The organism is Asanoa ferruginea (assembly GCF_003387075.1).
Lineage (GTDB): Bacteria > Actinomycetota > Actinomycetes > Mycobacteriales > Micromonosporaceae > Asanoa > Asanoa ferruginea.
This window is the reverse complement of record NZ_QUMQ01000001.1, coordinates 4,485,695-4,541,577: the sequence shown is the minus strand read 5'-3', so window position 1 is coordinate 4,541,577 and position 55,883 is coordinate 4,485,695. Positions and strand designations below refer to the sequence as shown.

Sequence of the window (55,883 nt, the reverse complement as noted above, 5' to 3'; positions counted from 1 at the left end):
CGGACCCGTGGTGGAACATCAACGCCTACGCGGGCACCGGCAACGACCCGTCCTGGCTGCGCAGCCTCTACTCACCGCTGGCACCGGCCAACCGCCTGAAGATCAACCAGGACACGCCGATCCGGCAGCAGGTCACCGACCTGATGGACACGCTGGTCGCGCCGCTCGGTGACGCGGACCGGATGGCAGCGGTCAAGAAGGTCCAGGAGGAGGTCATCAGCACCTACGCGCTCTCGGTGCCGATCTTCACCACCGCTCAGGTGGCGGCGGCGTCGCCGAAGGCGCAGGGACTGGCGTACGACAGCCTCTCCCGCCTGTCCCTTTACGACGCCTGGCTGGCGGCGTAGTCGGATGCGTCTGCTTGGCAGGGTTGGGCAGTACGTCCTCGTGGTGTGGCTGGCGTTCACGCTCAGCTTCTTCCTCCTGTACGTGCTGCCCTCCGACGCCGCCTCGCTCATGGTCGATCCCACCCAGGTCGGTGACAACACCGAGACCGTCGAGCGGTTGCGCGAGTTCTACGGCCTCGACCACAGCGTCTGGCACCAATACGCGGACAAGCTCGTCGGCATGCTGCACGGCGACTTCGGCGTCTCCTACCGGACCGGTCAGGACGCCTGGTCGATGATCTCGGCGGTGCTGCCGAACACGACGCTGCTCGCCGGTCTCGCGCTGGTCCTGGCCGTGCTGCTGGCGCTGGGCGTGGCACTGCTCAGCGTCCAGACCGCGTTCCCTCGGCTGGGCGGCCTCGCCTCGGCCATCCCCTCCGTCGCCGTCTCGGTGCCGGTGTTCCTGGTCGGCCTGCTCCTGATCCACCTGTTCGCCATGCGGCTCGGCTGGTTCCCGGTGATCGGCGGGGACGGGCCGAGCTCGCTGGTGCTGCCCGCGATCACGCTGGCCGTGCCGGTCGCCGCGCCGATCGCGCAGTTGCTGGTGCGCAACCTGAGCCGGGAACTGGCCGCGCCCTACGTGACGGTGCTGCGCGCCCAGGGTGCGTCGACGATGTGGATCCTGCGCCGCAACGCGCTCAAGAACGCCTGCCTGCCGGCGCTGACCATCGCCGGCCTGACGTTCGGCCAGTTGCTCGCCGGCACCGTGATCGTCGAGACGGTGTTCTCCCGCACGGGCCTCGGCCGGCTGACCGAGACCGCGGTGCGCAACCAGGACATCGCACTCATCCAGGCGATCGTCGTGCTCGGCGCGGTCGTCTTCTCGCTCGTCAACCTCGCCGTCGACGTCGTCTACCCGATCCTCGACCCCCGCGTGAAGGTCGGCCATGCCTGAACAGTTCACCGAAGCCGAGGTGGAGCTGGCACCCAGCGCGCCCACCAGGACGGCGACTCTGCGCCGGACCCTGCGCCGGCCCACGCTGGTGGCATCCTGGCTGGTGCTCGCCGTCGTAGCACTGTGGACGGTGATGCCGGGCGCCTTCACCACCGGCGACCCTCTGAAGATCGGCAGCGGCGACTCGTTCGCCGCGCCGAGCCTGAGCCATCCGTTCGGCACCGACCAGCTCGGCCGGGACCTGTTGACCCGCACCATCTTCGGCACCTCCGAGACGGTCAAGGCGACCCTGCTGGCGGTGCTCCTCGGCCTGATCGTCGGTTCGATCCTGGGCGTGCTGTCCGGCCTGGCCCGCGGCCTGGTCGACACCGTGATCGGGCGCCTGGTCGCCGTGCTGCTGGCGATCCCGGGCCTGCTGCTGGCGATGGCGGTGGTCGCTGCCCTCGGCTACGGCACGACCAACATCGCGATCGCGGTGGGTGTCGCCTCGATCGCGCCGTTCGCCCGGGTGATGCGCTCGGAGGTGATCCGGGTGGCCAGCATCGACTACGTCACCGCCGCCTACGGCAGTGGCGCGGGCTTCCTGCGTACCGCCTGGAACCACGTCCTGCCGAACGCGGCGCCCACGGTCCTCGCGCTGGCCGCGCTCGAATGCGGCAGCGCCCTGCTGGCCGTCGCGAGCCTGGGCTTCCTGGGTTTCGGCACGCCCCCGCCGCAACCCGAGTGGGGCCTGGCCGTCGCCGAGGGCCGCAACTACCTGAGCACCTATCCGTGGATCTCGCTGTTGCCCGGTCTGATCATCGTCATCGTCGTGGTCGCGACGAACCGGATCAGCAAGTCCCTGGGAAGGTAGACATGGACGGTCCCCTGCTGAGCGTGCGCGACCTGGGCGTGACCTACCAGGACCGGCACGGAAGGTCACAGCCCGCCCTGCGCGGTGTGTCGATAGACGTGCTGCCCGGCCAGACCGTGACGGTCGTGGGCGAGTCCGGTTCCGGCAAGAGCACGCTGCTCAACGCCGCGCTGGGCCTGCTGCCACCGGCCGCCCGGGTGACACAGGGGCAGGTGCTGCTCGGCGGCAACGACATCACCGGCTGGACCGACAAGCGGCTGGCGACCCTGCGCGGCACCTTCGTCGGCCTCATCCCGCAGGACCCGGGTTCGTCGCTCGACCCGGTCAAGAAGATCGGCCACCAGGTCTGCGACGCGGTGCGGATCCACCAGAAGGTGTCGGCGGCGGAGGCGTGGCGGATCGCGGAGGCGAAGCTGCGCCTGGCCGGCCTGCCCGAGCCCGACCGGCTGCGCAACCAGTATCCCCACGAGCTGTCCGGCGGCATGCGCCAGCGGGTGCTGATCGCGATCGCCCTGGCCAACGACCCCGCGATGCTGCTGGCCGACGAGCCCACCTCGGCCCTCGACGTCGGCGTGCAGCGCCAGATCCTCGACCACCTCGAGATGCTCAGCGACACCCTGGGCCTGGGCATCCTGCTGGTGACCCACGACATCGGGGTCGCCGCCGACCGCTCCGACCGGATCATGGTGCTGCGCGACGGCTCGACCGTCGAAGACGGCGACCCCGGCCGGGTGCTGGGCGATCCGCGCAGCGACTACACCCGCCAGCTCCTGGCGCACGCGCCGACCGCGGCCAGCACCCGGGTGCGCGGCGCGGACGGCGCCGCACCGGAGACCGACGAGTCGGTGATCGAGCTGGACGCGGTGGCCAAGCACTACCACGACGTGCACGCCGTCGACGGTGTCTCGCTGCGGGTCCGCCGCGGCCGCACGCACGCCATCGTCGGCGAGTCCGGGGCCGGCAAGTCGACCCTGGGCCGGCTGGTCGCGGGTCTGACGGCGCCCACCACCGGGACCGTGGTGGTCAACGGCCGGCCGGTGCCCGAGAGACCCCGGCGCGCATCGCAGCGCTGGTTCCACCGCCAGCTCCAATACGTCTTCCAGGACCCGAGCAACTCCCTCGATCCCCGCTACAGCGTCGAGAAATCCATCAACGAACCCCTCAAGAACCTCCGGGTACGCGACACCGCGCGCGAGCGTGCCGCCCGGGTCGCCGAGCTGCTGGACGCCGTCGGCCTGGACCCGTCGGTGGCCCGGCGGCGGCCGAGCGAGCTGTCCGGCGGGCAGCGCCAGCGGGTGGCGATCGCCCGCGCGCTGGCCGCCGAGCCCGAGATCCTGGTGCTCGACGAGGCGGTGTCCGCGCTGGACGTCAGCGTGCAGTACCAGATCATCCAGCTCCTCGCCGAGCTACAGGACCGGCTCGGCCTGACCTACCTGTTCATCACCCACGACCTGGGCGTGGTCCGCATGATCGGCGACGACGTCACGGTGATGCGGCACGGCCGGATCGTCGAGACCGGCCCGGTCGACACGGTGTTCTCGGCGCCGCGCGAGCAATACACGGTCGAGCTCCAGGAGGCGATCCCCGGCCGGTCGCTGCGCGAAGCGAGGGAGGTTGCCTGACATGTCCATCACCCTGACCGGGATCTCCAAGACGTTCCCGGGCCAGCGGGCCCTCGACAACGTCTCGTTCACCATCGAGCCGGGCACCATCCACTGCATCCTCGGCCAGAACGGCTGCGGCAAGTCGACGCTGATCAAGGCGCTCTCCGGCTACCACACGATCGATCCGGGCGGCGCGATCACCGTCGGCGGCACCGCGTTCGCCGGCGGCAGCCCGCAGGAGAGCGCCCGGCTCGGCATGCGGTTCGTGCACCAGCAGGCCGGCGTGATCCCCGAGCTGACCGCGCTGGAGAACCTGGCGCTCGGCATCGGCTACCGCACCCGGCGCCGGGCCATCGACTGGGCCGCCGAACGCCGCCGGGTGCACGGGCTGCTGGCCCGGATCGGCCGGGCCGACCTCGACCTCGACCGTCCGATGTCGATGGCCCGCGCGGTCGACCGGGCCGCCGTCGCGATCGCCCGGGCGGTCGACCCGACCGGCTCCGAGCTCACCTTCCTCTTCCTCGACGAGCCGACCGCCGCGCTGCCGGTCGCCGAGGTCGACCACCTGATGGAGCTGTTGCGCACGCTGCGCGACCAGGGCGTCGGCGTGGTCTACGTGACGCACCGGCTCGACGAGGTCTTCCGGATCGGCGACACGGTCACCGTCCTGCGCGACGGGCGGCACGTCACCACCGGCCCGGTCGCCGACCTGGACCACACCCGGCTGGTCGAGCTGATCACCGGCGAACGCGGCGCCGTGGCGCTCGAACGCCACCTCGGCTCGGGCCGCCCGCAGACCAGCGGCGCCGCGCCGATAGCCACCAGCCTGGCCGTCCAGGGCCTGCACACCGACCTGCTGCGCGACGTGCACCTCTCGGTCGAGCCGGGCGAGGTCGTCGGCGTCGCCGGCCTCGACGGCTCGGGCCGCGAGGAGCTCTGCTACGCCCTGGTCGGCACCGTTCCAGCGACCTACGACGAGATCGCGGTCGGCGGCGCGGCGCTGACCGGGCGGTTGACGCCGGCCTCGGCACAGCAGCGCGGCCTGGTGCTCGCGCCCGGCAACCGGCAGAAGGGCAGCGCGGTCCGCGAGTTCACCCTCCGCGAGAACCTGACGCTGCCGTTCCTCGGCTCGTTCCGGCGGTTCCTGCGGATCAGCGGCCGGGCCGAGACGGCCGCCGCCAACCAGTGGATCCGCCGGCTGAGCATCCGGACCAGCCGCGACCACGACCCCAGCGCGGCGCTCTTCGCTCAGCTCAGCGGCGGCAACCAGCAGAAGGTGGTGCTGGCCAAGTGGCTGGCGACCGGGCCCCGGGCGCTGCTGCTGGACGAGCCGACCTCCGGCGTCGACGTCGGCGCGCGGGAGGCGATCTACCAGGTGATCCGGGCCCAGGCCGAGCGGGGCATGGGCGTCCTGCTGGCCTCGTCGGACAGCCAGGACTTCCTCCGCGTCTGCGACCGGGTCCTGGTCATCCGCGACGGGCGGATCGCCACCGAGTTGCGCGGCGACGACGTGACCGAAGCGGCGTTGCTGGGTGCCCTGATGGCGTCGACGGAGGTATCAGGTGTCTGACGTGTCCACAAAGGTGCCGGCCGTCGAGTTCGACGGTCGCCTCACCAAGGAGCAGCGGCGCGGCCGGCTCAAGCAACTGCTGTCACCCAAGGAGTTCGGCGGCGTCTACGTCTGGCTCCTCATCATCGTCGTGTTCGCGATCGCCCAGCCCCACACGTTCCCCACCGGCGCGAGCGTGCGCACCATCGCCAACACGTACGCCATCAGCGGGATCATCGCCCTTGCCGTGACCATCGCGATGCTGTGCGGCCTGTTCGACATCTCGGTCGGCTACACGATGGGCCTCGCCGCCTGCCTGTCGGCCTGGGTGATGGCACACACCAGCCTGCCGTGGTGGATCGCGGTGCTGGCCGGCATCGGTGCGGGCGTCGTGGTGGGCCTGGTGAACGCGATCGCGATCGTCGGCTTCAACCTCGATCCGATCATCGCCACCCTCGCGACCGGCTCGATCATCGCGGCGCTGACCACGGCCATCTCCGGCAACCTCTACATCGTCGACAACGTCGGCGGTTCGTTCAGCGAGAACGTCGCGCGTAAGTCCGTCTTCGGTTTCCAGGAACCGTTCCTGGTGATGCTGGTCCTGATGCTGGTCTTCGGCTTCGTGCTGGAATGGACCAAGACCGGGCGCTTCATGTACGCGATCGGCTTCGACCGGGACACCGCCCGGCTCGCCGGTGTCCGCGTCCAGGCGATCCAGACCCTCACCCTGGTGTGCACCGGCGGCCTCGCGGCCGTCGCCGGCGTGATGCTGACCGCCCGGATCGGTGCCTACTCCCCCGGCGCCGGCCCGCCCTACCTGCTGCCCGCCTTCGCGGGTGCGTTCCTGGGCGCCACCATGTTTCGCTCCGGCCGGTTCAACGTGTGGGGAACCATCGTCGCCACGCTGCTGCTGGGCACCGGCCAGTTCGGCATCCTGCTGCTCGGCGGCCCGATCTGGTCGTCCGACGTGTTCAACGGCGTCGCGCTGCTGTTCGCGATGGCCGTCGCGAGCTTCTCACCCAGTGCACCGGCCCGGGTCCGTGCCCTTTCCCGGCTCTTCGGGCGCCGTCGCCCGTCGCCTCCCGTTCCCAGCGAGAGATTGGACCCACAATGAGCACCCGTATCCGGCGTCGTGGCGCGGCAGCGGCGCTCGCCGTCTGCGTCGCCATCGGCCTGGCCGCTTGCGGCTCCTCGGACGAGACCGCCAACGCCAGCCAGGGCACCAGCGACGAGATCAAGGCCCAGGCCCAACAGCTCGTGAGCACCTACACCAAGCAGCCGACCAGCATCGGCGTCACCGAGCCGATCAAGGGGACGATCCCCACCGGCAAGCGGATCGCCTACATGAACACCGGCCTGTCCTCCGCGGTCGAGATCGAGGCGATCCTCAAGGAGGCCCTCGATGCGGTCGGCTGGCAGTTGGTCTCCGTCAACGTCGGGCTCACCCCGGAGAAGCTCAAGGCCGGGTGGGAGCAGGCGGTGCGGCTCAAGCCCGACGGGGTGATCGGCGTCGGGTTCGGCCCCGAATACTTCAGCCAGGAACTCGACCAGCTCAAGGCGATGAAGATCCCCGTGGTGGAGGTGTCGCTGGCCAAGAACGACCCCCGGCTCACCGCGCTGTTCCAGGGCGTCGAGCAGGTGACCCGGGCCGGTGAGATCCAGGCCGCCTGGACGCTCGCGCAGCACGGCAGCGACGCCAAGACGGTCGCGGTCGACGTGCCCGACCTCGAGTCGGTGCACGCCTGGTTCACCGGATTCTCCAACGAATACAAACGACTGTGCCCCAACTGCAAGCTCGACAAGATCCAGTTCGCCGCGACCGACATGGGTACGCCCAAGACCGCGTCGCAGCTCGCCGGCTACGTCCAGGCGCACCCCGACACCAACACGATCATGATGGCCGTGGCATCGCTGGCACTCGGTCTTCCCGATGCGCTCGCGCCGCTGGGCTACAAGGGCTCGATCGGGGTGCTCAACGCCGACGAGGCGATCCGCGACTACATGCGCAAGGGCCAGGTCACCGTCTCCAACAGCACCGACTGGGCGACCACGGTGTGGCTGACGGTCGACACGCTGGCCCGGTCGTTCCTGGGCGAGAGCGTCGAGCCCGATCTCAAGGCACCGCTCAACTACTACCTCTACACGGGCGAGAACATCCCGGCCGGCAAGGGCTACGCCACGGCGTACGTCGCCGACTACCAGGCCCAGTTCAAGAAGCTCTGGGGCAAGAGCTGAACCGCCCTGTCGCACTGGTGACCGGGGCGGCCGCGGGGATCGGCCGGGCAACGGCCGTCGCGCTGGCCGCCTCGGGTCATCGCGTCTTCGCGACCGACCGCGACGAGGGGGGCCTGCGCAGCCTGGGCGCCGATGCCTACGCGGTCGGGGACCTCGCCGACCCGGCGGTCCCGGGCCGGCTGGTGGCCGAGTGCGCGCGGACGCTGGGCCGGATCGACGTGGTCGCCCTGGTCGCGGGCATCGGCCAGAGCGGCCCGGCGACGACGATCGACGTGGACCTGTGGGACCAGGTGCAGGCGATCAACCTGCGCGCGCCGTTCCTGCTCGCGCGCGACGCGTTCCCGCACCTCGAGGCGACCGGCGGGTGCATCGTCGCGGTCGCCTCGCTGGCCGGGACGCGGGGCTGGCCCTACGCGGCGGCGTACTCGGCCGCGAAGGGCGGTCTTTATCAACCTGATGCGCACGCTGGCGCTGGAATACGGGGTGCACGGGGTCCGGGTCAACGTCGTCGCTCCCGGCTCCGTGGCGACCGATCTGGCCCGCGGGATGCGCACGGTCGAGTTCACGAAGCACGAGGCGCTGGAGCGGCGCCCCGGCGGCGTCGACGGCCGGGTCGGCACGGCCGAGGAGATCGCGGCGACGATCGCGTTCCTGGCGTCGCCGGCGGCTTCCTACGTCAACGGCGCGGTGCTGTCCGTCGACGGCGGCGCCAGCGCCTGACCGAGCCGCGAGGTCACCTCGGCGAGCGCCTCGTCGGCGACCGGGAGCAGCCCGGGCGGCAGGCTGAGGAAACCGTGGAACCCGCTGGGGTAGGTGCGCACCCACGCGTTGCCCAGTCGTTCCGCGTAGGCGGTGGCCTCGTCGCACAGCGGGTCGCACTCGGCGGCCGCGATGATCGCCGGCGGCAGCCCGTCGAGGCGGTCGGCGCGGGCCGGTGCGGCGAGCGGGTCGGAGCGGTCCGCTTGATCGGGCACGTACTGGTCCCAGTACCAGGCCATCGAGGTGGCCTCCAGCCCGAAGCCGTGTCCGAAGCGTCGGTAGCTGTCGGTGTCCATCCGACCGTCCAGCACCGGGTAGAGCAGCAACTGGGCGGCCAGCGCCGGGCCGCCGGTGTCCCGGGCGCGAATGGCGGCGGCCGCGGCCAGGTTGCCGCCGGCGCTGTCGCCGGCCACCGCGAGCCGGGCCGGGTCGATGCCGAGGTCGGCGGCGTGCTCGGCGACCCAGCACAGCACGGCGTAGACGTCGTCGATCGCAGCCGGGAACCTCGCCTCGGGCGCGCGCCGGTAGTCGACCGACACCACCACGGTCCGCGCCCGGTTGGCGATCGAGCGGCAGAGCGGGTCGTGCGAGTCGAGGTCGCAGAGCACCCAGCCGCCGCCGTGGGCGAAAACGGTGCCGGACAGGACGGTGCCGGTCGCCGGGCGGTAGATCCGCACCGGCACGTCGCCCACGAGCAGGTCTTCGACCTTCGCGATCGGCTCGAGTTCGCGCACCTGGGCGGCTCGCCGGTCGTCGGACGCCTTGCGGGCCGCCGCCGGACCGATCTGCTCGGGTGGTGGTGCCGCCGACCGGATCGCGTCGACGATGGCGCGGGCTTCGGGGGTGAGCATCCTCGTCCGTCCTTTGTGGTTAGAGACGCCAGCCGCCGTCGACGTGCCAGACCTGGCCGGTGATGGCGGCACCGGCGTCGGAGGCGAGCAACACGGCGACGGCGCCGAGTTCTTCGGCGTCGAGCACCCGGCGCTGGGCGATGTCCGCGGTGACGCGGTCGCGCGCCTCCGCACCGGAGATGCCGGACCGGGCGCCGATGACGTCCCAGTCGATGGCCGAGGTCTGGGTCCAGCCTGGGCACAGGCAGTTGACGGTGATGCCGTGGGTGCCGGTCGCCAGCGCCAGCGACCGGGTCAGCCCGACCAGGCCGTGCTTGGCTGCGGTGTAGGCCATCGACGCCCCGGCGCGGTCGGCGACCCCGGACCCAATGTTGATCACGCGACCGTAGCCCCGCTCCCGCATCGCCGGCAACGCCGCGTTGGTGGTCCACCAGGCCGACGACAGGTTGAGCGTCAGCAGCCGGTCGAAGAGGTCGTCGTGCTCGTGCCACGGGTCGGCGTCGACGCCGTCACCCGGGCGGCCACCGACGTTGTTGACCAGGATGTCGAGCCGGCCGAACGCCGCGAGGGCGGCGCGCACCGGTGCCCGCGCCTGGTCGCGGTCGAGCGCGTCGGCGACCACGGCCCGCGCGTCGCCGCCGATCGCCGCGGTTACCTCCGCGAGGTCGGTCGCGGTGCGCGACGACACGACGACCGACGCGCCCTCGCCGGCCAGCGCCTCGGCAAGGGCCCGGCCGATGCCGCGCCCGGCACCGGTGACGACCGCGACCCGTCCGGCCAGCTTCATCGCAGCGCGGCGCGGAACAGGTCGCGGGCGGCCTCGCTCCCGTCGAGTGGGCGGTTGGTGCGGTTGGCGACCTTCCAGCCCGCCGGGGTCCGGGTCCACTCCCAGCGGTTGGCGGTGATGCGCCAGACCCGGTAGCTGTCGGTCGCCTCGTCGCGGCGCAACAGTTGCGCGTAGCAGACCGCGACCGCCGTGTCGCCGTCGACGGTGATTCGCGGGGCGCTGACCACGTGCGCGCAGCCGCTGCGCACGAAGCCCTGGTGCGGTTCGGTGGCCACCATCTCCCGCACCGCGTCGCTGCCGTGGAAGACACCGGTCGTGCCCGGAGCCATCCCCGCCCAGGTGCCCGCGTCGTAGTCGCCGTCGTCGGCCCACAGCGCGGCGGCGAGGTCGGCCGAGAGGCTGTCGACCGAAGGCCCGTAGGAGGCCATCAGGCGGGCGATCGCGATCTCGTCCTCCAGCGCGGCCACCCGTTTCTCGAGCGTCGCCAGCCGGTTCTCGTCCACGCGTACCTCCCGATTGGTTGACATTATCTTTATCATTGAAATGATGGGAGTCACAAGGGCGAAGGCGGGACGCGGATGGACCTGGGCTACCTGACTGACCGGCACGAGATCGAGCAGGCCTACTACCTCTACTGCGAAGCCATCGACACCAAGCGGTTCGACCTGCTGGTCGGTGTCTTCACCGAGGACACCGTCGGCGACTATCGCGCGGTGCCGGGCAAGAAGCTCATCGAGAACCGGGCCGACCTGCTGGCCAACATGCGCAACAACCTGGGACCGGGCTCGTTCTGCGGCCGCACCCACCACAACGTCACCAACATCCGCCTCTCGGTCGACGGCGACCGCGCCGAGAGCCGGGCGCACTACTACGCCGTCCACGAAGGCGCCCTCGACTACGCGGGCCAGCTCTACGTGATGTGGGGCGAATACCACGACCAGTGGGTACGCACAGCCGACGGCTGGCGGATCCGGGTCCGCGGCTACGACCCGTTCATCACCCGCGGGCCTCGCGAGATCACCACCCGCCGCTCGGCAGAAGGAGTTCCCACCGCATGACCGTGGATGACTACGACGTCGTCGTGATCGGCGCCGGCTTCGCCGGGATGTACGCCGCCTACAAGGCCCGCCAGGACGGCCTGACGGTGCACGGCTTCGAGGCGGGCAACGACGTCGGCGGCACCTGGTACTGGAACCGCTACCCGGGCGCGCGCTGCGACGTCGAGAGCGTCGACTACTCGTTCTCCTTCGACGACGCGCTCCAGCAGGAGTGGACCTGGAGCGAGCGGTTCGCGACCCAGCCGGAGATCCTCTCCTACCTGCGGCACGCGGCCGGCCGGTTCGGGCTCTACGAGCTCTTCAGCTTCGACTCGCGGGTGACCGCGGCCCGCTACGCCGATGGTGCCTGGACCGTGACCACCGCCGGCGGGCGGTCGGTGCGGGGTCGGTTCGTCGTCCTGGCCACCGGAAGCCTGTCGGTGCCCAACCGGCCCGCCATCCCCGGCGCCGACGAGTTCGCCGGCGAGGTCTACTTCACCGCGGAGTGGCCACACGAGCCCGTGTCCCTCGACGGCAAGCGGGTCGGTGTGATCGGCACCGGTTCCTCCGGCATCCAGACCGTGCCCGAGGTGGCCAAGCGGGCCGCCGCGCTGACCGTCTTCCAGCGCACCGCCAACTACAGCATCCCCGCGGTCAGCGAGCCGCTCCCGCCGGAGGAGTTCGCTGAGGTCAAGGCCCACTACGCCGAGCGCCGGGTGCGCACCCGGCGCGGGCTCTACGGTTCGCCGGCCCGCGACCCACACCCGCTCCACCCGCTGGCGATCTCGCCCGAGGAGCGCAACCAGGTGCTGGAGCAGCGCTGGACCTACGGCGGTGTCTTCTTCGCGCGGTCGTTCCCCGACCAGATGGTCGACGCCGACACCAACCGGGTCGCCAGCGAGTTCGTGCACGGGAAGATCCGGCAGATCGTCCGTGACCCGCGGACGGCCGACGACCTGATCCCCGACGACCACCCCATCGGCGCCAAGCGGATCTGCACCGACTCGGGCTACTACGCGGTCTTCAACCAGGAGCACGTGCGGCTGGTCAACCTCCGCCGCGACCCGATCGAACGGATCGAGCCAACCGGCATCCGCACCGCCACCGGCCTGACCGAGCTCGACGTGCTCATCTATGCCACCGGCTTCGACGCGTTCACCGGCGCCGTGACCCGGATGGACATCCGTGGCCTCGACGGCGCCGCGCTCGCCGACACCTGGGCCGACGGGCCGATCACCTTCCTCGGCCTGGTGGTGCCGGGCTTCCCGAACCTGTTCCTGCTCAACGGGCCCGGCAGCAGCGGCCCACTGTCCAATATGGTGCTCTGCGCCGAGCAGCAGATCGACTGGGTCTACCAGGTCGTCGCGGCGACCCGCGAGCGTGCGGCCACCGCGGTCGACGTCACGGTCAACGACGCGGAGAAGTGGACCGACCTCGTCGACGAGACCGCGCAGGCGACGCTGTTCACCCGTGCCAAGTCGTGGTACACGGGCTCGAACATCGAGGGCAAGAAGGAGCGATTCATGCCCTATGCCGGCGGGATGGGCGCCTACGTCGACCACTTGACGGCGGAGGCGGACGCCGGGTTCCCGACGCTGGTCTTCGAATCGCCGAGCAGGCAGAACGTGTGACGGAAGCCGGGCCGGACGATCCGCTGGGGTGCCTCGCCGTCGAACCACCGGTCGACGTGCCCCCAGTGGTAGGGGTGCCGCATGTAGGCGTGTTCGAGGGCCCGCAGGTCCGGGAAGACCTGTTCCCACACGTGGGTCCAGGCCGTCGGCCCCTGCGACGCGACGACCCGGCTCAACCGCCACTCGCGCATGACCGGGATGTGCTTGCCCATCGCGAAGAGTTCGGCCTCGAACGCCGCGGTGGTGGCCGGGTCGGCCTCGACCCGCAGCAGCAGGCTCCGGTGCACGGGTGCGTTGCCGGCGAGGTCGCGGGTGCCGGTCGGGCCGTCGCGGTAGGTCGCCGAGGTGAAGCCGGCCACCGGCAGCCGGTCCGGGATGGCGGCGTCCTGGTCGTCGCCGGTGACCCGCCAGACCACGTCGCCGCCGCGGACCACCCCGGGCAGCGTGGGTCGGGCCCAGCCGCCCTGTTGTTCCAACGCGCGGGCCACCGCAGCGGCGTCGGCACCCGGCGCCAACGCGACCAGTGTTGTGCGGCGGACGGCCATCAGCGCACGTCTTCGAGCGCGGCCAGGTCGTCAGCGGCCGCGTAATGCCGGCGGCTGCGCGACTCCAGGCACGGGGCGAGCCGGTCCCAGAACCCGATGACGGCGTCGTCCCGGCCGCCGGCGCGGGCCCGCCACCAGCCATCCAGGCCGTCGACCTCCCAGGTCACCTGGATCGTGTTGCTGCCGTCGGCGAGCAGCGTCGGCGGGCTCACCAAGGTCTGCCGCAGCCGCATCCCGCGGGCCCGGGCGCCCGGCACGTATTCGGCCGCGTAGCGATCCAGCACCTCGCGGGCTTGCCCCGGCCTGGGCATGAGTTCGTCGACGACGAAGACCGGCGGACCCGCCACCGGTGGCGCGCCGCGCTCGACGATGACGCTGCGCCCGTCGAGCGACCGGGTGCTGCGGCCGACCGCGGCCAGATGCCCCTGCGCGGTCACCACCTTGCCGGTCACTGCCCTCGGATCGGCGGAGACCAGGTCGACCACCGCTTCCGCCAGGTGCTCCACGGGTTCGACGTTGTCCGTCCGGATGCCCAGCGCTTCCAGCCCCGGCGTGCGGACGGCGCTGACTGGCGCGACCACGTTCACCGAGATGCCGTCACGGGCCAACTCGGCCGCGAGGCTCACGCTGGTCCGCACGACGGCGGCCTTCAGCCCGGCGTAGAGCGCGGCTCCCCCATCGGTGGTGTAGCCGCTCCACGGCGGCCCGGCGGGTATCGCGGCACTGTTCGAGCCGATGTTGACCACCCAGCCGGCGCCGTTGGCCCGCAACGCGGGCAACGCGAGGCGGGTCAGTTCGTAGGGCGCGACGACGTATTGCTGTACCTGAGCGAGCACGTCCTCGGCGGTGAACCCGCTCATCGGTGCGAACACGGCCCGGCCCGCGGCGTTGACGAGGATGTCGATCCGGCCGCAGGCCTCGAGCACGGTGTCGACGACCCGGGCCCGCTCGGCCGGGTCGGTGAGGTCGGCCGCGACCGGCACGGCCCGCCACCCGTGCGCGGCGATCCGGGCCGCGGTGTCGGCCAGCGTCCCGGCCAGGCCGTCGGTGCTCGACGACAGGCTGCGCGCCACGATCGCGACCGTCGCACCCTCGGCGGCGAGCCGCTCCGCGATGGCGGCACCGATGCCGCGGCTGGCGCCGCTGACGACGGCGACCCGGCCGGCCAACCTCATGCCAGCGCCCGGTATTCGCCCCGGAAGAAGACGAGCGGTTCGCCGCCGATCGCCTCCAGCGCGGTCACCGCGCCGACGACGATCTCGTGGTCGCCACCGTCGTAGACCGCGCTGATCCGGCAGTCGACCCACGCGACCGCCTCGGCGAGCAGCGGCGAGCCGAGCGGGCTGGGCGACCAGTCGACGCCATCGAACTTGTCGCCGCCACTGCGCGCGAACGTCCGGGAAAGCTCCTCGTGCCCGATGCCCAGGATGTTGACGGCGAACCGGCCGGCGGCGCGAATCCGCGGCCACGTGGTCGACGACCGCCCGACGCAGAAGCACACCAAGGGTGGGTCCAGCGACAGCGCGTGGAACGACTGGCAGGCGAACCCCGCCGGCCCGGCACCGTCGACGCCGGTCACCACGGTCACGCCGGACGGGAAGTGGCCCAGCACCTCGCGCATCCGGAGGGCCTCGATCTCGGTGGCCCTGATCCCGCTCACCGCACCACCTGCCGTTCATTGACGTCTTATCTTCTAGAAGATAGTAAGTGTTAGCATCTCAGAACACCACGAGCAATCGTTAGGACCGCTCATGCCCGTCTCCACAGAGTTGGTCGACAGCCACATCGCCGTCGTGACCGTCGACTTCCCACCGGTCAACGCCGTGCCGGTGGCCGGTTGGTTCGCCATCGCCGACGCGGTGCGCACGGCACCGACCGACCTCGGCGCCCGGGTCGTGGTGCTGCGCGCGGAGGGCCGAGGTTTCAACGCCGGCGTCGACATCAAGGAGATGCAGCGCTCGGTGGGCTTCACCGCGCTGTTGGAGGCCAACCGCGGCTGCCACGCGGCGTTCAAGGCCATCTACGAGTGCGCCACTCCGGTCATCGCGGCCGTCAACGGCTTCTGCCTCGGCGGTGGCGTCGGCCTGGTCGGCAACTGCGACTCGGTCGTCGCGAGCGATGACGCCTACTTCGGCGTGCCCGAGGTCGACCGCGGCGCGCTCGGCGCCGCCACGCACCTGTCCCGGCTGGTGCCGCAGCACCTGATGCGGACGATGTACTACACGAGCCGGACCATCACCGCCCAGCGGCTGTTCGACTTCGGCTCGGTGGTGGAGGTCGTGCCGCGCGAGGAGCTCGACGCGGCCGCCCTGGCGCTGGCGCGCGAGATCGCCGCCAAGGACCCCCGGGTGATCCGGGCCGCCAAGGAAGCGCTCAACGGCATCGACCCGGTCGACGTCAACACCAGCTACCGGTTCGAGCAGGGCTTCACCTTCGAGCTCAACCTGGCCGGCGTCGCCGACGAGCACCGCGACGAGTTCGTGCGCACGGGCGAGAACCTGACCGCGTGAGACCGGCCTTCCGCACGGCGCTGACCGAGCTCACCGGTGTCACCCATCCCATCGTGCAGACCGGAATGGGCTGGGTCGCCGGCCCACGCCTGGTGTCGGCCACCGCCAACGCCGGCGCGCTCGGCATCCTGGCCTCGGCGACGATGACCCTCGCGGAACTCGAGCGCGCGATCGTCGAGGTGCGCGAGCGCACCACCCAGCCGTTCGGCGTCAACCTGCGGGCCGACGCCGGCGACGCCGACAAGCGCGTTCAACTGCTCATCGAGTACGGCGTGAAGGTCGCATCCTTCGCCCTGGCACCGCGACCGGAGCAGATCGCCCGCCTGAAGGAACACGGCGTCGTGGTGATGCCCTCGGTCGGCGCCGCACGGCACGCGCAGAAGGTGGCCGCCTGGGGTGCCGACCTGGTGATGGTGCAGGGCGGCGAGGGCGGCGGCCACACCGGCCAGGTGCCGACCACGCTCCTGCTGCCCTCGGTGCTCGACGCCGTCGACATCCCGGTCGTCGCGGCCGGCGGCTTCTACGACGGCCGCGGGCTGGCCGCCGCGCTCTCCTACGGCGCGGCCGGCATCGGCATGGGCACCCGGTTCCTGTTGACCAGCGACAGCGCCGTGCCGGAGCGGATCCGGCGGGAGTATCTGGGCTTCGGGCTCGACGGCACCGTGGTCACCAGCAAGGCCGACGGCATGCCGCACCGGCTGCTGCGTACCCGGTTCGTCAACGGTCTCGACCGCGAGAACCGGTTGACCGGCCTGTTCCGGACGGCCCGGCGGACCGCGCAGTTCAAGCGGATGGCCCAACTCAGCTGGCCCGCGCTGCTCCGCGACGGGCTCGCGATGAGAAAGGCCGGCGACCGCTCGTGGGCCCAACTCGTGCTCGCCGCCAACACGCCGATGCTGCTGCGCGCCGGCCTGGTCGAGGGCGACACCGACGCCGGCATGCTCGCGTCCGGCCAGGTGGTCGGTCTGATCGACGACCTGCCGAGCTGCGCGGAGCTGGTCGACCGGATCGTCTCCGACGCCGTTTCCCAGCTATCGCGGGCACAGGCGACGATCTCGCCAACCAAGCACTTGTTTGGTAGCGTCAGCCCGTCGGACCCGGAGGACGAATGACAACCGAACCCGTCGTCACCTACGAGGCGCGCGGCCCGGTCGCGCTGGTGATGCTCAACCGGCCGCGCTACAGCAACGCGCAGAACTCGAAGGTCACCTACGCCCTCGACGCGGCGTTCAGCCGGGCCGTCAACGACGACGACATCAAAGTCATCGTGTTGGGCGGCAACGGCAAGCACTTCTGCGCCGGCCACGACATCGGCACACCCGAGCGCGACGCCGACGAGTCGTTCGAGCGCAAGGCCGTCATCTGGTATGACCACGTCGGCAAGGCCGGCGTCGACAGCCGGTTCGCCCGCGAGTCCGAGGTCTACCTCGGCATGTGCCGGCGCTGGCGCGACATCCCCAAGCCGATGATCGCGATGGTGCAGGGCGCCTGCATCGCCGGCGGCCTGATGCTCGCCTGGTGCTGCGACTTCATCATCGCGTCCGACGACGCCTACTTCGCCGACCCCGTCGTGCGGATGGGCATCCCGGGCGTCGAATACTTCGCGCACCCGTGGGTGCTCAACCCGCGCGCCGCCAAGGAGTTCCTCTTCACCGGCGACCGGTTCAGCGCACAGCGGGCCAAGGACCTCGGCATGGTCAACCACGTCGTGCCCCGCGCCGACCTCGAGCCCGAGGTGCTGCGGATGGCCACGAAGATCGCGGAGATGCCCCGGCTCGGGCTGGCGCTCACCAAGAAGGCGGTCAACCAGGCCGAAGACCTGATGGGCATGCGGTCCGGGATGGACTCGGTGTTCGGGCTGCACCACGCGGCGCACGCGCACAACGCGGAGGTCAGCACCGACTCGCTCGGCGGGCTCGACGCCCGCGGCATGGCCGCCGCCAACAAGCGCCAGGCGGGTGACGCATGACCCCCGAGTTCACCGAGCGCGAGCAGGCGTTCCGCGCCGAGGCCCGCGACTGGCTGCGGGCCAACAGCCCCGGCCGGCTTCCGTCGATGGACACCCCGGCGGGCGCCGTGGCGCATCGCGAGTGGGAGCGCACGCTGGCCGCCGGCCGGTGGTCGGTCGTGGCCTGGCCGGCGGAATTCGGCGGGCGCGACGCCACGCTCACCGAGTGGGTGCTCTTCGAAGAGGAGTACTACACCTGCGGCGCACCCACCCGGATCGCCCAGAACGGCATCTCATTGCTCGCACCGGTCATCTTCGAGCACGGCTCGGCCGAGCAACGGCAGCGCTACCTGCCGTCGATGGCCGACGGCACCGACGTCTGGGCCCAGGCCTGGTCGGAACCCGAGGCGGGCAGCGACCTCGCCGCGATCCGCAGCCGCGCCGACCGCGACGACGACCGCGGCGGCTGGGTTCTCAACGGGCAGAAGACCTGGAGCTCGCGGGCGGCGGTCGCCGACCACGGGTTCGGCCTGTTCCGCACCGACCCGGCCGCCGAACGGCACCGCGGCCTGACCTACTTCCTGTTCCCGCTGGCCACGCCGGGCATCACGGTCCGGCCGATCGCCCAGCTCGACGGCGACCCGGGCTTCGCCGAGATCTTCTTCGACGACGTGTTCGTGCCCGACGCCGGTGTCGTGGGCGACCCGGGCGCGGGTTGGAAGATCGCGATGTCGACGGCCGGCAACGAGCGCGGCCTGTCGCTGCGGTCGCCGGGCCGGTTCTGCGCCGCCGCCGACCGGCTGCTCGCGTTGTGGCGCGAGCGCGGCGCATCGTCGCCGCACCTGCGTGACCGGGTCGTCGACGCGTGGATCCAGGCGCAGGCCTATCGGCTCTACACCTGGGAGACGGTGGCCAAGGTCGAGCAGGGCTGGTCGGTCGGCGCGCACGGCAGCGTCAACAAGCTGTTCTGGTCGCAGCTCGACGTCGACCTGCACGAGACGGCGCTCGAGTTGCTCGGCGTCGACCAGGAGTTGCGCGGCGGCTGGGTCGACGACTATCTGTTCGCGCTCGCCGGGCCCATCTACGCCGGCACCAACCAGATCCAGCGCAACATCGTCGCCGAGCGGATCCTGGGGTTGCCCCGATGAACTTCGCCTGGACCAAGGAACAGCACGCGTTCGCCGAGACGCTCGATGCCCTGCTGTCGTCGGCCCGCCCGGTCGCCGCCGCCCGCTCGTGGGCGCTGGGCGAGCGCGATCCCGGCCTGGCGTTGTGGCGGGCGCTGGCCGACGTGGGCGTGCCGGCGCTGTGCGTGCCGGAGCGCCTCGGCGGTCTCGACGCCGGCCCGGTCGAGGCGGCGATCGCGTTCGAGAAGCTCGGTTACCACGGCGCGCCCGGGCCGTGGATCGAGTCCGTGGCTGTTGCGCCCGCACTGCTCGCCGGCACGTCCGAGGAGACGGTGCTGACCGAGGTCGCGGCCGGCGAGACGCTGGTCTCGTTCGCCGCGCCTCCCCTGACACCGCGCGCCGTCGACGCGGCCGGCGCGCGGGTGTTCTTCCTCGCCGAGGGCGGTGCCCTGCACCAGGGTGTCACCGGCCCGCTCGCGGCATCGGTCGACCCGGGTCGACGGCTGTTCGAGGTCACCCCCGGTGACCACATCGCCGACCTCGCCGACTCCCGGGTGGCCGGCGCGTTCGACGGCGCGGCGCTGGCGTGCGCGGCCGTCCTGCTCGGCGCCGGGGAGCGGCTGCTGGCCACCTCCGTCGACTACGTGGGTGAGCGCCGCCAGTTCGGCCGCCCGGTCGGGCAGTTCCAGGCGGTCAAGCATCTGTTGGCCGATGTGCGGGTCGCGCTCGACTTCGCCCGGCCGTTGGTGCTCGGTGCGGCGCACGAGCTGGCCGCCGGGTCGCCCGACGCCGGCCGCGACGTCTCCGCCGCGAAGGTCGCCTGCGCCGACGCCGCCCACCTCGCGGCGCGGACGGCGTTGCAGGTGCACGGCGCCATCGCGTACACGGTCGAGTGTGATGTCAGCCTCTGGCTGTTGAAGGTGCGAGCGCTGATGGCCGCCTGGGGCACGGCGGGCTTCCACCGCGACCGGCTCATCCGGGCCCTGATCTAAGGAGAGGTGTTGGCAGACAAGACGATGACGCTGTCCGATGTGGTGGGACACGTCGAGTCGGGCATGACGATCGGCATCGGTGGCTGGGGTTCGCGGCGCAAGCCGATGGCGATCGTGCGTGAGTTGCTGCGCAGCGACGTCAAGGACCTCACGGTGGTCACCTTCGGCGGGCCCGACGTCGGGCTGCTCTGCCGGGCCGGCAAGGTGCGCAAGCTCGTCTACGGCTTCGTCTCGCTCGACAGCATCGCGCTCGACCCGCACTTCCGGGCCGCCCGCGAGTCGGGTGCGATCGAGACCGCGGAATATGACGAGGGCATGTTCGTCACCGCGCTGCGGGCCGGCGCCAACCGTTTCTCGTTCCTGCCCAGCCGGGCCGGCCTCGCGAGCGACGTGCTGACGATGAACCCCGACCTCAAGACGGTGCGCTCGCCCTATGACGACGAGGAGTATGTCGCCGTCCCGGGGCTGCGGCCGGACATCTCCTTCATCCACCTCAACCGGGGCGACGCGCAGGGCAACGGGCAATATCTGGGCAACGACCCCTACTTCGATGACCTGTTCGCGATGGCGTCCGAGCGCTGCTTCCTGAGCGTCGAGAAGATCGTCGACACGGCGTCGCTCACCGCCCAGGCCCCGCCGCAGAGCCTGCTGGTCAGCCGGCTGTTCGTGCAGGGCGTGGTGGAGACACCCAACGGCGCGCATTTCACCACCTGCGAGCCGGATTACGGCCGTGACGAACGGTTCCAGAAGCACTACGCCGCGACCGCCGCCGACGACGAGTCGTGGCAGGCGTTCCGGACCCGGTTCCTCGACACCGACGAGGCCAGCTATCAACGGGAGGTCCAGGCATGGCAGGCGACGCGATGACCACGACGCGCGCTGAGGTCTGCGCGGTCGCCTGCGCCGACACCTGGCGGGGCGCGGGCGAGGTGCTCGCGCACGCCGTCGGCACGATCCCGTCGGTCGGCGCCCGGCTGGCCAAGCTGACGCACTCGCCCGACCTGGCGCTCTCCGACGGCGAGGCCTTCCTGATGAGCGAACCGCCGCCGCTGGGCAAGACCGCCGCGGCCGGCGGCACGGTCGAGGGCTGGGTGCCCTTCCGGGCCATCTTCGACCTGCTCAACTCGGGGCGCCGGCAGAGCATGATGGGGGCGAGCCAGGTCGACGCCTACGGCAACCAGAACATCTCGTCGATCGGCGACTGGCGGCGACCCACGCGGCAACTGATCGGAGTCCGCGGCGCGCCCGGCAACACGGTCAACCACCGGGTCGACTATTTCGTCGGCAAGCACTCGAAGCGGGTCTTCGTCGAGCGGGTCGACGTGGTCTCCGGTGTCGGCAACGACCGGGCGCGGGCCTTCGCGGGCAGTGCCCTGCGCTTCCACCACCTCGGCGTGGTGATCACCGACCTCGCGGTCCTCGACTACGCCGGTGACGGGCGGCTCAAGGTGCGTTCGCTGCACCCCGGCGTGACCGCCGACCAGGTGCGCGAGAACACCGGCTTCGACATCGACGTGTCCACGGCCGGCACGACCCGGTTGCCCACCGACGAGGAGTTGCGGCTGATCCGCGAGGTGATCGACCCGACCGGGCTGCTCAGTTCTTGAGCATGCCGCCGTGTAGCAGCGAGAGGTATTGCTCGGCGACCGCGTGGTGGCTGAACCGGCCGCCGAGCCGATACCAGCCGACGGTCGACCAGACCGTGTCGCGGATGAAGCGGTAGGTCAGGTTGACGTCGAGGTCGGTCCGGAACTCACCGGCCGCGCGGCCCGACTTGATCACGCCGAGCCACAGCTTCTCGATGTCGCGGCTGAGCTTGGCGACGAACTCGAAGCCCGGCGTCTCGGCGACAAAGCTCTTCTCGTTTTGATAGAGGGCGACCGCGTCGGGCGCCGCGTTGATGGTCGCGAACGACTCGCGGATCAACTGGTCGAGCACCTCGCGCGGCCGGTCGCCCTGCTCGACAATCGCGACCGACCGGGCCAGCAGGCCCTCCAGGAACTCCTGGAGGGCCTCGCCCAGCATCGCTTCCTTCGACGGGAAGTGGTGGTAAAGGCTGCCGGAGAGAATCCCGGCCTCGTCGGCGATGTCGCGGATGGTGGTCTGCGCGAAGCCGCGGGTGGCGAACTGCCGCTCGGCGATGGTGAGCAGTTCCCGGCGCCGGGCCGAACCGGCCTGCGCGGCCGCGTTGCGCTGAGCACGCATCCGTTTGCCTCCTTGGGGTTTCGACGGCAGGCTACCAAACGCTTGGTCTACGACAGTCGCTCCAGCACCATCGCCATGCCCTGGCCGCCGGCGGCACACATCGTTTCGAGGCCGAACTGCACGTCGCGCTCGCGCATCGCGTGGATGAGCGTCGTCGCCATCCGGGCGCCGGTCGACCCGAACGGGTGACCGAGGGCGATCGCGCCGCCGTTCACGTTGACCCGGTCGAGGTCGAGGCCGAGCTGGTCGACGCAGGGCAGCACCTGCGCGGCGAACGCCTCGTTCATCTCCACCAGGTCGATGTCCGACATGGACAGACCGGCCCGGGCCACCGCCGCCTGGCTCGCCTGCACCGGGCCCAGGCCCATCAACTCGGGGCTCAGCGCGGACACGCCGGTCGAGACGACCCGCGCGAGCGGCGTGAGCCCCAACTCGCGGGCCCGCACGTCGCTCAGCACCACCAGTGCGGCGGCGCCGTCGTTGAGCCCGCAGCAGTTGGCGGCGGTGACGGTGCCGTTGGGGCGGAACGCGGGCGCCAGGGCGGCCACCTTCTCCAGCGTGACGTTCTTGCGGGGACCGTCGTCGGTGTCGACCACGGTGCCGTCCGGCAGGCGTACGGGTGTGATGTCGGTGGCCCAGAACCCACGGGCGGCGGCGGCCTCGGCGAGGTTCTGGCTGCGTACGGCGAACTCGTCCTGGGCCTGCCGGGACACCTTGCACAGCTCCGCGACGTTCTCCGCGGTCTCCCCCATCGCGACGTAGACGTCGGGCCACTCCCCCGCGTCACGGGGGTCGGACCACGGCTCGCCCCGCTCGACCCGGGCGACCCTGCGGCGCGCTGCGTCGAGGAACACCTCGTCCTTGGTGTCGGGCATGCCGTCGGACTTCCCAGCGGTGAACCGGGAGACGGTCTCCACCCCGGCCGAGATGAACGCGTGCCCCTCGCCGGCCCGGATCGCGTGCATCGCCATCCGGGTGGTCTGCAGCGAGGAGGCGCAATAGCGGTGCACGGTCGTGCCGGGCAGGCCGTCGAGCCCGAGCCGCACCGCCGTCACCCGGGCGATGTTGTAGGCCTGCTCGCCGGCCGGCTGGGCACAACCCATCATCAGGTCGTCGATCGTGGTGGGGTCGAGTTCGGGAACCATCGCGAGCGCCGCCGACACGATCTGGGTCGCCAGGACATCGGGCCGCAGCTCGCGCAGCGATCCCTTGCCGGCCCGGCCGATCGGCGACCGCGCGGCCGCGACGATGACTGCTTCGGGCATCTGTTCCTCCTCGATGACGCACGCCAATCACGATCATGCTAACGCGCAAAACCAAGCAAGTGCTAGGTTGCTCAGCCGCCGACGGTTCCCCGGATTGGGTGACATCGGCCGCGCACCCAGACAAATAGACTGAGTCGCGCATGAATGTCGACGATCTATCCCGCATCGACGGAACTCTCCCTAACTTCACCATCGCCCTCGGCGCGCTGGTCACCGTCTGCGGCGGGCTTTTCCTCACGGCGTACGCCCGGGGCTGGGCTCCGCGACTCGGCGTGAGCCTCGCCGTCGCGCTGTGCATCCGGATCGCGGCCGTCTGGATCGCCTATGGGCACACGCCGCGCGACGTGGCGAGCTATTTCCAGCGGGCCGGCAACCTGCTCCGCGGTGGCACGGACCCGATGACGCACATGCCGCATTTCCGGTGGAACTTCCTGCCGTTCATGCCGATCGTCTTCGGCGCCGAGCTGAAGACCGGCATCGCCTGGGAGCTCTCCGGCAAGATCGCGCCGGTGGTCGCCGACCTCGTGCTGGTCGTGCTCCTCGCCAAGCTGGCCGGCGCCGACCGCGGCCGCAACGTCGCCCTGCTCTACGCCCTGTGCCCGCTGGCGTTCCTGATCAGCGGGGTGCACGGGCAGGTCGAACCGGTCGCGCTCGCGTTCGGCGTCGGTGGCTATCTCGCGGCGCGACAGGGTCGCCCGGACCTCGCCGGTGTGGCGATGGGCTTCGCGATCGCGGCCAAGACCTGGCCCGTGCTGCTCGTGCCCGGCCTGCTCCGGGACATCCCGACCCGGCACTGGGGCCGCGCGCTGGTCGGGATCGCGGCGGTGCCGCTGCTGTTCCTGCTGATGATCCCGGTCGTCCTGGGCGACTCGCTGCCCGCGGCCGTCAAGGTGCTCGCCGGCTACCGCTCGTTCGTCGGCGGGTGGGGCTGGGCCGGCCTGGCCCACGTCTTCGGTTGGATCGGCACCGGCTATGCGGGTGCCGGGATCGGCCCCGTCCAGCGGGTCGGCTCGCTGCTCACCGCGGCCGCCCTGGTTACCACCGTCGCGCTGCTCTGGAAGCGCGCCGACGGCGTCGTGCTGACCGCCGGGCTGATGCTGGCCTTCTTCGCGGCGACCGCCGGCTTCGGGGTCCAGTACCTGCTGTGGCCGGTGCCGTTCGTGCTGCTGGTCGGCGACCGCGCCGGCGCCGTCTTCGTGACCCTGGCCGGCGCGTACGCCGCGACGTTCTACATGTTCTACGAGGCGGTGCCGGCGCTGCGGGGCGACCTCGACGTGCTCCTGCCGGTCGCGTCGGTGGCGGTCATCGTCACTGGGCTGACAGCTCTGCCGCGGACCCCGTATGGAAACCGTCAAGAAGGGCGGGCATGCTGTCGTCCGGACGCCACACCGGCGTCCGGACGAGCGCATCCGGAGGTCTGATGAGCGTCCTGCCCGAGCTGGCGATCCCGGCACAGGTGGACCGGCCCGGACGCAAGGCGGTGCCGTCGCGCGGAGTGGCCGGTTGGCTGCTGCGCCACCGCGTGCAACCGGTCGGGCCGCAGACCGAGGAGGCACACGCCACGCCGCACGCGTGGTGGAAGGTGATGTGCCTGACCGGCGTCGACTATTTCTCCACGCTGGCCTACCTGCCGGCCATCGCCGCGCTCGCCGCCGGGGCACTCTCGCCGCTCGCGACCCTGCTGATCGTCGCGCTGACGCTGCTCGGCATGCTGCCGATGTATCGCAGGGTGGCCAAGGAGAGCCCACACGGCCAGGGCTCGGTGGCGATGCTGGAAAACCTGCTGCCGTTCTGGTGGGGCAAGCTGTTCGTGCTCGGGCTGCTCGGTTTCGTCGCCACTTCCTGGATCATCACGATCACCCTGTCGGCTGCCGACGCCTCGGTGCACCTGGTCGAGAACCCCTACACGCCGAGCGGGCTGCACGGCCACGAGGTGCTCATCACGGTCGTACTCCTGCTGATTCTGGGTGGGGTGTTCCTGCTCGGTTTCAGTGAGGCGGTCGGCGTCGCGATCCCGCTCGTGGGTGTGTTCCTGGCGCTCAACGCCGTCATCGTGGTGGTCGGCCTGGTCGACGTGTTCAGCACCGCCGGCGCGCTGACGTCGTGGACCGACGCGATCACGTCGGGCGGCACCGGCTTCGGCGACATCGTCGGGCCCGCGGTGATCGCCTTCCCGCTCCTGGTGCTCGGCCTGTCCGGATTCGAGACCGGGGTCAGCATGATGCCGCTGGTCGCGGCGTCCGGTCCGGATCGGCTGGCTTCCCGGGTGCGCAACACCCGCAAGCTGCTCACCACCGCCGCCGTCATCATGAGCGTCTACCTGATCGCCACGAGCTTCGTGACCACGGTGCTGATCCCGAAGGCGGAGTTCCAGCCGGGCGGCGGCGCCGACGGCCGCGCGCTGGCCTACCTCGCGCACCAGAAGCTGGGCGAGGGGTTCGGCACGGTCTACGACATCAGCACGGTGCTCATCCTCTGGTTCGCGGGCGCCTCGGCGATGGCCGGCCTGATCAACATCGTGCCCCGCTACCTGCCCGGCTATGGCATGGCACCGGAGTGGGGCCGCGCGGTGCGCCCGGTCGTGCTGGTTTACACGGTGATCAGCGTGCTGATCACGATCGCGTTCGGCGCCGACGTCAACGCACAGGCCGGCGCGTACGCCACCGGGATTCTGGCCATGATGGTCTCGGGCGCGGTCGCGGTGACCATCTCGGCCCTGCGCCGCCGGCAACGCCTAGCGACGGCCGGCTTCGCGGTGCTCACCCTGGTGCTGATCTACGCCCTGGTGGAGAACATCCGCGAGAAGCCCGACGGCATCGCGATCTCGGCGATGTTCATCCTGGGCATCGTGGTCGTTTCGCTGATCTCGCGGGTGACCCGGACGACCGAACTGCGGGCCGAGCACATCGAGTTCGACCTGCCCGCCCGCCAGTTCATCACGGATTCGTTGGCGCACGACGGCGAGATCAACATCATCGCCAACCGTCGCCAGGCGGGCGACATCGCCGAGTACGACGCGAAGGAAGGCGAGCAGCGCGGCATGAACCCGGTGCCGGGCCGGGCCGACGTGCTGTTCCTGGAAATCGAGATCGTCGACCCGTCGGAGTTCAGCGCGGCACTGCATGTCTCCGGTGTGTCGGTCGGTCGCCACCGCATCCTGCGGGCCCAGAGCCCGGCGGCGCCGAACGCGATCGCGGCGGTTCTGCTGGCGCTGCGCGACGCGACTGGCGTGCGGCCGCACTGCTATTTCGAGTGGGCCGAGGGCAGCCCGTTGGTGCACCTGTTCCGCTATCTGTTGCTGGGCCGAGGGGACACGGCTCCGGTCGTACGCGAAATCATCCGCCAGATCGAACCCGATCCGGTGCGCCGCCCGGCCGTCCACGTCGGAGGCTGAACGAGCTTTCTGTCGTGCTGGCGCTGGCTGCCCAGCCGTCGGCGTGACCGGCGCGGGTCGTTCGTTGGCCGCGTCGCTGGCGGCCGCCGCTCCGTTGGGGGTGCGGTTGCCTGTTGTGGGTGCGGGCCGTCGGGTTGGTGCATGGCGCCCGCCGCGCCCGCTGAGCCTCGTTCGTGGATCGACATACACTCATGCCGTGCGACGACGGGACGCGGTGTGGTGGGGCCTGTTCGGCGCGACCGCGTTGGCCTGGGTCGCGATCCTGATCTGCGTCTGCTCCGGGTGGACGCCACCGGATGTGACCTACGCCGGCATGGCGACCGCCGGGCTCGCCCTGGCCCTGACCTTCCGCCCTTTGGGAGTGCGGAGCCTTTGGCGCAAGGGCCGAAGGGGCCGCACGTCCGGGCTACGCTCGAGGTAGCGACGCCGACCCCCGCATCCTGCCCTCGGGCCGGATCGTGACGAGAGGACTGGTCGCATGCCAGACGCCAAGGAGTTGCTGCACCGCAACCTGCACGAGGTCTTCGCCGAGCGGGATCCTCAACGCCGATGGGCGGCCATCGAACGGACGTATACGGAAGACGTGGTGTTCACCGACCCCGAAGGGGTTTCCAGAGGGCGACAAGCGCTGAACGACAAGGCGCAGGCGCTTCTTGATGGCGCCGCCGCCGACTTCGTGTTCGAGGAAGACGGGCCCGCCTACCTCGGAACCGACACCGCGGCGCTGGCGTGGCGTTTCGGCCCATCCGGCAGCCCGGTCGCGCGCGGGGTCGATCTCCTGACGATCCGCGATGGCCTCGTCAGCGCCTTGCAAACCTTGCTCGCGCCATAGCCACGACCGCCGGAGGCAATCTGCTCGGGCGGTCCGGCTGCGGCATGATCGGCTGCGTGGCCCGCAAACCCGACATCGCCCGCGGCGCGCTGGAAGCGTTGCTCAGCCGGGTCTTCGGGCCGGCGGTGAGCTTCGAGCGCACCGCGGAAGGCGTGTCGACGCAGGTCTACCGGGTGTTCCGCGGCGACGAGGTGTTCTACCTGCGGATCGCCGAAGAGCCCGACGACAACCTGGAAACCGACGCCCTCGTGCATCACGAGCTTCGGCGACGCGGTGTCAAGGTCGCCGAAGTGATCCACGTGGACCCGTTCGACGACGGCATCGGTCGGTCCACGATGGTGACGACCGCCGTGGCGGGCGCCGCGACAGAACACCCGTCCGCGGCGGTCGTCGAAGCCGCGGGTGCGGACCTGGCCGTGATCAACCAGCTTCCCGTACGCGGATGGGGGTTCGTTCGCCGCCGGGGCCATGGATGGCCCCTGGAAGGCGCCTACCGGGATCACGTCTCGTCCCTACCGAGCCCGTGGCCCGGACGGCTGGCCGAGCTGTTCGACCCGGCCGAACTCGCCGTGATCGAAGACCTGCTGCCGGAGGAGCGCGCCGGCCCGGCCGTACTCAACCATGGCGACTTCGATCTGACACAGGTCTTCCACGACGGCGGCCGCTACAGCGGGCTGATCGACTTCGGCGAGATCCGCGGTGCCGAGCCGTTCTTCGATCTCGGTCATTTCGCCCTGCATCATGACGCCGAGCTCGCCGCCCTCCTGGTCGGCTATCAGCGGGTCCGGCCGCTATCTGCCGACCACCTCCGGTCGATCCGGCGCAGCGCCATCCTGCTGGGGTGCCGGCAGCTCTGGGGGTGGCTGGCGCCGCCGCGGAACCGGGCGCCCAGCCATCCGGTCGTCAGCTATCGCACGGAGCAGGTGAAACGACAGATCCACCGCAGAAGCGTCGGAAATCATTGACATGTCGGGAGTCTCCGACGTATTTTCTGGGCGTGGCCGAAGATGTGTTCCTGGCCCTGGCCAATCCGATCCGCCGCCGGCTGTTGCGGTTGCTGGCCGACGGGCCGCGTACGGCCGGCGATCTGGCCGCCCAGTTCGAGCTGAGCCGGCCGGCGATCGCCGAGCACCTACAAGTCCTACGCCGGGTCGCCCTGGTGCGCGACGTGCCGCAGGGCCGGCAACGGCACTACCACCTGAATCCGGAGCCGCTCGCCCAGGTGGGTGACTGGCTCCATCCGTTCGAACGCTTCTGGCGCGAGCGCCTGCGCTCGTTCGCCGATGTCGCCGAGGAGGAGACATGACCGCACCGAGCACCGACACCATCACTGTCGACCAATTCGTCGCCGCGCCGCCGAGCCGGGTCTGGCGGACCCTCACCGATCCCGAACTGCATGCGCGTTGGTGGGTGCCGGGCGATATCGCCGCCGTCGTCGGGCATCGGTTCCATCTCGAGATGCCGGTCTATGGAGCGATACCGTGCGAAGTCGTCGAGGTGATCCCGGAAGAGAAGTTCGTCTACACGTTCAACGACTCGTGGACGCTGACCTGGCGGCTCGTCCCCGAAGGCACGGGCACCCGGTTGCTGCTGGAACACAGCGGATTCGACTTCGACAACCCGCGCGACCGGGAGGCGTTCGAGAAGATGGGGCCCGGGTGGCGCGAGAGCGTGGTGCCGCGGCTGGCTCGGCTGGCTGAGGCGATCGCTGGCTGAGGGAGTCGCTGGCTGACGGCGTACCAAATAAGCATAAAAGAGGGCGCCGCGCGGAGTCGGCAGATCCGCGCGGCGCCGTCTTCTGGTTCTAGCGACCGGCCAGCAGCCGGTTTACCGCCGCGTCGACGTCGAGGTGGTCGGTTTCCCGGCCACGGGGCACGACGACGTACGTCCGCCGCAGGAACCGCACCAGCACGCTGCGCGGTACCTCGAACAGGGCGTTCCCGTCCGGTGACGACAGGGCCAGCGCGACGAAATCGCCCCGCGGTGTGGCCCACGGCCAGACCCGGACGTCGCCGATGCCGGCGGGCTCGTCGAGGCCTGTGACGAGGAGCTCACGGGCGAACGACCAACTCACCGCCTCGCCGCCGGCCGAATCGGCGTGAAACAGGACGTGGACCGCGTACGGGTCAGCTGGGTCGTAGCGCAGGCTGGCGCGCACCGGCAGTGCGGTGGCGTCTGGTGCGACGAGCCGCAGTGACGTTTCGACCTCAACGGTCGTCGGTCGGATGACACTCATGTACGTTCTCCCCCCGGCACCGCTGCGGGACGCGCTTGCCCCGCGTTTCCCATACTCAGGTGATACTTCTACTTACGCTCCGTCAATCGCTGATCTCACCCAGTAGTGGGAAGACGGCGCGTTATTGCGCTACAAGCCCAGCAAAATGCGTATAATGCCCGACTTGCTGTGGTACTGCGCACCGTCCGGCGTCGGGTAGCTCAGACGTCGACTTAGTTCGGTAACGTCGAGCAGTCCCGTTGAGTGACGGGCCGAGGCGGAGCCGGAGTGGATTGGGCGATGAAACCATCCTCAATGGAGCAAAAGGGCAGCGGCCCAGAGCGAACGGCGACAACCGAGGAGGACCAGGAGCTGGGACACGGGGTGACGCCCGATCGGATTAGTCCGGCGGAGGATTCGGAACCCGAGGCCCAGATGGGCGTTTCGGTGCCCGCCCAAGCACATCGCGGTCGCGTAGGCGAGACTCTCGACCGAATCAGGGCGAATCCGACCGGTCGGATGATCCTGCGTATCTCGGTCGCGATTGCCGGCCTGGCGGTGGTCGCTCTGGGTATTCTGCTCATACCGCTTCCCGGCCCAGGCTGGTTCATCGTGATCGGTGGCCTGGCCATTTGGGCAGTGGAGTTCACGTGGGCCAAAAAGCTCCTCAACTTCACCCGCCGCAACGTCCGAGCCTGGACACACTGGATCGCCCGCCAACCATGGCCGTTACGCTCAGTAATTGGTGTCGTGGGCCTCGTTTTCGTGGCCTTCGTCGTCTGGGCGTCAGTCAAGGTCAGCCTCGACATCGACTTGATCACTGAAACCCGAGACTTCTTCGGCTGGTGACGTCCGGCGGGGCGGATGTGCACGGCGATGCCTGGATCAGGTATTGTCGTGCGCGCTGAGGGCGATTAGCTCAGCGGGAGAGCGCTTCGTTCACACCGAAGAGGTCACTGGTTCGATCCCAGTATCGCCCACGGGTTTTGGTGCCCCCTGTCCGCGGAGAGCGCGGGCCGGGGGCACCCGTCATATCTGCTCCGGGGCCGAGCCCCGGATGCCCCACGGACCCTGACGGACCCCGTCCGCGGGAAGCGCGGGCCGGGCCGGGGGCCACCCGTCAAATCCGCTCCGCGGCCGAGCCCCGGATACCCCACGGACCCTGACGGACCCCGTCCGCAGGAAGCGCGGGCCGGGGGCACCCGTCAAATCCGCTCCGCGGCCGAGCCCCGGACACCCCACGGACCTGACGGACCCCGTCCGCGGAAAGCGCGGGCCGGGCCGGGGGCCACCCGTCAAATCCGCTCCGCGGCCGAGCCCCGGACGCCCCACGGACCCTGACGGACCCCGTCCGTAGAAAGCGCGGGCCGGGGGCACCCGTCAAATCCGCTCCGCGGCCGAGCCCCGGACATCCCACGGACCTGACGGACCCCGTCCGCGGAAAGCGCGGGCCGGGCCGGGGGCCACCCGTCAAATCCGCTCCGCGGCCGAGCCTCGGACATCCCACGGGCCTGACGGACCCTGGACCGCCCCGCGGCCGCGCGGGATCTGCTTCCTGGCCGAGGCGGGCGCCGCGTTGGTCTGGAGCCAACCCGACTAGCGCTGGATGATCAGCCTGCCTGAAACCGACAGCGGCACCGAGCCGCTGGACGTCGCCGCGCTGCTCGGCGTGCCCGTCGAGGTGCTGGCCAGCAGCCGGTGGACCGCCGAGGCGCTGACCGCCGAGCGCTACGCCGACGGGCCCGTCTTCCTGGTCGGCGACGCCGCGCACCGCTTCCCGCCGGCCGGTGCGACCGGCCTGAGCGCCGCCATCCACGACGCGCACGACCTGGCCTGGAAGCTGGCGGCCGTCTTCCACGGCCAGGGCGGGCCACGACTGCTCGACAGCTAGCGCGCCGAGCGCGAGCCGGTCGGCACCCGCAACGCCGACGAGACCGGCGAGGCCTGGACCCGGATCTTCAGCGGCAGCGGAGCGCCGTTCGCCGGGCGCAGCCTGGCCCAGATCGACGTGGGCTACCAATACCGATCCGCCGTGATCACGCCCGACGGCGCCGCCGCCGCGGACCCGCCCGGCGCCGACTACAAGCCGGTCACGGCGCCCGGGTGTCGCGCTCCGCAGCTGTGGCTCGCGGACGGGCGCTCCACGCTCGACCTCTTCGGCACCGAGCACGCCCTGTTGACCACCCCAACCGGCGCCGACTGGCGACGAGCGGCCGAACCGGCGGCACCCGGGCTCGGCGTTCCGCTGAAGACCCACGTCATGACCGATCCCGACTGGCCCACCGCCTACGGCACCACCCCGGCCGGCGCCGTCCTGGTCCGCGCGGACGGCCACGTCGCCTGGCGGCACCCCGGGCCCGGCCACCGCCGACAGCGTCCTGGCCGCCCTCACCACGGCCACCGCCCGCTGAAGCGGCCACCGCAAGGCCCGGCAGCGGCAAGCTCCGACCACCGCCGGCGGCCCACTGGCCGCTCTCACCACCGCCACGGGCCGCTGAAGCGCCAACGGCTCAGCGCATCGCCCGGCCGGGCAAGCGGCCCAGCCCGACCACCGCCGGCGGCCCACTGGCCGCTCTCACCACCGCCACGGGCCGCAGAAGCGCCAACGGCTCAGCGCATCGCCCGGCCGGGCAAGCGGCCCGGCCCGGCCACCGCCGACGACCTACAGCAGGGCCCGGCCGTGCTCCCGGGCGAGTTCCTCGGCCCGGCCACGCAGCTCCGCGGCCAGATCCCTGAACCGCTCGAGGTTCGGGTCGACGCCGACCAACGTCAGCTCGCTCTCGACGACCTCGAGGTCGAGCTGCCACACGTCGGCCAGGATCCGGCGCATCCACGGTGTCGCGTGGTCCCAGCCCGCCCGTGGCGTACCCGGCCCGTAGCCGCCGCCGCGCACCGTGACCAACACCGCCGGCTTGCCGGCGAGGAGCGGCGGCGCGCCCGACGCCATCCGCGGGTCGGCGAGCACCGTGTCGACCCACGTCTTGAAGTGCTGCGAGACGCCGTAGTTGTAGAGCGGCACCGCGAACAGCAACGCGTCGGCCTCGACCAGCTCGTCGGTCAGCCGCGCGGCAAGCGCCGCGGCGGAGCGCTGGGGATCGCTCAACGTGCCAACAGGGAGAAACCGGGCCGAAGCCGCCTCCCCCCAGACCGTCGACGGCAGCGCGTCCGTGCCGACGTGGCGCCGCACGATCGGGTCGTCGGGGTGTGCGGCCCGCCACTCCCGCTCGACGATGTCAGCGATCTCGCGGCTGTGCGAACCCTCGACGCGGATGCTCGCGTCGAGCCGGAACAACGACATGATCAAAACTCCCTGAGCAAGGTTTTGCTGATGTGTCAGCAACCGTAGGTCGAGGATGCTGATGCGTCAACAAACCCCGGGTAAGATCGGCCACATGACCGAACCGCGCTGGCTCGACCCGCAGGAACGGCGGATGTGGCGCGGTTACCTGCGCATGCAGCGCGCGGTCGATGTCGCGCTCGGCCGGCAGCTCGCCGAGGCGGGCATCTCCCGCCCCGACTACGAGGTGCTGGTGCCGCTGTCCGAGGCCGACGGGCGCACGCTGCGGGTTCGCGACCTCGCGAGCTGGCTGGGCTGGGACCGCAGCCGGATCTCACACCAGCTCCGCCGGATGGAGGAACGCGGGTTGATCACCCGCGAGGACTGCGTCTCCGACGCGCGGGGCACGATGGTGCGGCTGACCGACAAGGGCTACGAGATCACCGTGACCGCGGCGCCGGGGCAGGTGGACACCGTGCGCCGGGTCCTGTTCGACCAGCTCGGTCCCGGCGAGATCGACCAGCTGACCACGATCGCCGAGCGGGTCGCGGGCGCCGCCGGCTACGCGCACCTGCCCTATCCCGAGCCCGACGAGCGCCGGTGACGGCGGCCTACTGGAGCAGGCTCGACCAGTGTCGCTGCCGGTCGGCCTCCGGGGTCAGCACGCAGTCGCCGCAGGTGCCGCCGCCGGGGATCCGGTAGTAGAGACAGCAGTTGGACCGCACCAGGAACCGCCGCGCCTGCTCCGGGTCGGGGCGCACCACCGTGCCCGCGCCGGCCAGCGGGGCCAGGGTCAGCGCGTGGTCGAGCACCTCGCCGGCCCGTGCGGCGTGCCGCGGCATGGTGTCGGCCAGCACGCCGACGGCACCGGCCAGCGCCGACGCCACGTTGCCCCACAGCACCTGCGGGGAGAGCAGGAACGCCGTCCGGAACAGCTCGAGCAGCGGCGTCACCGTCTCCGCCAGCGGCCCCGCCACCAGCGCCGACGCCACCTCGGCCGGCGACAGGTCGGCGGTCGGCAGGGCCGGGACCACGCCGTAGGCGACCGGCATCGGGCCGGCCGGCACCGGGCGCCACCACAGGTTGGCCCGGGTCGCCAGCGGCAGCGCGCCACCCGCGACGGCCGCGCCCAACGGCGGTGACAGCAATCGGGCGGCCACGCCCATGAAGTAGACGGACGCCACCACCCGGACCGGAACGTCCTCTTCGGTCAGTCCGAACGCACTGACCAGGGTCGATCGGGCGACGGCGACCCGCTGTGCGGCGACGGACGCGGTCAGCAGGTCGGTGAAGGGGTGCCAGCCCGCTCCCGCCGACCATGCCTCCCATGCGAAATAGGGCCCGATCGCGGCAGAGGCCGCCAGAGCCGGACCCGCGGCGGCGGTTCGGTGGAGCGGCACGCGTGTGAGCGTAGACCTGTCGATGGGAGACACTGGGCCCCATGCGCCACCTGCTCGTCATTGGAATCGGCGCCGGCGATCCTGACCAGCTCACCATCGAAGCTGTCAAGGCATTGGGCCGGCTCGATCTCGCCATCCTGGTGGAAAAGGGCGACGAGAAACGGGAATTGACCGACCTGCGAAGGCACATGCTCCGGGAGTACGCGCCGCGAGCGCGCGTGGTAACCGTCAGCGACCCGGAGCGCGACCGCACCGCTCGCGCCTACCCCAATGCCGTCGACCAGTGGCGCAGGCAACGGGGCGAAGCATTCCGCGATCTGATCCGCGACGAACTCCGCGAGAACCAGATCGGCGGCTTCCTGGTCTGGGGCGACCCGGCGCTCTTCGACAGCACGATCGGCTCGCTGGAAGAGATCGACGGCGTCGACTTCAGCTACGCCGTCATACCCGGCATCAGCAGTGTCAGCGCGCTCGCCGCTCGGCACCGGATCGGGCTCAACCGCGTCGGCCGGGCCGTCCAGATCACCACCGGCCGCCGGCTCGCCGCGCACGGCATCCCGGACGGCGTCGACGACCTGGTCGTCATGCTCGACGCCCGAAACGCCTACCAGCAGATCGACGACGACGTCGACATCTACTGGGGCGCCTACCTGGGCACACCCGACGAGATCCTGGTGAGGGGCAAACTCACCGACACCAAAGACGACATCGACGGTGTACGCGCCGCAGCCCGCACCCGCAAAGGCTGGATCATGGACACCTACCTGCTCCGCCGCCGAGACCAGTGACGACGACCGTCCTGATCCTCGGCGGCACCACCGAAGCCCGCGAACTCGCCGCGCTCCTGGCAACGGATGCGGACCTGCGGGTGGTCACCTCCTACGCCGGCCGCACCAGCGAGCCGCGGCAACCGGCCGGCGAGACCAGGACGGGCGGCTTCGGCGGCGCCGACGGCCTCCAGGACTGGCTGGCCCGGAACGCACCCGCGATCCTGGTCGACGCGACCCACCCCTTCGCCGAGACGGTCAGCGCGCACGCGGCCGCGGCACACGGCGTACCCCGGCTGCGTCTTGTTCGTCCAGGATGGACGGCGCAACCCGGCGACCGGTGGAACCGGGTGCCCAACCTGGCGACGGCCGCCGCCGTGCTGCCCACCCACGGTGCCCGCGCGTTCATCACCACCGGCCGCCAGCGGCTTGCGACATTCCTCACCAACCCCGCCTGCGCGGCGCTCCCCCTGCTGCTCGTCCGCTGCGTCGAGCCACCAGCCGAAGACCTGCCGGCCAACGTGGAGCTGCTGGTGGATCGTGGCCCGTTCACCCTCGACCACGAGCGTGAGCTGCTGGAACGGCACGCGATCGACGTCGTCGTCGCCAAGGACAGCGGCGGCGACGCCACCCGCGCCAAGCTCGACGCCGCCCGCGAGCGCGGCGTCCCGGTCATCCTGGTCAACCGTCCGTGGACGGTCGCGCTGCCCACCGTCGACACACCCGCCGCTGCCGCCGAGCGGGTGCGCGAACTACTGTCCGGGGCGTGACCCCGACGTTCCTGTTGCTCTCGACCGCCGACACCGACTTGCTGGCCGCGAGCGCCACCAGCGCCGACGCGACCTGGCGGGTCGCCAACCCGGCCCGGCTGACCACCGACGACCTGCCCGACCTGCTCGACGGCGTGGCCGGTGTGGTGTTGCGGCTGCTGGGCGGCCGGCGCACCTGGCCCGAGGGCGTCGACGCGGTGGTCGCGGCCGGCATTCCGGTCGTCGCGGTCGGTGGCGAGGCGGTGCCGGACGCCGAGCTCACCGCCCTCTCGACGGTGCCGGCCGGCGTGGTCGCCGACGCGCAGCGCTATCTCGTCGCGGGCGGGCCGGACAACCTGCGTGAGCTGCACCGGTTCCTCGCCGACACGCTGCTGATGGCCGGCGAGGGCTTCGCGGCACCGGTCGAGTTCCCGTCCTTCGGCCGGCACGGTGCCGCAGCGGACAAGACCGGGCCGACGATCGGCATCGTCTTCTACCGGGCACACGCGCTGGCCGGCAACACCGAGTTCGTCGACACCCTCGCGGACGCGGTGGCAAACGCCGGCGGCACGCCGATGCCGGTCTACGCCGCCTCCCTGCGCTCCGCCGAGACCGGCCTCTACGAGCTGCTCGAGGGCTGCGACGCGCTGATCGTGACGGTCCTCGCGGCCGGCGGCACGACCGCGGCCGACGCGTCCGCGGGTGGCGCCGACGACGCCTGGTCGGTCGAGGCACTGGCCGGGCTCGACGTACCCGTGCTGCAAGGTTTGTGTCTGACCACCTCGCGGGCGGCCTGGCACGACTCGAACGCGGCGCTGACCCCGATGGACGCCGCGATGCAGGTGGCCATCCCCGAGTTCGACGGCCGCCTGATCACGGTGCCGTTCTCGTTCAAGGAGCCCGGCCCCGACGGTGTCCCGGTCTACCGCGCCGACCCCGAGCGGGCCGCCCGGGTCGCCGGCATCGCCGTCGCGCACGCCCGCCTCCGCGCGCTACCCAACGCTGAGAAGCGCGTGGCCATCGTCCTGTCGTCCTACCCGACCAAGCACTCCCGGGTCGGCAACGCGGTCGGCCTCGACACCCCCGCGTCGGCGGTGGCGCTGCTGGCCGATCTGAAAGACGCCGGCTACGACGTGGGCGACGTGCCCACCGACGGTGACACCCTGATCCACACGCTGATCGCGGCCGGCGGCCACGACGTCGAGTGGTTGACCGAGGAGCAACTCGCGGCCGCGCCGATCCGGGTGCCCGGGGCCGACTACGCCGAGTGGTTCGCCGCGACCGCGCCATCGCTCCGCGACGAGATGACCCGGCACTGGGGCCCGGCGCCGGGCGAGCTCTACGTCGACAACGGCGACATCGTGCTGGCCGGCCTGCGCTACGGCAACGTCACGCTGATGATCCAGCCGCCGCGCGGTTTCGGCGAGAACCCGATCGCGATCTACCACGACTCCGACCTCCCGCCGTCGCACCACTACCTGGCCGCCTACCGCTGGCTGGCGTCCAACGTGGACGCCGTCATCCACCTCGGCAAGCACGGCACGCTGGAGTGGCTGCCCGGCAAGGGGCTCGGCCTGTCGAAGGAGTGCGCGCCCGACGCCGTGCTCGGCGACCTGCCGCTGATCTACCCGTTCGTGGTCAACGACCCGGGCGAGGGCACCCAGGCCAAGCGGCGCGGCCACGCCACGATCGTCGACCACCTGGTGCCGCCGATGGCCCGCGCCGACACCTACGGCGACATGGCCCGCCTCGAACAACTCCTCGACGAGTACGCCACCGTCGCCGCCCTCGACCCCGACAAGGTGCCGACGCTGCGGGCGCAGATCTGGACCCTGATCCGCGCCGCCGAGTTGCACCACGACCTGCACGTGCAGGACCAGCCCGGCGAAGACGACTTCGACGACTTCGTGCTGCACGTCGACGGCTACCTGTGTGAGATCAAGGACTCGCTGATCCGCGACGGCCTGCACATCCTGGGCGCGGCGCCGGCCGGCGAGGCGCGGATCAACATGGTGCTGGCGATCCTGCGCGCCCGCCAGGTCTGGGGTGGCCGCCGCGGCGCGCTGCCGGGCCTGCGCGAGGCGCTCGGCGCCCACCTCGGTCTCGACGACACCGCCCTGGAGAGCGATGAGCTCGAAGAGGTCGCGCGCCGCCTGGTGGTCGCCATGGAGACCGCGGACTGGGCTCCAACGGCGGCCACCACTGTGGCGACCGAGATCCTGGGAGCCGCGCCCGCCGGCGTGGTCGACGTGCTCCGCTTCGCCGCGACCGAGGTGGTGCCCCGGCTGGAGGCGACCACCGACGAGATCACGGCGGTCAAGCACGCCCTGGACGGCGGCTACGTCGCCGCCGGACCGTCCGGCTCGCCCACCCGCGGCCTGGTCAACGTGCTGCCGACCGGCCGCAACTTCTACTCCGTCGACCCGAAGGCGATCCCCTCCCGCAACGCCTGGGACGTCGGCCGCGCGCTGGCCGACTCGCTGCTGGCCCGGCACCGCGAGGACACCGGCACCTGGCCGGCCCTGGTCGGGCTGACCGTGTGGGGCACCAGCGCGATGCGTACCCAGGGCGACGACATCGCCGAAGTGCTAGCGCTGATCGGTTGCCGGCCGGTCTGGGACGACGCGTCCCGGCGGGTCACCGGTTTCGAGATCGTGCCCCTGGCCGAACTCGGCCGGCCCCGGATCGATGTCACGGTGCGCATCTCGGGCTTCTTCCGCGACGCGTTCCCGCACGTGATCGCGCTGCTCGACGACGCGGTCGCGGCGGTCGCCGCCCTCGACGAACGCGACGAGGACAACTTCGTGCGCGCGCACGCGCTGGCCGACCAGGCCGAGCACGGCGACTGGCGACGGGCGACCACCAGGATCTTCGGTTCCAAGCCGGGCGCGTACGGTGCCGGCCTGTTGCCCTTGATCGACGCCCGCAACTGGCGTGACGATCGCGACCTGGCCGAGGTCTACGCGGTCTGGGGTGGCTACGCCTACGGGCGCGGGCTGGACGGCCGGGCGGCGCGCGGCGACCTCGAGACCGTCTACCGGCGGATGGCGGTCGCGGCCAAGAACGTCGACACCCGCGAGCACGACATCGCCGACTCCGACGACTACTTCCAGTACCACGGCGGCATGGTCGCGATGGTGCGCTCCCTGCGCGGCACCGACCCGGCGGCCTACATCGGCGACTCGCACCGCCCCGATGACGTGCGCACGCGCTCACTGGCGGAAGAGACCAAGCGGGTGTTCCGGGCACGCGTCGTCAACCCGCGCTGGATCGAGGCGATGCGCCGGCACGGCTACAAGGGCGCGTTCGAACTCGCGGCGACGGTCGACTACCTCTTCGGGTACGACGCCACCGCCGGCGTCGTCGACGACTGGATGTATGAGAAGCTCGCCGCCGCCTACGTGCTCGACCCGTCGGTGCGCGAGTTCCTCGACAAGTCCAACCCCTGGGCCCTGCGCGGGATCACCGAGCGGTTGCTGGAGGCCGCCGAGCGCGGCCTGTGGGCATCGCCGGAGCCGGAGACCATCGAAGCGCTGCGTGCGGAATACCTTCGAACTGAAGGGGATCTCGAAGGGAATTAGGTGTTGATCTCGCCGTCCGAAGGACCAGGCGTCGCGGGGGGGGCGGAGCGGGGGCGTGATTCCCCTCCCTTTGACGCGGGCCTGCTGCGTGGGTCAGCATGTTGGGCGAGCGGTGCGGAGGAACCCGGTGCGATTCCGGGGCGGTCCCGCCACTGTCACCGGGGAGCGATCCCTCACCTGATGGTCACGGCCCGAGAGGGTTGGAAGGCCGAGGGGAGCGTCGATCCGGGAGCCAGGACACTCGGCTGCTCGCCGTCGAACCATCGCGGGCGTGGACACCCGCGGAAGGGACTGAGCGCCATGTTGTCGTGCCGGCACACCGGATGAGCACCGCCTACCCGTTCTCCGCCGTCGTCGGCCTGGCCGACCTGCGCCAGGCCCTGCTGCTCAACGCCGTCGCACCGGTGATCGGCGGCGTGCTGGTGCGCGGCGAGAAGGGCACTGCCAAATCGACGATGGTACGCGCCCTCGCCGCACTGCTGCCCGACATCGCAGTGGTCGCCGGCTGCCGGTTCGCCTGCGACCCTGCCGCACCGGACCCTGGTTGTCCCGACGGCCCGCACCCGGCCGGTGATCCGCTGGTGCGCCGTTCCCGGCTGGTCGAGTTGCCGGTCGGCGCCACCGAGGACCGGGTCGTCGGCACACTCGACGTGCAGCGGTTCCTGACCGAGGGCACCAAGGCCTACGAGCCGGGCCTGCTGGCCGCCGCGCACCGCGGCGCGCTCTACGTCGACGAGGTCAACCTGCTCCCCGACCACCTGGTCGACCTGCTGCTCGACTCGGCCGCGATGGGCCGCGCGTTCGTCGAGCGCGACGGCGTCTCGCTCCGACACGCCGCCCGCTTCCTGCTCGTGGGCACGATGAATCCGGAGGAGGGCGAGCCGCGACCGCAACTCGTCGACCGGTTCGGGCTGGTCGTCGAGGTCGGCGCACCCACCGAGCCCGGCGACCGGGCCGAGGTGGTCCGTCGCCGGCTGGCCTACGAGGCCGATCCCGAAGGTTTCGCGGCCCGCTTCGCCGAGGCCGACGCCGACACCGCCGAACGGATCGTCGCGGCCCGGGCCCGGCTGCCCAAGGTCACGCTGCCCGACCCAGCGCTGGACCGGATCGCCCGGATCTGCCTGGCCTACGGGGTCGACGGGCTGCGGGCCGACATCGTCATCGCCCGCACGGCCGTGGCGCTGGCCGCCTGGCGCGACCGGTCGGTCGTCACCGACCGAGAGGTCGACGACGCGGCCCGGCTGGCCCTGCCGCACCGGCGCCGGCGCGACCCGTTCGACCCGCCGGGCGCCGACCAGCAGGCCCTCGACGACGCGCTGGCCCAGGCCGGCGAGTCTGAAGCGCCCGACGGTCCCGGACCCGAGCCGGACGATCCAGGCCCGAACGACGGCGGCGCACGGCCGGACGGCCCGCAGCCGGACGACCGTGGACCAAGCGAAGGCGGTCCTGGACCGGATGACCCGCGGCCTGACGCCGGCGGACCGGGCAGTGGCGGCGCCGCCGCGCCCGACGCCGAGGACCGGCCGGGCGGCGCCCCTGCCACTGCGCCGCCGGCCACGCCCGCCCCAATCGGTGCCACCTACAGGACCCGCACGCTGACCGCCCGATCCCGGGGCCGGTATGGCCACAGTGGACGACGCTCACCCGCCTACGCGGCCCGGGGCCGGGTCGCCGGTTCACGGGCGCCGCGCGGCCGGATCGGCGCCCTGCACCTGCCGGACACCGTGCTAGCCGCCGCCCGCGACCACCTCGTCGAGCGGATCGGGGCCGTGCACCTGCCGGACACCGCGCCGGCCCGCGTCCGCGACCGCCGCGGCCGCCGGATCGTGATCCGGCAGCAGCACCTCCGCGAGGCCGTCCACATCGGACGTGAGGCCAACCTGGTGCTGTTCGTGGTCGACGCGTCGGGTTCGATGGCGGCCCGGCAGCGGATGGCGACCGTCAAGCGGGCGGTGCTGTCGTTGCTCCGCGACGCCTACCAGCGCCGTGACACGGTTGGCATGATCACGTTCCGGGACCGCGACGCGACGACCGTACTGCGGCCCACCGCCAGCCACGAGGTCGGCGTGCGCCGGCTGGCCGATCTGCGCACCGGCGGGCGTACCCCGCTCGCCGCCGGGCTGACCGCCGCCGCGCGCACGCTGGCCGGCGAGCGCCGCCGTGACCCGCTGCGCCGGCCGCTGCTGGTCGTCGTCACCGACGGCCGGTTCACCCGCGGCCCCGATCCGCGCACGGTCGCGCCGGCGCTGGCCGGTGTGCCGAGCGTCGTGGTCGACTGCGAGAGCGGCCCGGTCCGGCTCGGGATGGCACGCACGCTGGCCGGCGCGCTGGACGCCGAATACCTGCCGCTGGCGGCGCTGTCCGCCCGCGCGCTGAAGGCGGTGTGACGACATGCCACAGGGCAAGGTGGAAAGCGTTCCCGACGACGGCCTGACCACCCGCGAGCGGCGGCGGCAGCCACTGCTGGCGGTGCACACCGGCACCGGCAAGGGCAAGTCGACGGCGGCGTTCGGGATGGCGCTGCGGGCCTGGAACGCGGGCTGGCCGATCGTCGTCTTCCAGTTCGTGAAGAGTCCGAAGTGGCGGGTCGGCGAAGAGACGGCGCTGACCGCGCTGGGCGCGCACCACGCGGCCACCGGCGTGGGCGCACCGGTCACCTGGCACAAGATGGGCGAGGGCTGGTCGTGGCTGGCCCGGCCGGGCGACGAGCGCGACCACGCGGCCGAGGCCGCCGAGGGCTGGGCGCAGGTCAAGCGCGACCTGGCCGCCGAGCGTTACCGGTTCTATGTGCTCGACGAGTTCACGTACCCGATGAAATGGGGTTGGGTCGACGTCGACGAGGTGGTGGCGACGCTCGGCGCGCGGCCCGGCAACCAGCACGTGCTCGTCACCGGGCGCGACGCGGCGCCCGCGCTGATCGAGGCGGCCGACCTGGTCACCGAGATGACCAAGGTCAAGCACCCGATGGACGCCGGCCGCAAGGGACAGCAGGGCATCGAGTGGTAGCCACGCCGCGGATCGTGGTGGCGGCGCCGGGCTCCGGCCACGGCAAGACCACCGTCGCCGGCGGGCTGATGGCGGCGTTCACGGCGCGCGGACAAGCCGTGGCCGGCTTCAAGGTCGGCCCGGATTACATCGACCCCGGCTATCACGCGCTGGCCAGCGGCCGGCCCGCGCGCAACCTCGACCCGGTCATGGTCGGCACCGAGCGGATCGCACCGCTGTTCGCGCACGGTGCCGCCGGGGCCGACCTCGCCATCGTCGAGGGCGTGATGGGGCTGTTCGACGGCCGGGCGCACGCCGGTGAGCATGGCTCGACCGCGCAGGTCGCGAAGCTGCTGTCGGCGCCGGTGCTGCTGGTGGTCGACGGTTCCGCGGTCGGTCGCTCGGTCGCCGCGCTGGTGCACGGTTTCCGCGGCTTCGACCCGACGCTGCGGCTGGCCGGGGTGATCCTCAACAAGGTCGGCTCCGACCGGCACGAGGCGATCCTGCGCGAGGCGCTGGAGGAGACCGGCACGCCCGTGCTCGGCGTGCTGCGCCGCAGCGACGCGGTGGCCGCGCCGTCCCGGCATCTTGGCCTGGTGCCCGTCGTGGAACGCCGCGCCGAGGCGACTTCGGCGATGTCCGCGCTGGCTTCGCTGATCGTGTCCAGTGTGGACCTCGACGCCGTCGCGGCGGCCGCCGCTTCCGCGCCGCCTCTCGTGGTCGAGCCGTGGTCGCCGCCAACAGTCGAGGTGGCGCGGCGGCCGGTGGTCGCGGTCGCCGGTGGTCCGGCGTTCAGTTTCGGCTATACGGAGACGATTGAGCTGCTGACGGCGGCCGGCGCGGATGTCGTCACCGTTGACCCGCTGCACGACGAGGCCCTGCCGCCCGGTGCCGCGGCGCTGGTGGTCGGCGGCGGTTTCCCCGAGGTGTATGCGGCCGAGCTCTCAGCCAACCGGTTGCTGCGGACGGCGGTGGCGGGCCTGGCGGCGGCCGGTGCCCCGATCGTGGCCGAGTGCGCCGGCCTGCTCTGGCTGGCCCAGACGCTCGACGGCGCGCCGATGTGCGGCGTGCTGCCCGCCGACGCGGAGATGACGGGCAAGCTCACCCTCGGCTACCGCGACGCGGTGGCGATCTCACCGAGTTGGCTGGCGCCGGTCGGCACCCGGGTCACCGGGCACGAGTTCCACCGGACGGCGACCACCCCCGGTTTCGGCGCGGCGCCGGCGTGGGCCTGGCGCGAGCGGCCGGCCGAAGGCTTCGTGGCGGGCAACGTGCACGCCTCCTATCTGCACCTGCACTGGGCGGGGACGCCCGAGATCGCGGAACGGCTGGTGGCGGCATGCGCCTGATCGGAGTCGGTGTCGGGCCCGGTGATCCGGAGCTGATGACCCTCAAGGGGGTACGCGCCCTGGCCACCGCCGGCCGGGTGTTCGTGCCGGTCCTGGACCCCGCCGATCTCGGGCGGGCGGAGGCGACCGTGCGGGCACACGCCGCACACGACCGGATCGAGCGGCTGGTGTTCGCGCTCAACGAGCGGGAGGACGCCGGGCGGCGGGAGCGCTACTGGGACGCGGCCGGCCGCCGGGTCGCCGACTGGTTGCGGGAGACCGGCGGCACGGCCGCGTTCGCGACGATCGGCGACCCCAACGTGTACGCCACCTTCGGCTACCTGGCTTCGACCGTGCGCGCCCTGGTGCCGTCGGTCGAGGTTTCCACCATCCCGGGGATCACCGCGATGCAGGCGCTGGCCGCGGCGGCCGGACGACCGCTGGTCGAGGGCGGCGAGGAACTCGTGCTGCTCCCGATGGCCCGCGGCGACCTGGCTCCGCTGCACGAGGCGCTGGCGCGCGACGCCACCGTCGTGGTCTACAAGGGCGGCCGGCACATGGCCGCGATCGCCGAGGCGGCGGCCGGGCGGGGCGCCGTGGTCGGCACCCACCTCGGGCTGCCCGACGAGAAGGTGCAGCCGCTCGACGCGGTCGACGGCGCACTGCCATACCTGGCGACGGTGCTCATCCCGGCCGTACGCCATCGACGGGGAGGAAAGCTGTGACCGGTCGGGTGACGTTCGTCGGCGCCGGTCCGGGCGCCGCCGACCTGATGACCCTGCGGGCGGCCCGCCGGCTGGCCGAGGCCGACGTGGTGGTCTGGGCGTCCAGCCTGGTCGCCGCCGAGGTGCTCGACCACGTGCGACCGGGCGCCGAGGTGGTCGACTCGGCGGCCGTCCCGCTGGAGGCAGTCGTCGCCATCTACCACCGCGCCGCCGCCGAGGGCCTGCGCGTGGTCCGCCTGCACTCCGGCGACCCGAGCCTGTGGGGCGCGGTCGCCGAGCAGCTCGACGCCTGCGCCGGGCTCGACCTGACCACCGAGATCGTGCCCGGCGTCTCCGCGTTCGCCGCGGTCGCGGCCGCCGCCGGCCGCGAGCTGACCGTGCCCGAGGTGGCCCAGTCGGTGATCCTGACCCGGCTCGAGGGCGGCAAGACCCCGATGCCGGATGGCGAGCGGATCGCCGACTTCGCCCGGCACGGCACCACGATGGCCGTGTTCCTGTCGGCCGCGCGCGCCAAGCAGCTCGCGGAGCAGCTCGTCGACGGGGGCTACCCGCCGGAGACGCCGGTCGTGGTGGGTTCGCGGGTGAGCTGGCCCGACGAGCTGCTGGCCTGGTGCACGATCGGCACGCTGGCCGAGACGGTCCGCGCGCACAAGCTGTGGAAGCACACGCTGTTCCTGGTCGGCCCGGCGCTGGCCGCCCACGGCACGCGCAGCCACCTCTACCACCCGGGCCACTTCCACGGCCACCGCCGGGCCGACCCGGCCGCCCGCGACGAGCTGAAGTCCCGCCGTGGCTGAGGTAACGGTCTTCGGCTACGACGGCAGCCCCCTGCCATCGGCGGTGTCGTCGGCGACGCTGCTGGTCGGCGGCGCTCGACACCTCTCGGCCGTCGAGTCATCCGCCGAACGCGTCGTCATGGGCGACGTCGGTGCCGCCCTGGCCCGAGTCACTGGCCACAATGGACCGGTCGCGGTGCTGGCCAGCGGCGACCCGGGCTTCTTCGGCATCGTCCGCGCGCTGCGCCGGGCCGGCGTCGACCCGATCGTCCAACCGGCGGTGTCATCGGTCGCCCAGGCGTTCGCGCGTCTCGGCCTGCCCTGGGACGACGCGGTCGTGGTGTCCGCACACGGGCGCGACGGCGGCCTGCGGCGAGCGGCCAACATCTGTCGCGCCTACCCGAAGGTCGCCGTGCTGACCGGCCCGGGCGCGGAGCCGCCCGCGCTGGCGGCGGCCTTGGAGGGCTGGTCCCGGCGGGTGATCGTCGCGTCCCGCCTCGGCACACCCGAGGAGCGGCTGACCGGCCCCGACGGCGACTGGGCCGAGCCCAACGTGGTGATCTCACTGGCCGGCGACCTTTCCAGCGGCCCGGCGGGCTGGCTGGCCGGCGGGGTCCGGGTGCCGGACGGCTGGGCGCTGCCCGAGGACGCGTTCCACCACCGCAACTCGATGATCACAAAGGCCGAGGTGCGGGCGGTCGCCCTGCCCCGCCTGCGCCCGGCACCAGGCACGCTGGTCTGGGACGTCGGCACCGGCTCCGGCTCGGTCGCGGTCGAGTGCGCCCGGTTCGGCGCCGCGGCCGTCGCCGTCGACCGCGACCCGGCCGCGGCCGACCTGGCCCGCGCCAACGCCGCCCGGCACGGCGTCGAGGTGCGGGTGGAGGCGGGGGCGGCACCGGCCGCACTCGCCGACCTGCCCGACCCCGACGCGGTCTTCGTCGGCGGCGGCGGCCCCGACGTGCTCGCCGCAGTGCTCGCCCGCCGCCCGACCAATGTGGTGGCCGCGTTCGCGGCGCTGGAACCGGTCGGACCAGCCGCCGACGCGCTTGCCGCGGCGGGCTACGCGACTGGCGGCGTGCAGGTGCAGGCAAACCGCTTGGCGGAAATCGCCGGCCGGCACCGCCTGGCCGCGACCAACCCGGTCACGCTGGTATGGGGGTCCCGATGATCGGCGCAGTGGCACCTACGGCGGCCGACCGCCGACCGGCCGCGACCAACTCCGTCACGCCCACGTGGGGGTCACGATGATCGGCGTACTGGCACCCACGGCGGCCGACCGCCGACCGGCCGCGACCAACTCCGTCACGCCCACGTGGGGGTCACGATGATCGGTGCACTGGCACCCACGGCGGCCGACCGCCGACCGGCCGCGACCAACTCCGTCACGCCCACGTGGGGGTCACGATGATCGGTGCACTGGCACCCACGGCGGCCGACCGCCGACCGGCCGCGACCAACTCCGTCACGCCGGCGTGGGGGTCACGATGATCGGCGTAGTGGCGCCGACGGCGGCTGGGCGCCGGCTGGCCGCGCGGCTCGCCGAGGCGTGGTCCGACGAGGTGCGCACCCACGACGGCTCGGTGCGCGAACAGCTCGCCGCAGCCTGGGCGGGCAGCAACGTCGTGGTGTGTTTCTTGGCCACCGGGGCGACGGTCCGACTGATCGCGCCGCTGCTTGCCGACAAGCACACCGACCCCGGCGTCGTCTGCGTCGACGAGGCGGGCCGGTTCGCGGTCGCGCTGACCGGCGGACACGACGGCGGGGCCAACGACGCGGCCTGCCGGATCGGTGCGCTGCTCGGTGCCGAGCCGGTCATCACCACCGCCACCGACAGCTTGGGCCTGCCACCACTCGACACCTTCGGCGCCGACCTGGGCTTCCGCCTGGCCGACCCATCGCCGGTCGCTCGGGTGACCAGGGCATTGCTCGACGGCTCGGGCGCGATCGTGATCGCCGATGCGACCTGGCCGGTTCCCCCACTGCCCAGCGGTGACCGCGCCGCCGCGCCAATCGCTCCTGACGGGAGCGACGCGACCACGCCCGCTCCGCGGCTGCCGGCCGGCAAAAGAGGCCCCATCCGCGAGGCCGTCACCGACCAGACCCACGCGACCACGCCCGTTCCGCCGCCTCCGGCTGGCGAAAGGGACCCCATCCGGGGAGCCGTCACGGCCAGCGAAGCTGGTCCGGTGCGGCTGGTCGTCTCTGATCGGGCCGATGCGACCGGTGATCTCGTCTACCGGCCGCCGTCGTTGGTGGTCGGGGTCGGCGCGAGTCGCGGCGTCACCGCCGAAGCCGTCGCCGGCGTCGTGGACGCGGCCCTGGCCGCCGGCGGGCTCGACCCTGCGTCCGTGCGCGCATTGGCCACCGTGGACCTCAAGGCCGACGAGGCCGGCATCCTCGCGCTGGCCGCGGAGCGCGGCTGGCCACTGCTCACCTTCCCCGCCCAAGAGCTCGCCACCGAAGACGTGCCGACCCCGTCCGAGGTCGTACGCGCCGCGGTCGGCACGCCGAGCGTGGCCGAGGCCGCCGCGCTCCGGGCCGCGCGCGACGCCGGCAGGAGCGCGCAGCTGGTGGTGCCGAAACAGGTCACCCCGACCGCGACCGCCGCCGTCGCCCGGTTGACGCCGCGCGGCCGGCTCACGATCATCGGCATCGGCCCGGGCGCCGAGGATCTGCGCACCCCGCGGGCCACCGCCGCGCTGCGGAGGGCGTCGGTGGTCGTCGGCCTGGACCAATACGTGGACCAGGTGCGCCACCTCCTCTCCCCCGGCGCCAGGATCGTCGCGTCCGTGCTGGGCGAGGAGTCCAAGCGCGCCCGGGAGGCCGTCGAACTGGCCACCGAAGGGCACGCCGTCGCGTTGATCGGCTCCGGGGACGCCGGCCTCTACGCGATGGCGTCGCCAGCGCTCGAACTGGCCGGCGCCGACGTCGAGGTCGACGCGGTGCCCGGGGTGACCGCCGCCCTCGCCGCCGCCGCGTTGCTGGGCGCGCCACTCGGCCACGACCACGCCTACATCTCGCTGTCGGACCTGCACACGCCCTGGCCAGTGATCGTCGAGCGGCTCCGCGCGGTGGCCGCCGCCGACCTGGTCGCCTGCCTCTACAACCCGCGCAGCAAGACCCGCGTTGCCCAGTTCGCCGAGTCGCTGGAGATCCTCAGCAAACACCGGCCGCCGGACACCCCGGTCGGCGTGGTCCGCGACGCATCCCGGCCCGGCCAGCGGGTGCACCGAACCACGCTCGCCGAGCTGTCATCCAATCCGTCCATCGTGGACATGCGGTCGGTGGTGCTGGTCGGCTCCAGCCGGACCCGGCTGGTGGCCGGGCGAATGGTCACACCGCGGGAGTACGCGTGGCTGTCGTGAAGCGCACCGTGCACCCGATCGAGGCCGAGTCCTACCGGATCCTGCGCGCCGAGGCCGACACCACCGGGCTGCCGCCGCACACCCGCGACGTGGTCGAGCGGGTCATCCACACCACCGCCGACCCGGCCTGGCAAGACGACCTGGTCACCGACGAGGAGGCGCTCACGGCCGGCGTCAAAGCGCTGGCGGCCAATAACCCGCTGGTCACCGACGTGACGATGGTCGCCGCCGGAGTGACGGCCTACCCCGCCACGTGTCTGGTCGCCGCGACAGCGACAGCCGACCTGGCCAGCCGGGAAGGGCTGACCCGGTCGGCGGCCGGCATCCGGCGGGCCGCCAAAGCCCACCCCGACGGCGCCATCTGGGTGATCGGCAACGCGCCGACCGCCCTGACCGAGTTGATCCGCCTGGCCGCGGCCGGCGAGGTCCGCCCGGCGTTGGTAATCGGGCTTCCGGTCGGCTATGTCGGCGCGGCCGAGTCCAAGGCGGCCCTGCGCCAGACCACGCTACCGCAACTGTCCAACCGCTCGGCCCGCGGCGGCGCCGCGGTCGCCGCAGCCGCCGTGAATGCCCTGCTCTACGGAGACCCGCTCGCATGATCCCGTTGCTCATCGCCGGACACGGCACCTCCGACCCGCAGGGCGCCGACGACTTCCGCCGCTTCGTCGCCCGGGTCGGCCGGACGCTCGACGCCCCCGTCGCGGGCGGCTTCATCGAACTCTCGCCACCACCGGTCAAGGACGCGGTCGCCGAGTTGGTCCGATCCGGTGCGCGACGGCTGGCCTGCGTACCCCTGATGCTGGTTGCCGCCGGGCATGCCAAGGGTGACATCCCGGCCTCGTTGGCCGCCGAACGGGCCCGGCATCCCGGGCTGTCGTTCGCTTACGGGCGGCCGCTCGGTCCGCACCCGGGCATCCTGGCGCTGCTGCGCGAGCGACTGGCCGAGACCGGTGCCGACAGCGACACGACCGTCCTCCTCGTCGGGCGCGGGTCCACCGATCCGGACGCCAACGCCGAGGTCGCCAAGGTCGCCCGGCTGCTGGCGGAGACCACCCCAATGGCCAATGTGGAGTACGCGTTCGTCTCGCTCGCGCAGCCCGGCGTGATGGCCGGGCTGGACCGGTGCCGGGCACTCGGCGCGCAGCGGATCGTGGTGTTGCCTTATTTCCTCTTCACCGGCGTGCTGCCGCGGCGGGTCGAAGCGCAGGCACGGGAGTGGGCGCACGACCGCGACGCCGACGTGCGCACGGCCGGCGTGATCGGTGACTGCGAAGGGCTCGCCGAGATCGTGGTCGAGCGCTACACCGAGGCGCTGGGCGGTGACATCCGCGCCAACTGCGACACCTGCAAATACCGGGTGGCGCTGCCGTTCCACGAGCACGCGGTGGGCGCCGCCCAACTGCCGCACGCCCACCCCGCCGACCACCACCATTGACGGTGGGGGCCGACGGGAGGCCGTAAACCTCAGGCGCTGAAGGCGGCCGAACGGCGGAGGCTGCGCTCCACGACGGCGCCGAGGCCGAGGCCCAGCGTCGCCCAGACGACCACCTGCGTGCCGAGGGACGCGAGGCGGAAGTTCCACAGCACGATCGGCGAGAACCCTTCCGGGATCTCCTCGATCGGCGGCAGCAGGACGTGTGCGACGGCGATCACCGCCACGAAGGCACCGGCCGCGATGAGGGTCGCGTTCCAGACGCCGAAGCGGGCCACCTGCGACCGTCCGATGTAGATCGCCAAGGCCAGCGTCGCGAGCGCGATCACCAACATCAGGAAGTACAGCGACGTACGCCGGCCGATCGTGTCGGAAGAACCGGTCGCCGGCGGGTTGGCCGGGTATTTCAGGAACGGCACCAGCGCGACGGTGACGAAGCCGGCCAGGCCGACCAGGGCCGCGGTCGCCCGCGGGCCGAGCTGGCCGATCCGGCCGCAGGCGGCCGCGAACACCATCGAGAAGATGCCACCGAACGCGACGCCGTAGATCAGCGTCGCGGTCAGCAGCCCGAAGGTGCTCTGCACCGTGCGGCTGACCAAGGCCGGCTCGCCGGTGTCAACGGAGTGCGCCGACTCGAACGCGATCGCCGAGTCGATCGGGCCTTCGCCGACCAGGTAGGCGAACACGAATGCGAGCACGCCGGCGGCCAGTCCCACCAGCATGCCGCGGATCAACAAAGAGCGGGGGGACAGCATGGTTCCCCGCCCGTCAGTGGCAGGGGAAACCGAGGAGGTGGCGGCCGTCGTGCACGAACTCGTGCACGCCGCTGCCACCGATCAGGTGGAAGACACCCTGCTCGGTGCCGACGAAGTAGAGCAGGACCAGGGCCAGCACGGCGCCGAACAGGAGCCAGGGCTGGAGCTCACGCCACGGGATGGCAACCGGCTGGACGGCCGGGCGGGGGGTGGCGGAAGAAGAAAGACTGGACACGGGGCGAACCTCCTCGGGATCACGCGTCCCACAATGGGTTTCGGTGACGGCGGAGGGTCTGACTCCCACGCGCGAACGTGGTCACAGTGGCGCGACCGCGCCGGACTCTCACCGGCTTCCTACCATCGTCACTTCGTCCCGGACGCTACGGTCGCCCGCGCCGGGGTGTCAACCGCAGCGACCCCGATGAGACGTCCTCGACAAATTCCGGCAAGCCTCGCCCTGCCAGGTCGGGGATAACCGGGGCGCCGCTAGGAACAGCAGCGCGACGCAGGGTGGAGATCGCACACGAGCGAGAGGAACGACGATGACGTTGCGACAACACCCGATCGGGACCCAGGGCCTGGTCGCCGGCGTCGAAGGTCTCGGCACCTTCGGCATGACCGCGGCCTACGGCACGCGCGACGACGCGGAGGCGGTGGCCACCGTGCACCGCGCGCTCGAGCTGGGCGTGACCATGTTCGACACCGCCGACATGTACGGCGCGGGCGGGGCGGAAGAGCTGCTCGGCCGGGCGCTCGCGGAACGGCGCGACGAAGCGGTGATCGCCACCAAGGTGGGTGGAGTGACCCTGGACCAGGCTGGAAAGATCATCGGACCCGCCAACGGCCACCCCGACTACCTGCGCGCCGCGGTCGACCGCTCGCTGCACCGGCTCGGCACCGACCACATCGACCTGCTCTACCTGCACCGGGTGGACCCCGCGGTGCCGGTCGAGGAAAGCTTCGGCGCGCTGGGCGAGTTGGTCGCCGAGGGCAAGGTCCGCTATCTAGGCATCAGCGAGGCCGCACCCGCGAGCATCAGGACGGCACACAACACGGCGCCGCTGTCGGCGGTGCAGACCGAATACTCGTTGTTCACCCGCGACGTCGAGGCGAATGGCGTGCTGGCGGGCGTACACGAGCTAGGTATTGGTTTTGTCGCTTATTCGCCGTTGGGTCGGGGCTTCCTGACCGGCGCGGTCCGCGACCTCGCCGACCTGCCCGCCGACGACTACCGCCAGACCTGGCCCCGGCTCGCCGGCGACAACCTCGACCGCAACCTGCACATCGTGGACCGCATCAGTGACATCGCGAAGCGGGAGAACCTCAGCCCGGCCCAGCTAGCACTAGCCTGGGTGCTGGCGCAGGGGGTCACCGCGATCCCCGGCACCAAGCGCCGCGGCTATCTCGCGGAAAACGTCGGCGCGGCGGAGATCGAGCTGAGCACCGTGGTGCGCGACGAGCTCAGCGAGGCCGCCCCGGTCGGCGCCGCGGTCGGCGCCCGCTACACGCCCGTGGCGATGGCCGCCATCGAGGAGTGAGACAGCATGGCCCGCACCGAACTCGGCGACTTCCTGCGTAACCGGCGGGAAGCGCTGCGGCCGTCCGACGTGGGCATCCCGTCGGGCGGCCGGCGCCGCACGCCCGGCCTGCGGCGCGAGGAGGTCGCGCTGCTGGCCAACCTGTCGGTTGACTACTACGAGCGGCTGGAGCAGTCGCGGGCCGGCAACCCGTCCGAGGCCCTGCTGGCAGCGCTGGCCCGGTCGCTGCGGCTGTCGGTCGAGGAACGCGACTACCTCTACCGGCTGGCCGGCTATTCGGCGCCCGCGGCCGGTGCGGTCACCGGCTATGTCGACCCGGCGCTGATGTTCCTGCTGGACGCGCTCGCCGACGTGCCGGCACACGTGATGGACGACCTGACCACGATGCTCGCGCAGAACACGTTGAGCCGGGCGCTGCTCGGGCCGTGGACCGACGGCGACGAGCGATCCGGCAACGTGATCTGGCGCTGGTTCACCGACCCGGAGTCGCGGGCCCTCAACGCACCCGATGAGCACGAGTCGCTCGGTCGCGGCTACGCGGCCGACCTGCGCGCCACCGCCGCTCGCCGCGGCCCGGACCCGGCCGTCGAGCGCCTGGTCGCCGACCTGCGGGCGGCCAGCCCGGAGTTCGCCGGCTACTGGAGCGACATGCAGGTGACGCCGTTGCACAGCACCCGCAAGCTGATCGTCCACCCGCGCGCCGGAAACCTTGACGTGCAATGCGATTTCGTACGCAGCGAAAGCACCGGCCAGCGCCTGGTGATCTTCCGACCGCAGCCGGGCTCGCACACCGCCGACAGCTTCGAGTTCCTCCACGCACTCGGCGGCGACCAGTCCGGCCGGCGCTACGCCGTCGACTGAGACCGCGGTTCCGTTTCCCGCCTCCGCCAGGTAACGTCTTGCCCGAGTTAGGCAAGGCTAACCTAAAGGGAGGTCGTGTTGGAGGGGTCAACTCCACACCTGTTCGGCCGGTCCACCGTGCACACGTTCCAACACGACGTCGCCAGGGCGGCGGCCGCCGTGGCGGACCGGGTCGGTACCGTGCGCCGCCCCTACTCGGGCGCGAGCCTGACCGACCTACAGGCGATGGTCGACGCGGTCGACCTCGACCGGCCGCTCGGCGACACCGACGCCGCGCTCGACGAGGTCGGTCGCCTCTACCTCGACCACGCCGTCTGGTTCCACGAGCCCGGCTACGTCGCCCACCTCAACTGCCCGGTCGCGCTGCCCGCGCTGAGCGCCGAGGTGCTGCTGGCCGCCGTCAACTCCTCCGTCGACACCTACGACCAGAGCACCACCGGCACGCTGATCGAGCGCCGGCTGGTCGACTGGGCCGCCGGCCGGATCGGCTTCGGCCCCGACGCCGACGGGGTCTTCACCAGCGGCGGCACCCAGTCCAACCTGCACGGCCTGCTGCTGGCCCGGGAGGCATCGGCCGCGACCGACCTGTCGCGGATGCGCATCCTGGCCACCGCTGAGGCGCACTTCAGCGTCACCCAGGCCGGGATCCTGCTCGGGCTCGGCCGCGACGCGGTCGTGCCGGTCGCCACCGACGACGTCGGGCGGATGGACCCGGTCGCACTCACCGCGATCCTCGACGACCTGATCCGCTACGACCTCGTGCCGATGGCCGTCGTCGCCACGGCCGGCACCACCGACCTCGGTTGCGTCGACCCGGTCGACGCGGTCGCCGACGCCTGCGCCCGCTACGGCGTCTGGCTGCACGTCGACGCCGCGTACGGCTGCGGTCTGCTGGTCTCCACCCGGCGCCGGCACCTGCTCGACGGCATCGAGCGCGCCGACTCGGTCACCGTCGACTTCCACAAGAGCTTCTTCCAGCCGATCAGCTCCAGCGCGGTGATCGTCCGCCGGTCGGCCGCGATGCGTCGGATGGCACACCACGCCGACTATCTCAACCCGCGCACCGCGACCGTGCCCAACCAGGTCGACAAGAGCCTCCAGACCACCCGCCGGTTCGATGCGCTCAAGCTCTGGATGACCCTGCGCACGGTCGGCGCCGAGCAACTCGGCACGATGTTCGACCGGGTCGTCGACCTCGCCGAGGACGCGCACCGGCTGCTCATCGACGATCCCGACTTCGAGGTCGCCGCCGCGCCCACGCTCAGCACGGTGCTGTTCCGCTATCGCCCGGCCTGGCTCGACGTCGACACCTGCGACACGCTGACGCCCCGGATCCGGGCGCGGCTGTTCGCCGGTGGCGAGGCGATCGTCGCCGGCACCACCCGAAAAGGCCACCACTGGCTCAAGCTAACCCTGCTCAACCCGGCCACCACGGTCGAACACCTGCGCACGGTGCTCGACCGCGTGCGGGAGACCGGTTGGGAGCTGCTCACCGAAGACGACCCGCGGCTCGCGACGGCGGTGGTGTGATGCACGACTTCGCCGCGGTCGGCATCGGCCCCTTCAACCTCGGGCTGGCCTGCCTGACCGCCGAACTATCCGATGTGGACGGCGTCTTCTTCGAGCAGCGCGACGCCTTCGACTGGCACCCCGGCCTGATGATCCCGGGCGCCACCATCCAGGTGCCGTTCCTGGCCGACCTGGTCACGCTGGCCGACCCGACCTCGCGTTTCTCGTTCCTCAACTATCTCAAGCAGACCGGCCGGCTCTACCGCTTCTACATCCGGGAGAACTTCTACCCGCTGCGTGCCGAATACAACGAATACTGCCGGTGGGCCGCCGTCCAGCTCCCCGCACTGCGGTTCGGCAGCCGCGTCGAACGGATCGATTACGACCAGGAGCGCCGGGGGTACGCGCTGCGCGTGCGCTCCGCCGGCTCGGTGGAGACGGTCTACGCGCGCAAGCTGGTGCTCGGCATCGGCACCGCGCCACACGTTCCGGCGGCGCTGAGCGACCTGCCGGGCCCGGTCGTGCACAGCGCCGACTATCTGCCGGCGAAGTCTCATCTGCAAGGTCTGAGCTCGATCACGATCGTCGGGAGTGGACAGAGCGCGGCCGAGATCTACCTCGATCTGCTCGCCGGCGCCGAGGAGCACGGCTATCACCTGACCTGGATCACCCGCGCGCCGCGCTTCTTCCCCATGGAATACACGAAGCTGACACTGGAGATGACGTCGCCGGAATACATCCGCTACCACCACGGCCTGCCGGCCGCCACCCGCGACCGGCTCGCCCGCGAGCAACGCAGCCTCTACAAGGGAATCAGCGCCGACCTGGTCGACACGATCTTCGACACGCTCTACGAGCACGACCTGCGCGGGCCGGTGCCGACCACGCTCCGGGCCGGCACCGAGGTGACCGCGGCCCGCTTCGACGGCGAGCGCTACCTGCTCGACCTGCACCACCGCGAGCAGGACCGGTCCTTCGGCGCCGAAACACAGGGCCTGGTGCTGGCCACCGGCTATGCGCCTCGGGTGCCTGGCTTCCTCGCACCGGTGCGCGACCGGATCCGCTGGGACGAGCGCGGCCGCTACGCGGTGTCCCTCGACTACGCGATCGACGTGGCCGGCGACGAGATCTTCGTGCAGAACGCCGAGGAGCACACGCACAGCCTGACCGCGCCGGACCTGGGCATGGGCGCCTACCGCAACTCGGTCATCATCC

At 71.8% G+C, this 55,883-nt stretch carries 55 protein-coding genes, 1 tRNA gene, 3 pseudogenes and 1 riboswitch (2 of these 60 running past the window's edge); of the genes and pseudogenes, 46 read left to right on the top strand and 13 right to left on the bottom strand.

Annotated elements, in window-relative coordinates; translation table 11 throughout:
- The 9 genes and pseudogenes from DFJ67_RS21390 to DFJ67_RS21350 form a co-directional block, all read left to right on the top strand.
- A protein-coding gene (locus DFJ67_RS21390; RefSeq protein WP_116069607.1) for an ABC transporter substrate-binding protein crosses the window boundary here: on the top strand, positions 1–347 show its 3' end. It extends 1,285 nt beyond the left edge of the window; 347 of the gene's 1,632 nt are visible here — the last part of the coding sequence; the start codon falls outside the window, past its left edge; its stop codon occupies positions 345–347.
- Positions 348–351: 4 nt separating this feature from the next.
- A complete protein-coding gene (locus DFJ67_RS21385; protein ID WP_116069606.1) occupies positions 352–1,281 on the top strand; it encodes an ABC transporter permease in 930 nt (309 codons plus the stop codon).
- The gene (locus DFJ67_RS21380) at positions 1,274–2,134 is read left to right on the top strand and encodes an ABC transporter permease (protein WP_116069605.1); all 861 of its coding nucleotides are present in this window, start codon (positions 1,274–1,276) and stop codon (positions 2,132–2,134) included. The genes DFJ67_RS21385 and DFJ67_RS21380 overlap by 8 nt, the downstream gene beginning before the upstream one ends.
- A gap of 2 nt (positions 2,135–2,136) precedes the next feature.
- Positions 2,137–3,756, top strand: a complete 1,620-nt coding sequence (locus tag DFJ67_RS21375; protein WP_116069604.1) for a dipeptide ABC transporter ATP-binding protein — start codon at positions 2,137–2,139, stop codon at positions 3,754–3,756.
- Position 3,757: 1 nt separating this feature from the next.
- Positions 3,758–5,308 carry a sugar ABC transporter ATP-binding protein gene (locus DFJ67_RS21370; protein WP_116069603.1) on the top strand — a complete coding sequence of 517 codons (1,551 nt, stop codon included), beginning with the start codon at positions 3,758–3,760 and terminating at the stop codon, positions 5,306–5,308.
- A gap of 1 nt (position 5,309) precedes the next feature.
- The gene (locus tag DFJ67_RS21365) at positions 5,310–6,401 is read left to right on the top strand and encodes an ABC transporter permease (RefSeq protein WP_170215924.1); all 1,092 of its coding nucleotides are present in this window, start codon (positions 5,310–5,312) and stop codon (positions 6,399–6,401) included.
- Positions 6,398–7,522 (top strand): sugar ABC transporter substrate-binding protein, encoded by a 1,125-nt coding sequence (locus tag DFJ67_RS21360; protein WP_116069601.1) that lies wholly within the window; start codon positions 6,398–6,400, stop codon positions 7,520–7,522. The genes DFJ67_RS21365 and DFJ67_RS21360 overlap by 4 nt, the downstream gene beginning before the upstream one ends.
- 17 nt (positions 7,523–7,539) lie before the next feature.
- A pseudogene (locus DFJ67_RS44735) lies at positions 7,540–7,956 on the top strand (SDR family NAD(P)-dependent oxidoreductase); the annotation flags it as partial.
- Between the two features lie 22 nt (positions 7,957–7,978).
- Entirely contained in the window at positions 7,979–8,242 is a 264-nt protein-coding gene (locus DFJ67_RS21350; protein ID WP_116069600.1) for an SDR family NAD(P)-dependent oxidoreductase, read from the top strand.
- Here the strand turns inward: DFJ67_RS21350 and DFJ67_RS21345 are convergent.
- Genes DFJ67_RS21345 through DFJ67_RS21335 form a run of 3 tightly spaced genes read right to left on the bottom strand, consistent with a single transcriptional unit; the run spans position 8,194 to position 10,446 of the window.
- Positions 8,194–9,132, bottom strand: coding sequence for an alpha/beta hydrolase (locus DFJ67_RS21345; RefSeq protein ID WP_116069599.1), 939 nt, complete (start codon positions 9,130–9,132; stop codon positions 8,194–8,196). The two genes, DFJ67_RS21350 and DFJ67_RS21345, sit on opposite strands and share 49 nt — an antisense overlap.
- 19 nt (positions 9,133–9,151) lie before the next feature.
- Positions 9,152–9,919, bottom strand: coding sequence for an SDR family NAD(P)-dependent oxidoreductase (locus DFJ67_RS21340; protein ID WP_116069598.1), 768 nt, complete (start codon positions 9,917–9,919; stop codon positions 9,152–9,154).
- Positions 9,916–10,446: a nuclear transport factor 2 family protein gene (locus DFJ67_RS21335; RefSeq protein WP_116069597.1), complete on the bottom strand. Its 531-nt coding sequence runs from the start codon at positions 10,444–10,446 to the stop codon at positions 9,916–9,918. Before DFJ67_RS21335 ends, DFJ67_RS21340 begins: the two co-directional genes overlap by 4 nt.
- Positions 10,447–10,497: 51 nt before the next feature.
- On the opposite strand from DFJ67_RS21335, the gene DFJ67_RS21330 reads away from it, so the two are divergent.
- Both DFJ67_RS21330 and DFJ67_RS21325 read left to right on the top strand, forming a co-directional pair.
- A complete protein-coding gene (locus DFJ67_RS21330) occupies positions 10,498–10,977 on the top strand; it encodes a nuclear transport factor 2 family protein (protein ID WP_116069596.1) in 480 nt (159 codons plus the stop codon).
- Positions 10,974–12,587, top strand: coding sequence for a flavin-containing monooxygenase (locus DFJ67_RS21325; protein ID WP_116069595.1), 1,614 nt, complete (start codon positions 10,974–10,976; stop codon positions 12,585–12,587). The genes DFJ67_RS21330 and DFJ67_RS21325 overlap by 4 nt, the downstream gene beginning before the upstream one ends.
- On the opposite strand, the gene DFJ67_RS21320 is transcribed toward DFJ67_RS21325, so the two are convergent.
- The 3 genes from DFJ67_RS21320 to DFJ67_RS21310 are packed head-to-tail and all read right to left on the bottom strand — an operon-like array spanning position 12,506 to position 14,792.
- Entirely contained in the window at positions 12,506–13,132 is a 627-nt protein-coding gene (locus tag DFJ67_RS21320; protein ID WP_116069594.1) for a Dabb family protein, read from the bottom strand. The two genes, DFJ67_RS21325 and DFJ67_RS21320, sit on opposite strands and share 82 nt — an antisense overlap.
- Complete coding sequence (locus DFJ67_RS21315) at positions 13,132–14,307, bottom strand: SDR family NAD(P)-dependent oxidoreductase (protein ID WP_116069593.1); 1,176 nt, start codon at positions 14,305–14,307, stop codon at positions 13,132–13,134. Before DFJ67_RS21315 ends, DFJ67_RS21320 begins: the two co-directional genes overlap by 1 nt.
- A complete protein-coding gene (locus DFJ67_RS21310; RefSeq protein ID WP_203784201.1) occupies positions 14,304–14,792 on the bottom strand; it encodes a flavin reductase family protein in 489 nt (162 codons plus the stop codon). The genes DFJ67_RS21315 and DFJ67_RS21310 overlap by 4 nt, the downstream gene beginning before the upstream one ends.
- A 91-nt stretch (positions 14,793–14,883) precedes the next feature.
- Here DFJ67_RS21310 and DFJ67_RS21305 point away from each other — a divergent pair, with 91 nt between their 5' ends.
- Genes DFJ67_RS21305 through DFJ67_RS21275 form a run of 7 tightly spaced genes read left to right on the top strand, consistent with a single transcriptional unit; the run spans position 14,884 to position 21,316 of the window.
- Positions 14,884–15,642: an enoyl-CoA hydratase family protein gene (locus DFJ67_RS21305; RefSeq protein ID WP_116069592.1), complete on the top strand. Its 759-nt coding sequence runs from the start codon at positions 14,884–14,886 to the stop codon at positions 15,640–15,642.
- Entirely contained in the window at positions 15,639–16,754 is a 1,116-nt protein-coding gene (locus tag DFJ67_RS21300) for an NAD(P)H-dependent flavin oxidoreductase (RefSeq protein ID WP_116069591.1), read from the top strand. Before DFJ67_RS21305 ends, DFJ67_RS21300 begins: the two co-directional genes overlap by 4 nt.
- On the top strand, positions 16,751–17,611 hold the full coding sequence (locus DFJ67_RS21295) for an enoyl-CoA hydratase (protein WP_116069590.1): 861 nt from the start codon (positions 16,751–16,753) through the stop codon (positions 17,609–17,611). The genes DFJ67_RS21300 and DFJ67_RS21295 overlap by 4 nt, the downstream gene beginning before the upstream one ends.
- The gene (locus DFJ67_RS21290) at positions 17,608–18,738 is read left to right on the top strand and encodes an acyl-CoA dehydrogenase family protein (protein WP_116069589.1); all 1,131 of its coding nucleotides are present in this window, start codon (positions 17,608–17,610) and stop codon (positions 18,736–18,738) included. Before DFJ67_RS21295 ends, DFJ67_RS21290 begins: the two co-directional genes overlap by 4 nt.
- On the top strand, positions 18,735–19,709 hold the full coding sequence (locus DFJ67_RS21285) for an acyl-CoA dehydrogenase family protein (protein WP_116069588.1): 975 nt from the start codon (positions 18,735–18,737) through the stop codon (positions 19,707–19,709). The genes DFJ67_RS21290 and DFJ67_RS21285 overlap by 4 nt, the downstream gene beginning before the upstream one ends.
- A gap of 9 nt (positions 19,710–19,718) precedes the next feature.
- Complete coding sequence (locus DFJ67_RS21280; RefSeq protein ID WP_116076512.1) at positions 19,719–20,576, top strand: CoA transferase subunit A; 858 nt, start codon at positions 19,719–19,721, stop codon at positions 20,574–20,576.
- Positions 20,573–21,316 (top strand): CoA-transferase subunit beta, encoded by a 744-nt coding sequence (locus DFJ67_RS21275; protein WP_116076514.1) that lies wholly within the window; start codon positions 20,573–20,575, stop codon positions 21,314–21,316. The genes DFJ67_RS21280 and DFJ67_RS21275 overlap by 4 nt, the downstream gene beginning before the upstream one ends.
- On the opposite strand, the gene DFJ67_RS21270 is transcribed toward DFJ67_RS21275, so the two are convergent.
- Together DFJ67_RS21270 and DFJ67_RS21265 are read right to left on the bottom strand one after the other, a co-directional pair.
- Entirely contained in the window at positions 21,306–21,914 is a 609-nt protein-coding gene (locus DFJ67_RS21270; RefSeq protein WP_116069587.1) for a TetR/AcrR family transcriptional regulator, read from the bottom strand. The genes DFJ67_RS21275 and DFJ67_RS21270 overlap by 11 nt on opposite strands.
- A 47-nt stretch (positions 21,915–21,961) precedes the next feature.
- Positions 21,962–23,194, bottom strand: a complete 1,233-nt coding sequence (locus DFJ67_RS21265) for an acetyl-CoA C-acetyltransferase (RefSeq protein WP_425321076.1) — start codon at positions 23,192–23,194, stop codon at positions 21,962–21,964.
- 125 nt (positions 23,195–23,319) lie between these two features.
- Here DFJ67_RS21265 and DFJ67_RS21260 point away from each other — a divergent pair, with 125 nt between their 5' ends.
- The 7 genes from DFJ67_RS21260 (at position 23,320) to DFJ67_RS21230 (ending at position 29,121) form a co-directional block, all read left to right on the top strand.
- Positions 23,320–24,600, top strand: coding sequence for a glycosyltransferase family 87 protein (locus DFJ67_RS21260; RefSeq protein ID WP_116069585.1), 1,281 nt, complete (start codon positions 23,320–23,322; stop codon positions 24,598–24,600).
- A complete protein-coding gene (locus DFJ67_RS21255; RefSeq protein ID WP_116069584.1) occupies positions 24,600–26,573 on the top strand; it encodes an APC family permease in 1,974 nt (657 codons plus the stop codon). Before DFJ67_RS21260 ends, DFJ67_RS21255 begins: the two co-directional genes overlap by 1 nt.
- Before the next feature lie 196 nt (positions 26,574–26,769).
- The gene (locus DFJ67_RS21250; RefSeq protein ID WP_147315560.1) at positions 26,770–26,994 is read left to right on the top strand and encodes a hypothetical protein; all 225 of its coding nucleotides are present in this window, start codon (positions 26,770–26,772) and stop codon (positions 26,992–26,994) included.
- Positions 26,995–27,051: 57 nt separating this feature from the next.
- A complete protein-coding gene (locus DFJ67_RS21245; RefSeq protein ID WP_116069582.1) occupies positions 27,052–27,405 on the top strand; it encodes a nuclear transport factor 2 family protein in 354 nt (117 codons plus the stop codon).
- Positions 27,406–27,461: 56 nt separating this feature from the next.
- On the top strand, positions 27,462–28,370 hold the full coding sequence (locus DFJ67_RS21240; protein ID WP_170215923.1) for a phosphotransferase: 909 nt from the start codon (positions 27,462–27,464) through the stop codon (positions 28,368–28,370).
- Positions 28,371–28,402: 32 nt separating this feature from the next.
- The gene (locus tag DFJ67_RS21235; RefSeq protein ID WP_116069580.1) at positions 28,403–28,711 is read left to right on the top strand and encodes an ArsR/SmtB family transcription factor; all 309 of its coding nucleotides are present in this window, start codon (positions 28,403–28,405) and stop codon (positions 28,709–28,711) included.
- Positions 28,708–29,121: an SRPBCC family protein gene (locus DFJ67_RS21230; RefSeq protein ID WP_116069579.1), complete on the top strand. Its 414-nt coding sequence runs from the start codon at positions 28,708–28,710 to the stop codon at positions 29,119–29,121. Before DFJ67_RS21235 ends, DFJ67_RS21230 begins: the two co-directional genes overlap by 4 nt.
- Before the next feature lie 88 nt (positions 29,122–29,209).
- On the opposite strand, the gene DFJ67_RS21225 is transcribed toward DFJ67_RS21230, so the two are convergent.
- Positions 29,210–29,641, bottom strand: a complete 432-nt coding sequence (locus tag DFJ67_RS21225) for an SsgA family sporulation/cell division regulator (RefSeq protein ID WP_089247988.1) — start codon at positions 29,639–29,641, stop codon at positions 29,210–29,212.
- A 294-nt stretch (positions 29,642–29,935) separates the two neighbouring features.
- Here DFJ67_RS21225 and DFJ67_RS21220 point away from each other — a divergent pair, with 294 nt between their 5' ends.
- The 4 genes and pseudogenes from DFJ67_RS21220 to DFJ67_RS44565 all read left to right on the top strand — a co-directional run.
- A complete protein-coding gene (locus DFJ67_RS21220; protein WP_409362971.1) occupies positions 29,936–30,469 on the top strand; it encodes a TIGR02611 family protein in 534 nt (177 codons plus the stop codon).
- 59 nt (positions 30,470–30,528) lie between these two features.
- A tRNA-Val gene (locus tag DFJ67_RS21215) sits at positions 30,529–30,600 on the top strand.
- Positions 30,601–31,226: 626 nt separating this feature from the next.
- Positions 31,227–31,511 (top strand): FAD-dependent monooxygenase, encoded by a 285-nt coding sequence (locus DFJ67_RS43305; RefSeq protein WP_203784573.1) that lies wholly within the window; start codon positions 31,227–31,229, stop codon positions 31,509–31,511.
- A gap of 117 nt (positions 31,512–31,628) precedes the next feature.
- Positions 31,629–31,970, top strand: a pseudogene (locus tag DFJ67_RS44565) (aromatic-ring hydroxylase C-terminal domain-containing protein); the annotation flags it as partial.
- A 312-nt stretch (positions 31,971–32,282) separates the two neighbouring features.
- Here DFJ67_RS44565 and DFJ67_RS21205 read toward each other — a convergent pair.
- Positions 32,283–32,918: an FMN-dependent NADH-azoreductase gene (locus DFJ67_RS21205; protein WP_116076509.1), complete on the bottom strand. Its 636-nt coding sequence runs from the start codon at positions 32,916–32,918 to the stop codon at positions 32,283–32,285.
- A 94-nt stretch (positions 32,919–33,012) separates the two neighbouring features.
- Here DFJ67_RS21205 and DFJ67_RS21200 point away from each other — a divergent pair, with 94 nt between their 5' ends.
- Positions 33,013–33,501, top strand: a complete 489-nt coding sequence (locus DFJ67_RS21200) for a MarR family winged helix-turn-helix transcriptional regulator (protein WP_116076507.1) — start codon at positions 33,013–33,015, stop codon at positions 33,499–33,501.
- A gap of 7 nt (positions 33,502–33,508) precedes the next feature.
- Here the strand turns inward: DFJ67_RS21200 and DFJ67_RS21195 are convergent, their stop codons facing one another.
- Positions 33,509–34,297 carry a (2Fe-2S)-binding protein gene (locus DFJ67_RS21195; protein ID WP_239097368.1) on the bottom strand — a complete coding sequence of 263 codons (789 nt, stop codon included), beginning with the start codon at positions 34,295–34,297 and terminating at the stop codon, positions 33,509–33,511.
- A 41-nt stretch (positions 34,298–34,338) separates the two neighbouring features.
- Here DFJ67_RS21195 and cobF point away from each other — a divergent pair, with 41 nt between their 5' ends.
- The 12 genes and pseudogenes from cobF to DFJ67_RS21140 form a co-directional block, all read left to right on the top strand.
- A complete protein-coding gene (gene cobF, locus DFJ67_RS21190; protein ID WP_116069578.1) occupies positions 34,339–35,085 on the top strand; it encodes a precorrin-6A synthase (deacetylating) in 747 nt (248 codons plus the stop codon).
- Positions 35,082–35,834 carry a cobalt-precorrin-6A reductase gene (locus DFJ67_RS21185; RefSeq protein WP_116069577.1) on the top strand — a complete coding sequence of 251 codons (753 nt, stop codon included), beginning with the start codon at positions 35,082–35,084 and terminating at the stop codon, positions 35,832–35,834. Before cobF ends, DFJ67_RS21185 begins: the two co-directional genes overlap by 4 nt.
- Positions 35,831–39,394, top strand: coding sequence for a cobaltochelatase subunit CobN (cobN, locus tag DFJ67_RS21180; protein ID WP_116069576.1), 3,564 nt, complete (start codon positions 35,831–35,833; stop codon positions 39,392–39,394). The genes DFJ67_RS21185 and cobN overlap by 4 nt, the downstream gene beginning before the upstream one ends.
- A 93-nt stretch (positions 39,395–39,487) precedes the next feature.
- Positions 39,488–39,658, top strand: a riboswitch (cobalamin riboswitch).
- Between the two features lie 59 nt (positions 39,659–39,717).
- Entirely contained in the window at positions 39,718–41,781 is a 2,064-nt protein-coding gene (locus DFJ67_RS21175) for a VWA domain-containing protein (RefSeq protein ID WP_116069575.1), read from the top strand.
- 4 nt (positions 41,782–41,785) lie between these two features.
- Complete coding sequence (gene cobO / locus DFJ67_RS43885; RefSeq protein WP_239097369.1) at positions 41,786–42,400, top strand: cob(I)yrinic acid a,c-diamide adenosyltransferase; 615 nt, start codon at positions 41,786–41,788, stop codon at positions 42,398–42,400.
- Positions 42,394–43,728, top strand: a complete 1,335-nt coding sequence (locus tag DFJ67_RS21170) for a cobyrinic acid a,c-diamide synthase CobB (protein ID WP_239097370.1) — start codon at positions 42,394–42,396, stop codon at positions 43,726–43,728. Before cobO ends, DFJ67_RS21170 begins: the two co-directional genes overlap by 7 nt.
- Positions 43,719–44,432 (top strand): precorrin-2 C(20)-methyltransferase, encoded by a 714-nt coding sequence (gene cobI, locus DFJ67_RS21165; RefSeq protein ID WP_116069573.1) that lies wholly within the window; start codon positions 43,719–43,721, stop codon positions 44,430–44,432. The genes DFJ67_RS21170 and cobI overlap by 10 nt, the downstream gene beginning before the upstream one ends.
- Positions 44,429–45,229: a precorrin-4 C(11)-methyltransferase gene (cobM, locus tag DFJ67_RS21160; protein WP_116069572.1), complete on the top strand. Its 801-nt coding sequence runs from the start codon at positions 44,429–44,431 to the stop codon at positions 45,227–45,229. The genes cobI and cobM overlap by 4 nt, the downstream gene beginning before the upstream one ends.
- Entirely contained in the window at positions 45,222–46,376 is a 1,155-nt protein-coding gene (cbiE, locus tag DFJ67_RS21155) for a precorrin-6y C5,15-methyltransferase (decarboxylating) subunit CbiE (protein WP_116069571.1), read from the top strand. Before cobM ends, cbiE begins: the two co-directional genes overlap by 8 nt.
- A 316-nt stretch (positions 46,377–46,692) precedes the next feature.
- Positions 46,693–48,573, top strand: coding sequence for a precorrin-3B C(17)-methyltransferase (gene cobJ, locus DFJ67_RS21150; RefSeq protein ID WP_116076503.1), 1,881 nt, complete (start codon positions 46,693–46,695; stop codon positions 48,571–48,573).
- Complete coding sequence (locus DFJ67_RS21145) at positions 48,570–49,172, top strand: precorrin-8X methylmutase (RefSeq protein WP_116069570.1); 603 nt, start codon at positions 48,570–48,572, stop codon at positions 49,170–49,172. Before cobJ ends, DFJ67_RS21145 begins: the two co-directional genes overlap by 4 nt.
- Positions 49,169–49,996, top strand: a pseudogene (locus DFJ67_RS21140) (sirohydrochlorin chelatase); the annotation flags it as partial. The gene DFJ67_RS21145 and the pseudogene DFJ67_RS21140, both read left to right, overlap by 4 nt.
- A 41-nt stretch (positions 49,997–50,037) precedes the next feature.
- Here DFJ67_RS21140 and DFJ67_RS21135 read toward each other — a convergent pair.
- Complete coding sequence (locus DFJ67_RS21135; protein ID WP_116069568.1) at positions 50,038–50,760, bottom strand: CbtA family protein; 723 nt, start codon at positions 50,758–50,760, stop codon at positions 50,038–50,040.
- A gap of 13 nt (positions 50,761–50,773) precedes the next feature.
- Entirely contained in the window at positions 50,774–50,995 is a 222-nt protein-coding gene (locus DFJ67_RS21130) for a CbtB domain-containing protein (RefSeq protein WP_116069567.1), read from the bottom strand.
- Positions 50,996–51,302: 307 nt separating this feature from the next.
- Here DFJ67_RS21130 and DFJ67_RS21125 point away from each other — a divergent pair, with 307 nt between their 5' ends.
- The 4 genes from DFJ67_RS21125 to DFJ67_RS21110 all read left to right on the top strand — a co-directional run.
- Positions 51,303–52,298 (top strand): aldo/keto reductase, encoded by a 996-nt coding sequence (locus DFJ67_RS21125; RefSeq protein WP_116069566.1) that lies wholly within the window; start codon positions 51,303–51,305, stop codon positions 52,296–52,298.
- 6 nt (positions 52,299–52,304) lie between these two features.
- A complete protein-coding gene (locus DFJ67_RS21120; protein WP_116069565.1) occupies positions 52,305–53,159 on the top strand; it encodes a helix-turn-helix transcriptional regulator in 855 nt (284 codons plus the stop codon).
- Positions 53,160–53,234: 75 nt separating this feature from the next.
- On the top strand, positions 53,235–54,689 hold the full coding sequence (locus DFJ67_RS21115; protein WP_409362953.1) for a pyridoxal phosphate-dependent decarboxylase family protein: 1,455 nt from the start codon (positions 53,235–53,237) through the stop codon (positions 54,687–54,689).
- Positions 54,689–55,883 carry the 5' portion of a lysine N(6)-hydroxylase/L-ornithine N(5)-oxygenase family protein gene (locus DFJ67_RS21110; protein WP_116069564.1) on the top strand. The gene runs 98 nt beyond the window's last position, so only the first 1,195 of its 1,293 coding nucleotides appear in the window; its start codon is at positions 54,689–54,691; its stop codon lies off the right edge, out of view. Before DFJ67_RS21115 ends, DFJ67_RS21110 begins: the two co-directional genes overlap by 1 nt.

Coding starts and splice junctions, on each gene's coding strand:
- cobF (WP_116069578.1), top strand. CDS start 34,339: ATGCGCCACCTGCTCGTCATTGGAATCGGCGCCGGCGATCCTGACCAG.
- DFJ67_RS21290 (WP_116069589.1), top strand. CDS start 17,608: ATGACCCCCGAGTTCACCGAGCGCGAGCAGGCGTTCCGCGCCGAGGCC.
- DFJ67_RS21220 (WP_409362971.1), top strand. CDS start 29,936: ATGGAGCAAAAGGGCAGCGGCCCAGAGCGAACGGCGACAACCGAGGAG.
- DFJ67_RS21295 (WP_116069590.1), top strand. CDS start 16,751: ATGACAACCGAACCCGTCGTCACCTACGAGGCGCGCGGCCCGGTCGCG.
- DFJ67_RS21345 (WP_116069599.1), bottom strand. CDS start 9,132: ATGCTCACCCCCGAAGCCCGCGCCATCGTCGACGCGATCCGGTCGGCG.
- DFJ67_RS21230 (WP_116069579.1), top strand. CDS start 28,708: ATGACCGCACCGAGCACCGACACCATCACTGTCGACCAATTCGTCGCC.
- DFJ67_RS21320 (WP_116069594.1), bottom strand. CDS start 13,132: ATGGCCGTCCGCCGCACAACACTGGTCGCGTTGGCGCCGGGTGCCGAC.
- DFJ67_RS21255 (WP_116069584.1), top strand. CDS start 24,600: ATGAGCGTCCTGCCCGAGCTGGCGATCCCGGCACAGGTGGACCGGCCC.
- DFJ67_RS21205 (WP_116076509.1), bottom strand. CDS start 32,918: ATGTCGTTGTTCCGGCTCGACGCGAGCATCCGCGTCGAGGGTTCGCAC.
- DFJ67_RS21305 (WP_116069592.1), top strand. CDS start 14,884: ATGCCCGTCTCCACAGAGTTGGTCGACAGCCACATCGCCGTCGTGACC.
- DFJ67_RS21225 (WP_089247988.1), bottom strand. CDS start 29,641: ATGAGTGTCATCCGACCGACGACCGTTGAGGTCGAAACGTCACTGCGG.
- DFJ67_RS21385 (WP_116069606.1), top strand. CDS start 352: ATGCGTCTGCTTGGCAGGGTTGGGCAGTACGTCCTCGTGGTGTGGCTG.
- DFJ67_RS21135 (WP_116069568.1), bottom strand. CDS start 50,760: ATGCTGTCCCCCCGCTCTTTGTTGATCCGCGGCATGCTGGTGGGACTG.
- cobJ (WP_116076503.1), top strand. CDS start 46,693: ATGATCGGCGTAGTGGCGCCGACGGCGGCTGGGCGCCGGCTGGCCGCG.
- DFJ67_RS21125 (WP_116069566.1), top strand. CDS start 51,303: ATGACGTTGCGACAACACCCGATCGGGACCCAGGGCCTGGTCGCCGGC.
- DFJ67_RS21330 (WP_116069596.1), top strand. CDS start 10,498: ATGGACCTGGGCTACCTGACTGACCGGCACGAGATCGAGCAGGCCTAC.
- DFJ67_RS21200 (WP_116076507.1), top strand. CDS start 33,013: ATGACCGAACCGCGCTGGCTCGACCCGCAGGAACGGCGGATGTGGCGC.
- DFJ67_RS21245 (WP_116069582.1), top strand. CDS start 27,052: ATGCCAGACGCCAAGGAGTTGCTGCACCGCAACCTGCACGAGGTCTTC.
- DFJ67_RS21285 (WP_116069588.1), top strand. CDS start 18,735: ATGAACTTCGCCTGGACCAAGGAACAGCACGCGTTCGCCGAGACGCTC.
- DFJ67_RS21260 (WP_116069585.1), top strand. CDS start 23,320: ATGAATGTCGACGATCTATCCCGCATCGACGGAACTCTCCCTAACTTC.
- DFJ67_RS21350 (WP_116069600.1), top strand. CDS start 7,979: ATGCGCACGCTGGCGCTGGAATACGGGGTGCACGGGGTCCGGGTCAAC.
- cobO (WP_239097369.1), top strand. CDS start 41,786: ATGCCACAGGGCAAGGTGGAAAGCGTTCCCGACGACGGCCTGACCACC.
- cobI (WP_116069573.1), top strand. CDS start 43,719: ATGCGCCTGATCGGAGTCGGTGTCGGGCCCGGTGATCCGGAGCTGATG.
- DFJ67_RS21315 (WP_116069593.1), bottom strand. CDS start 14,307: ATGAGGTTGGCCGGCCGGGTCGCCGTCGTCAGCGGCGCCAGCCGCGGC.
- DFJ67_RS21370 (WP_116069603.1), top strand. CDS start 3,758: ATGTCCATCACCCTGACCGGGATCTCCAAGACGTTCCCGGGCCAGCGG.
- DFJ67_RS21325 (WP_116069595.1), top strand. CDS start 10,974: ATGACCGTGGATGACTACGACGTCGTCGTGATCGGCGCCGGCTTCGCC.
- DFJ67_RS21120 (WP_116069565.1), top strand. CDS start 52,305: ATGGCCCGCACCGAACTCGGCGACTTCCTGCGTAACCGGCGGGAAGCG.
- DFJ67_RS21275 (WP_116076514.1), top strand. CDS start 20,573: ATGACCACGACGCGCGCTGAGGTCTGCGCGGTCGCCTGCGCCGACACC.
- DFJ67_RS21375 (WP_116069604.1), top strand. CDS start 2,137: ATGGACGGTCCCCTGCTGAGCGTGCGCGACCTGGGCGTGACCTACCAG.
- DFJ67_RS21335 (WP_116069597.1), bottom strand. CDS start 10,446: ATGTCAACCAATCGGGAGGTACGCGTGGACGAGAACCGGCTGGCGACG.
- DFJ67_RS21360 (WP_116069601.1), top strand. CDS start 6,398: ATGAGCACCCGTATCCGGCGTCGTGGCGCGGCAGCGGCGCTCGCCGTC.
- DFJ67_RS21380 (WP_116069605.1), top strand. CDS start 1,274: ATGCCTGAACAGTTCACCGAAGCCGAGGTGGAGCTGGCACCCAGCGCG.
- DFJ67_RS21270 (WP_116069587.1), bottom strand. CDS start 21,914: ATGCGTGCTCAGCGCAACGCGGCCGCGCAGGCCGGTTCGGCCCGGCGC.
- DFJ67_RS21175 (WP_116069575.1), top strand. CDS start 39,718: ATGAGCACCGCCTACCCGTTCTCCGCCGTCGTCGGCCTGGCCGACCTG.
- DFJ67_RS21340 (WP_116069598.1), bottom strand. CDS start 9,919: ATGAAGCTGGCCGGACGGGTCGCGGTCGTCACCGGTGCCGGGCGCGGC.
- DFJ67_RS43305 (WP_203784573.1), top strand. CDS start 31,227: ATGATCAGCCTGCCTGAAACCGACAGCGGCACCGAGCCGCTGGACGTC.